Annotated in this window: 16 protein-coding genes and 1 pseudogene; 4 read left to right on the top strand and 13 right to left on the bottom strand. The window is 74.1% G+C overall.

What is annotated here, in order from left to right; translation table 11 throughout:
• Positions 1–44: 44 nt before the first annotated feature.
• The 10 genes and pseudogenes from I4Q55_RS47835 to I4Q55_RS47880 all read right to left on the bottom strand — a co-directional run bounded on the left by I4Q55_RS47835 (position 45) and on the right by I4Q55_RS47880 (position 27561).
• A complete protein-coding gene (locus I4Q55_RS47835; RefSeq protein ID WP_206797629.1) occupies positions 45–872 on the bottom strand; it encodes an ABC transporter permease in 828 nt (275 codons plus the stop codon).
• Positions 869–1801 (bottom strand): ATP-binding cassette domain-containing protein, encoded by a 933-nt coding sequence (locus tag I4Q55_RS47840; protein WP_206797630.1) that lies wholly within the window; start codon positions 1799–1801, stop codon positions 869–871. Before I4Q55_RS47840 ends, I4Q55_RS47835 begins: the two co-directional genes overlap by 4 nt.
• 209 nt (positions 1802–2010) lie before the next feature.
• Positions 2011–12351 carry a type I polyketide synthase gene (locus tag I4Q55_RS47845; protein WP_206797631.1) on the bottom strand — a complete coding sequence of 3447 codons (10341 nt, stop codon included), beginning with the start codon at positions 12349–12351 and terminating at the stop codon, positions 2011–2013.
• A 13-nt stretch (positions 12352–12364) separates the two neighbouring features.
• Entirely contained in the window at positions 12365–17101 is a 4737-nt protein-coding gene (locus tag I4Q55_RS47850) for a type I polyketide synthase (protein WP_374194553.1), read from the bottom strand.
• Positions 17098–22350 (bottom strand): annotated as a pseudogene (locus tag I4Q55_RS47855) (type I polyketide synthase); the annotation flags it as partial. The pseudogene I4Q55_RS47855 and the gene I4Q55_RS47850, both read right to left, overlap by 4 nt.
• Before the next feature lie 155 nt (positions 22351–22505).
• Positions 22506–23417, bottom strand: a complete 912-nt coding sequence (locus I4Q55_RS47860) for a nucleotide disphospho-sugar-binding domain-containing protein (protein WP_206797632.1) — start codon at positions 23415–23417, stop codon at positions 22506–22508.
• Between the two features lie 93 nt (positions 23418–23510).
• Positions 23511–26075, bottom strand: coding sequence for an FtsX-like permease family protein (locus tag I4Q55_RS47865; protein ID WP_307793502.1), 2565 nt, complete (start codon positions 26073–26075; stop codon positions 23511–23513).
• Positions 26072–26827, bottom strand: coding sequence for an ABC transporter ATP-binding protein (locus I4Q55_RS47870; RefSeq protein WP_206797649.1), 756 nt, complete (start codon positions 26825–26827; stop codon positions 26072–26074). Before I4Q55_RS47870 ends, I4Q55_RS47865 begins: the two co-directional genes overlap by 4 nt.
• A gap of 14 nt (positions 26828–26841) precedes the next feature.
• On the bottom strand, positions 26842–27075 hold the full coding sequence (locus I4Q55_RS47875) for a hypothetical protein (RefSeq protein WP_206797633.1): 234 nt from the start codon (positions 27073–27075) through the stop codon (positions 26842–26844).
• Between the two features lie 87 nt (positions 27076–27162).
• On the bottom strand, positions 27163–27561 hold the full coding sequence (locus I4Q55_RS47880) for a hypothetical protein (RefSeq protein WP_206797634.1): 399 nt from the start codon (positions 27559–27561) through the stop codon (positions 27163–27165).
• 118 nt (positions 27562–27679) lie between these two features.
• Between I4Q55_RS47880 and I4Q55_RS47885 the strand changes: the two genes are divergently transcribed.
• The 4 genes from I4Q55_RS47885 to I4Q55_RS47900 all read left to right on the top strand — a co-directional run bounded on the left by I4Q55_RS47885 (position 27680) and on the right by I4Q55_RS47900 (position 31696).
• Complete coding sequence (locus I4Q55_RS47885; RefSeq protein WP_206797636.1) at positions 27680–28426, top strand: TetR/AcrR family transcriptional regulator; 747 nt, start codon at positions 27680–27682, stop codon at positions 28424–28426.
• Positions 28427–28687: 261 nt separating this feature from the next.
• Positions 28688–29371, top strand: a complete 684-nt coding sequence (locus I4Q55_RS47890; RefSeq protein ID WP_206797638.1) for a PIG-L deacetylase family protein — start codon at positions 28688–28690, stop codon at positions 29369–29371.
• Positions 29372–29418: 47 nt separating this feature from the next.
• Entirely contained in the window at positions 29419–30711 is a 1293-nt protein-coding gene (locus I4Q55_RS47895; protein ID WP_206797640.1) for a nucleotide sugar dehydrogenase, read from the top strand.
• Between the two features lie 13 nt (positions 30712–30724).
• Positions 30725–31696: an NAD-dependent epimerase/dehydratase family protein gene (locus I4Q55_RS47900; protein WP_206797642.1), complete on the top strand. Its 972-nt coding sequence runs from the start codon at positions 30725–30727 to the stop codon at positions 31694–31696.
• 144 nt (positions 31697–31840) lie between these two features.
• Here the strand turns inward: I4Q55_RS47900 and I4Q55_RS47905 are convergent, their stop codons facing one another.
• The 3 genes from I4Q55_RS47905 to I4Q55_RS47915 all read right to left on the bottom strand — a co-directional run bounded on the left by I4Q55_RS47905 (position 31841) and on the right by I4Q55_RS47915 (position 43376).
• On the bottom strand, positions 31841–40222 hold the full coding sequence (locus I4Q55_RS47905) for a type I polyketide synthase (RefSeq protein ID WP_206797644.1): 8382 nt from the start codon (positions 40220–40222) through the stop codon (positions 31841–31843).
• A 104-nt stretch (positions 40223–40326) separates the two neighbouring features.
• The gene (locus I4Q55_RS47910; RefSeq protein ID WP_206797645.1) at positions 40327–42954 is read right to left on the bottom strand and encodes a LuxR family transcriptional regulator; all 2628 of its coding nucleotides are present in this window, start codon (positions 42952–42954) and stop codon (positions 40327–40329) included.
• A 260-nt stretch (positions 42955–43214) separates the two neighbouring features.
• Positions 43215–43376 carry a transposase family protein gene (locus I4Q55_RS47915; protein ID WP_374194461.1) on the bottom strand — a complete coding sequence of 54 codons (162 nt, stop codon included), beginning with the start codon at positions 43374–43376 and terminating at the stop codon, positions 43215–43217.
• Positions 43377–43431 lie beyond the last annotated feature (55 nt).

The following is a 43431-nucleotide window of genomic DNA, read 5'->3' on the forward strand; positions in this document are numbered from 1 at the left end:
GGCGGCCCGCGCGGAAACGCGGGCCGCCTTCGGTCCGGACGTGCTCAGCGCTGGGCGCGCCGGTGGAACTTCCGGATCGCGAAGTAGGCGGCCGGCACGGTGATCCCGGTCCACCAGGCGAGTGCGAGCCAGCCGCTCGAGCCCGCGGCCGTGCCGGTCAGCAACGCGCGGACCGCGTCGATGAGCACGGTCACCGGCTGGTTCTCGACGACCGCCCGCAGCACCGGCGGCATCGACGCCGTGGGCACCAGCGCGCTGGTGGCGTAGGGCACGAAGACGAAGACCATGCCGAGGCCGCCCGCACCCTCGACGGTCTTGGCGGTCGCCCCCAGGAGCGTGGCGAGCCAGAACACGCCGGTCGCGAAGAGGGTCAGCAGGCCGATCGCCCCGAGCCAGCCGAGCACCCCGCCCGCCGGGCGGAAGCCGAGGGCCAGGCCGATCCCGACCATCACCACCAGCGAGAGCAGGCTGCGCAGCACCCCGGCGACGACGTGGCCCACGAGCACGGCCGAGCCCAGCATGGGCATCGAGCGGAACCGCTCCACCAGGCCCTGGGTGAGGTCCGCGGCCACCCCGACCACGGTGGTCGTGCAGTTGAAGCCCACGCTCACGGCGACCAGCCCGGGCACCAGGTAGTCGATGTAGGCCATCCCGGGAACGGTGATCGCGCCGCCGAACATGAAGCGGAACAGCAGCAGGAGCACGATCGGCAGCGAGACCGCCTGGATCAGCATCTCCGGGTTGCGGACGATGTGCTTGACGTTGCGCGCGACCAGCACCCGGCAGTCGGACAGCGCCAGCGCGAACGGCGAACGGCTCGGAGCGGCGGGGGTCTGCGTCCCCTCAAGCTCCCTGGACAGGGTCTGGGTCATCGCTTCGCTCCCGCGGTTCCGGTTCCGGTGAGACTGTGGAAAACGTCGTCCAGGGTCGGTTCGGACAGCTCGAGACCGGTGGTCTCGAGGCCCGCGTCGGCGACCTGGTTGAGCACCTGCCGCACCTGGCCGGGCCGGTCGATGGCGACGCTGACCGTGTGGTCGATCAGCACACCGCCGGCCACGCCGTGGGCGCGCTCCGCTTCGGCGGCGGTGGCGAAGGTGAGCTTCATCCGCTCGGTCCCCACCTTCCGCTTCAGCTCGGCCGCCGTGCCTTCGGCCACGACGCGGCCCTTGTCGATCACCGCGATCCGGTCGGCCAGCTGGTCGGCCTCCTCGAGGTACTGGGTGGTGAGCAGGATCGTGGTGCCGCCGTCGAGCAGCTCGCGGATCGCGTCCCACATCGCCGAGCGGCTGCGCGGGTCGAGACCGGTGGTGGGCTCGTCGAGGAACAGCACCGGCGGCGAGGTGATCAGGCTGATCGCCAGGTCGAGCCGGCGGCGCATGCCGCCGGAGTAGGTCTTGACCTGGCGGCCGGCGGCGTCGACGAGGTCGAACTGCGCGAGCAGCTCGGCGGCGCGGGTTTTCGCCTCGGCCACGCCCAGGTGGAACAGCCGGGCCATCATCTCCAGGTTCTCGCGGCCGGTGAGCAGCTCGTCGACCGCGGTGTCCTGCCCGGTCAGGCCGATCTGCTCGCGCACCTTCCGCTTGGGGCCGGCGAGGTCGTGGCCGTTGATCGTGACGGTGCCGCCGTCGGCCTCCAGGAGGGTGCTCAGGATCCGCACCGTCGTGGTCTTCCCGGCGCCGTTGGGGCCGAGCAGCGCGAACATCGTGCCGCGCCGCACCGTCAGGTCGACGCCTTCCAGGATGTCCACGTCGCCATAGGACTTGCGCAGCCCCCGTGCTTCGATTGCGTAGCCGGTGACCATCGGTTATCTCTCCTCGTTCGGGTGAAGATCCTGAGGACCTTTCGGTTCCAGTGGGCCACGGCCGGTTCGGCGGCGGCAACAAGGGCCGGGTCGGGCGGGGTTAGGGGTTCCCGCCGCTTGCGCCCCAAGGTGGCCTTCGGTGCGCTCAACGCACCCAATGTGGCCTTCGGTGCGCTCAACGCACCGAAGGCCACATTGGGGCGCGGGGGTCAGTCGTCGCCACCGCCGATCGCCATGCTGATCAGGGCGTCGGCGTCGAGGTCGTCGATCGTCGCCGCCCCCACTGCTTCGGGTTCGGCGGCGGCTTCGGCTTCCGGCAGGCGCACGCCCGCCAGCTCCAGCAACCCGTCCAGGAGCCCGGCGGAGCGCAGCTTCTCCAGCGGGATGTCCGCCAGCGCCGCCCGGAACCCTGCCTCGGTGCCGGTTTCCCCGCCGACGGCGACGTCGTCGGCGCCGTCGGCGGGTGCCAGCTCGCCGGCCAGGTGCTCGGCGAGGATCCGCGGGGTCGGGTAGTCGAAGATCAGGCTCACCGGCAGCTTCGTGCCGGTGACGAGGCTGAGCTTGTTGCGGAACCCGGTGGCGGACAACGAGTCGAAGCCGACCTCGTTGAACGAGCGGTCGGGCTCCACCGCCTCCGTCCCGGCGTGGCCGAGCAACGCGGCCGCGTGCGTGCGCACCAGGGTGAGCACGAAGGGGACGCGCTTGTTCACCGGCAGGCCCGCCAGCTTCGCCGCCAGCGACTCGGTTTCCTCGGCCACGTCCTGCGCCGCGCGGCGGCCGGGTGTCCCCGCCAGGCCGCGCAGCACGGCCGGGAGGTCGTCGCCGCCGGCCGCCAGCACGCGGGTGTCCAGCGCGATCGGCACCAGCAGCGCCTCCGCAGCGCCCACCGTCGCGTCCAGCAGCCGCAGGCCGTCCTCTGTGGACAGTGCGGTGATGCCGGTCTCGCCGATCCGGTGCGTGTCCGCGTCCTCCAGTGCCGCACCCATGCCGCCGGCCCACAGGCCCCACGCCAGCGAGGTGCCGGCCAGGCCCTCGGCGCGCCGCCGGGCCGCCAGCGCGTCCAGGAACGCGTTGGCCGCGGCGTAGCTGCCCTGCCCCGGCGCGCCGAGCACGCCGGCGGCCGAGGAGAACAGCACGAACGCGGCGAGGCCGGCATCCCGCGTCAGTTCGTCGAGCACCGAAGCCGCGTCGGCCTTCGGCCGCAGCACGGTGTCGAGCCGGTCCGGCGTCAGCGACGTCAGGACGCCGTCGTCGAGGACACCGGCCGCGTGCACGACGGCCCGCAGCGGCGCCTCCGCCGGGATGCCGGCCAGCAGCGCGGCCACGGCGTCGCGGTCGGCCACGTCGCACGCGGCCAGGGTGACGTCGGCGTCGAGCGCGCCCAGTTCGGCCCGCAGTTCGGCCGCGCCGGGAGCGTCGGCGCCCCGGCGGCTGACCAGCAGCAGGTTCCGCACGCCGTGCTCGGTGACCAGGTGCCGCGCCACGGCCGAGCCGAGCGCGCCGGTCGCGCCGGTGACGAGGACCGTGCCGCCCGCGTCCCACACCGGGGCCGCGACCGCGTCGGCCGCCTTGGCCAGCCGCGGGACCAGCACCGCGCCGGCCCGCAGTGCCACCTGCGGCTCGTCGGAGGCCGCGACCGCGGCGAGCGTCCGGCCCGCCGGGGTGCCCGCGCCGAGGTCGACGAGGGTGATCCGGCCCGGGTGCTCGGCCTGCGCCGAGCGGACCAGGCCCGCCACCGCGGCGCCGACCGGGTCGGGGTTCTCCCCCGGTTCGGTGGCCACCGCACCGCGGGTCACGACGATCAGCGACTCGCCCGGGCCGGCCAGCCAGGTCTGCAGCTCGCCGAGCACGCGGTGCAGTTCGGCGTGCAGGTCGCCGCCACCGGCGGGGAGCACGGCGAGACCGGTCGCCTCCGCGGCCGCCTTCGCGCCCAGGGCTTCGGTGAGGCCGAAGGCGTCCGGGCCCAGCACGGTCCAGTCGGTGACCTCGGCGACGGCGTCGAGGTCGGCGGGTTCCCAGGCGACGCGGAAGAGCGCGTCGCCGCCGCCGGCCGGCACCGGCTGCGGCACCGCGGACATCGGGCGCAGCAGCAGGGATTCCACCGACGCGACCGGAGCACCGGCGCCGTCGGCGACGTCGAGGGAGACCGCGCCGGAGCCGGCCGGGCGGACGTGGACCCGCAGGGTCGTCGCCCCGACGGCGTGCAGCCGGACGCCCTCCCAGGCGAACGGCAGCGCCGGTTCGGCCCCGGCCGCCCCCGAGACGCCGATCGTGTGCAGCGCGGCGTCGAGCACGGCGGGGTGCACGCCGTACCGGTCCACATCGGACACCGACGCCGGGAGCCGGATCTCGGCGAACGCTTCGCCGTCGCGCTGCCAGGCCGCGACGAGCCCGCGGAACGCGGGACCGTAGACCAGCCCGTCGGCGGCCAGTTCCTCGTAGGTGCCCTCCAGCCGGACCTGCTCGGCGCCGGCGGGCGGCCACTCGGTGAGCTCGAACTTCCCGGCCTTGCCCGCCTTGGCGAGCTTGCCGGTCGCGTGCCGCGTCCAGGCGGCGCCGTCGCCTTCCGCCCGGGAGTGCACGCTGAACGTCCGGGTGCCGCCGCCGTCGGGCGCGTCGAGGGCGAACTGCACGCGGACACCGGCCCGGTCGGGGACGACCAGCGGGTACTCCAGGGTCAGCTCCTCCAGGCGCGGGCAGCCGGCCTCGTCGCCGGCCCGGATCGCCATCTCGACGAACCCGGTGCCGGGGAACAGGATCGAGCCGCCGACGACGTGGTCGGCCAGCCACGGGTGGGTGCCGACCGAAAGCCGGCCGCTGAACAGCAGCCCGTCGCGGCCGGCCAGTTCCAGGGCCGCCCCGAGCAGCGGGTGGTCCTCCTGGCTCGCGGCGCCGGTGGTGCTCTCCAGCCAGAAGCGCTGCCGCTGGAACGGGTAGGTCGGCAGCGGCACCGGCCGGGCGCCCGTCGGCTCGTAGATCGCCGCCCAGTCGACGTCGACGCCGCTGACGTGCAGCCGCGCGATGCCGGTCAGCGCGGCCACCGCCTCGTCGTCCTCCTTGTGCAGCAGCGAAGCCAGCGCCTCGGGCTGCTCGTCGAGGCAGCCCGCGGTCATCGCGGCGAGCGTGGTGTCCGGACCCAGCTCCAGGAACCGGGTGACGCCGTCGGCGGCGGCGCGAGTGACCGCGTCGAGGAACCGGACGCCTTCGCGGACCTGCTGGACCCAGTACTCCGGCGACGTCAGGTCCGCGGCCTCGCCGACCGTCGAAACGACCGGGATCCGCGGCGGCGCGTAGGTCAGCGCCGCGGCGACCGCGCGGAACTCGTCGAGCATCGGGTCCATCAGGCGGGAGTGGAACGCGTGCGACACCTTCAGCCGCTTGGTGCGCTCGAACTTCGCGGCGACCTCGGCGACGGCGCCGGCCGCGCCCGAGACGACGACGGCGTTCGGGCCGTTGACCGCGGCGATGTCGACGGTGTCCCCGGCGGCTTCGCGCACCTGCTCGGGGGTCGCCTCGATCGCCACCATCGCGCCACCGCTCGGCAGCGCCTGCATCAGCGCGCCGCGGGCGACGACCAGCTTCGCCGCGTCGGCGAGGGAAAGCACGCCGGCGCAGTGGGCCGCGGCGATCTCGCCGATGGAGTGGCCGAGCAGGACGTCCGGCTTGACGCCCCACGCCCGCACCAGGCGGAACAGCGCGACTTCCAGCGCGAACAGCGCGGGCTGGGTGTAGCGGGTCTCGTCCAGCTCCTCGCCGACCGAGCGGATCGGGCGGTCGAGGTGGCGGTCCAGTTCCGCGCAGACCTCGTCGTACGCGGCGGCGAACGCCGGGAACTGCCCGGCCAGCCGCGCCCCCATGCCGGCGCGCTGGGAACCCTGGCCGGCGAACAGGAACGCCGTGCGCCCGCCCGCGGTCGCGATGCCGCTGACGACCCCTCGTGCCTCCTCTTCGTCGACCAGTGCGGCCAGACCGCGGACGAACTGCGGTGACCGGCGGCCGATCAGCACCGCGCGGCGGTCGAACGCCCCGCGTGTGGTGGCGAGCGAGAAGCCGATGTCGGCGAGGCTTCCTTCGGGCTCTTCGTCCACATAGGACATCAGGCGCTCGGCCTGCGCCCGCAGGGCCGCGGCACCGCGGCCGGACACCGGCCACGCGACGGGACCGTCGTGGTCGGGCCCGCCGCCGGTCACCTCACGGCGGTCGCCCTCCTCCAGGATCACGTGGGCGTTGGTGCCGCTGACACCGAACGACGAGACGCCGGCCCGGCGGGTGTGCCCGTTGGGCAGCCACTTCACCGGTTCGACCAGCGCGCGGACCGCGCCGGACGACCAGTCGATCTCGGTGGACGGGCGGCCGACGTGCAGCGTCGCGGGCAGTTCGCCCTGGCGCATGGCCATCACCATCTTGATCACCCCGGCCGCGCCGGCCGCGGCCTGAGTGTGGCCGATGTTCGACTTGACCGAGCCGATCCACAGCGGCCGCTCGGCCGAGGTCGCCTTGCCGTAGGTGGCGAGCAGCGCCTGGACCTCGATCGGGTCGCCCAGCTTCGTGCCGGTGCCGTGCGCCTCGACGGCGTCGACGTCGGCCGCGGTGACGCCGGCGTCGGCGAGCGCCGCGCGGATCACCCGCTGCTGGGCGGGGCCGTTGGGCGCGGTCAGCCCGTTGGACGTGCCGTCCTGGTTGACCGCGCTGCCCTTGAGCACCGCGAGCACCGGGTGGCCGAGGCGGCGGGCCTCGGACAGCCGCTCCAGGACCAGCACGCCGACGCCCTCGGACCAGGTCGTGCCGTCGGCGTCGTCGGAGAACACCTTGCAGCGGCCGTCGGCGGCCAGCCCCCGCTGGCGGCTGAACTCGACGAACGTCTCCGGGGTCGCCATCACGGTCACGCCGCCGGCCAGGGCCAGGGTGCAGTCGCCGCCGCGCAGTGCCTGGGCGGCCATGTGCATCGCGACCAGCGAGGACGAGCACGCCGTGTCGACGCTGACCGCCGGGCCCTCGAGCCCGAGGGTGTAGGACACCCGGCCGGTGACGATGGAGCCGGCGCTGTTCGCGCCCGCGTAGTCGTGGTACTGGACGCCCGCGTAGACGCCGGTGGGGCTGCCCTTGAGCGAGGACGGGTCGATGCCCGCGCGTTCGAGGGCCTCCCAGCAGGCCTCCAGCAGCAGCCGCTGCTGCGGGTCGATGACCGGTGCCTCCTTGGGCGAGACCCCGAAGAACCCGGGGTCGAAGTCCCCGGCGTCGTAGAGGAATCCGCCGCGGGCCACGTACGTGGTGCCGGCCCGGCGGCCGGTCGGGTCGAGCAGGCCGTCGACGTCCCAGCCGCGGTCGGCGGGGAAGTCGCCGATGGCGTCGCCGCCGCCGGCGACCAGTTCCCACAGCTGCTCCGGCGAGGTGACCCCGCCGGGCAGGCGGCAGGCCATGCCGACGATCGCGATGGGCTCGTCGGACGCCGCCGAAGCCGCCGTGACGACCTCGTCCGTGGCCCCGGCCAGCTCGGCCAGCAGGTGCCCGGCCAGCGCCGCCGACGTCGGGTGGTCGAAGATCAGGGTCGCGGGCAGCCGGTGCCCGGTCGCCGCGGTCAGGCCGTTGCGCAGCTCGATCGCGGTGAGCGAGTCGAAGCCGAGCGCCTGGAACTGGGCCGACGGCTCGATCTCGTGCGCGCCGCCGTAGCCGAGCACGGTGGCGGCGTGCCCGCGGACCAGCTCGAGCACGGCGTCGGCCCGGTCCGCCTCGGGCAGGGCCAGCAGGCGGCCGGCGAAGGAGTCCTCCGCGGCCGCCGCCGCGCTCGCCGCGGCGCGCCGGGCCGGCCGTCCGGTGAGCTCCTCCAGCACCTTCGGGATCCGGTCCAGCCGGCGCAACGCCGGCAGGTCCAGCTTCACCGGGACGACCGTCGCCTGGCGGACCACGAGGGCCCGGTCGAACAGCGCCAGCGCGTCCGCAGTGGACAGCGGCACGATGCCGCTCGCCGCCAGCCGGGTGACCTCCTCCGCCGAGAGCGTGCCGCCCATGCCGCCGGCCTCGCCCCACAGGCCCCAGCCGACCGACACACCGGGCAGGCCGTGGGACAGGCGGTGCGACGCGAGCGCGTCGAGGAACGCGTTCGCCGCGGCGTAGCTGCCCTGGCCGGGCGCGCCGAGCACGCCGGAGACCGAGGAGAACAGCACGAACGCCGACAGCGCGATGTCGCGGGTGAGCTCGTGCAGGTTCAGCGCGCCGTCGACCTTCGGCCGCAGCACGGTGTCGATCCGCTCGGGGGTGAGTGCGGTGAGCACGCCGTCGTCGAGGACGCCGGCGGCGTGCACCACGGAGGTGAGCGGGTGCTCGGCGGGAATCGCGGCGAGCACTTCCGCGAGCGCGGCGCGGTCGGCGACGTCGCAGAGCGCGATGTCGACGTGCACGCCCAGCTCGGTGGCCAGGCTCCGCATTTCGGGCGTTTCGCGGCGGCTGACCAGCAGCAGCCGGCGGACGCCGTGTTCGCCGACGAGGTGCCGGGCGAGCGTGGCGCCGAGCGCACCGGACGCGCCGGTGATCAGCACGGTGCCGTTCGGGTGGAAGTACGCCGGTTCGGGGTCGGCCGCGGTGCGCACGAGCCGCGGCACGAGCACCGTGCCGAAGCGGACCGCGGCCTGCGCTTCCCCGGTGGCGAGGACCTGCGGCAGGACCTCGTCGAGCTCGGCCTCGGCGTCCAGGTCCAGCAGCACGAACGTGTCCGGGTTCTCCTCCTGCGCCGAGCGGACGAGGCCCCAGGCGGCGGAGGCGGCAAGATCGGTGACACCGCCGCCGGCCGCGACGGCTCCGCGGGTGACCACGACCAGGCGCGCGTCGTCCGGGTGCTCCTCGGCGAGCCAGACCTGCAGGGCGCCCAGGACGCCGTGGGTCAGGACGTGGGTCTCCTCCGCGGTGCCCGATTTACCGGCGCAGTGGAAGACTTCGGCCGCGGAGACGTCCACTGTGGCCTCGGTGGGGATCCGCTGCCATTCGATCCGGTAGAGCGGCGATTCCGCCGCGACCGGCGTGGTGAACGCACGGAACACGGTCTCGGCCACGGTGGCGACGGGCGCCCCGGTGGCGTCGGCGAGCGCGACCGCGAAGCCGTCCTCGCCGGTCGGGGTGAACCGCACCCGCAGCGCCGAGGCACCGGCGGCGTGCAGCTCGACACCGGTCCAGCAGAACGGGACCCGGCCGACCCCGCCGTCGCCACCACCCGCGACGCGCAGGGCGTGGGTGCAGGCGTCGAGGGCCGCCGGGTGCAGGCCGAAGCGCCCGGCATCGCTGTCCTCGGGCAGGGCGACCTCGGCGAACACCTCGCGCCCGCGGCGCCAGACCGCGCGCAGCGAACGGAACAGCGGGCCGTAGGCGAGGCCGGTGTCGGCGAAGTCGTCGTACACGCCCTCGATCCCGACCGGCTCGGCACCGGCGGGCGGCCATTCGGCCAGCGCCACTCCGCCGCGACGCGACGGGGGCGCGACCGTGCCGCTCGCGTGCGGCGTCCACGGTTCGCCGTCGGCGCCTTCCGCTCGCGAGTGGACCGTCACGGCGCGGGCACCGTGCTCGCCCGCCGCCCCCACGGTCACCTGGACCTGCACGCCACCCCGCTCCGGCACCACCAGCGGGCTGCTGAGCGTGAGCTCTTCGATCCGGCCGCTGCCGACCTGGTCGCCGGCGCGGACCACCAGCTCCAGGAACGCCGTGCCGGGCACGGTGACGACGTCGCCGAGCCGGTGCTCGGCCAGCCAGGCGTGCGTCTCCACCGAAAGCCGGCCGGTGAGGACCACGCCGTCGGTGTCGGCGAGGGCGACCGCGGCGCCGAGCAGCGGGTGCCCGGCCGAGGTGAGCCCGGCCGCGGTCACCTCGTCGCGGTTGGCGCGGGCGTCGAGCCAGTAGCGCCTGCGCTGGAACTCGTACGTCGGCAGGTCGACGCGCCGCGCACCGCGGCCGGCGAAGACCGCGGCCCAGTCCGGGACGAGGCCGCTGACGAACAGCTCGGCGAGCGCCGTGAGCGCGGTGGTGGGCTCGGGCCGGTCCTTGCGCAGGACCGGCACGACCACGGCGTCGAGGTTCTGCCCTTCGAAGGCGCGCCGGGCGAGGGCGGACAGGACGCCGTCCGGCCCGACCTCGACGAACCGCGAGACGCCCTGGGCGCCCAGCGCGGTGAGGCCGTCGTGGAACCGGACGGCCGCGCGGACGTGCGAGACCCAGTACTCCGGCGTGGCGATCTCGTCCCCGGCGAGCGCGCCGGAGACGTTGGAGACGAGCGGGATCGCGGGCTGGTGGTAGGTGAGCGTGCGGGCGACGGCGGCGAACTCCGCCAGCATCGGCTCCATCAGCGGCGAGTGGAAGGCGTGCGACACCTTCAGCTTCGAGGACTTGCGGTCCTCGAACCGGGCGGCCACCGCGGCGGTCGCCTCCTCGGTGCCGGACAGCACCACGGAGTCCGGGCCGTTGATCGCGGCGATGCTCACACCGTCGGTCAGGTGCGGCGTGACCTCGTCTTCGGTGGCCTGCAGGGCGACCATGGCGCCACCGGTGGGCAGCGCCTGCATCAGCTTCGCCCGGGCCGCCACGAGGGTGCAGGCGTCGGCCAGCGACAGCACACCGGCGACGTGCGCGGCGGCCAGCTCGCCGACCGAGTGGCCGAGCAGGAAGTCGGGCTTGACGCCCCACGAGGACAGCAGCCGGAACAGCGCCACCTCGATGGCGAACAGCGCGGGCTGGGTGTAGCCGGTCTGGTTGATCAGGCGCGGCTTCTCGAACACGACCGTCTTCAGTGGACGGTCGAGGTGCGGGTCCAGCTCGGCGCAGACCTCGTCCAGTGCCTGGGCGAACACCGGGAACGCGGCGGCCAGCCCGGCCCCCATACCCGCGCGCTGCGCGCCCTGGCCGGAGAAGAGGAACGCGGTGAGTCCCTCGACCGCGGTGCCGGTGACCAGCTCGCCGGCCGCCAGGGCCGTCAGCCCCGCCTTGCCGTCGAGCACCACCGCGCGGTGGCTCAGCGGCGAGCGGGACGTCGCCAGCGAGAACCCGAGGTCGAGCGGCGAGACGCCGTCCACGACGGACAGCAGCTTCGCGGCCTGCGCCTGGAGCGCGGTGGCGCCGTGCCCGGACAGCGGCCACGGGACCGGGACCTCCGCGGGCCAGCTCGGCGTGGTTTCCCCGGCCTCGACGGCGGGGGCTTCCTCGACGATCACGTGCGCGTTGGTCCCGCTGACGCCGAACGACGAGACACCGGCGCGGCGTGGCTTCTCCCCCGCCGGCCACGGCCGCTCCTCCGTCAGCAGCGAGACGTTCCCGGCGGTCCAGTCGACCTCGGTGCTCGGCTCGGTGACGTGCAGGGTCTTCGGCAGCACGCCGTTGCGCAGCGCCTGCACCATCTTGATGACGCCGCCGACGCCGGCCGCGCCCTGGGCGTGGCCGATGTTCGACTTGATGGAGCCGAGCCACAGGGGCCGGTCGCGGTCCTGGCCGTAGGTGGCGAGCAGGGCCTGCGCCTCGATCGGGTCGCCGAGCGTGGTGCCGGTGCCGTGCCCTTCGACGGCGTCCACATCGGACGCCGAGAGCCGCGCGTTGGCCAGCGCCTGGCGGATGACGCGCTGCTGGGACGGGCCGTTGGGCGCGGTGAGGCCGTTGGACGCGCCGTCGGAGTTGACCGCGGTGCCGCGCACGACGGCGAGGACCTGGTGGCCGTTGCGGCGCGCGTCGGACAGCCGCTCCAGCAGGAGCGTGCCCGCGCCCTCGGCCCAGCCGGTGCCGTCGGCGCTGTCGGAGAACGGCTTGCAGCGGCCGTCGGCGGCGAGGCCGCGCTGGCGGCTGAACGCGACGAACGGGCCGGGCCGCGACATCACCATCACCCCGCCGGCCAGCGCGAGCGCGCAGTCGCGCTGCCGCAGCGCCTGCACGGCCAGGTGCAGGGCGACCAGCGACGACGAGCAGGCCGTGTCGACGGTGATGGCCGGGCCTTCCAGGCCGAGGGCGTAGGCGATCCGGCCGGAGATGACCGAGCCGGCGTTGCCGGTGCTCAGGTAGTCCTGCACTTCACCGGCGAGCACCGCCGGCGGCAGCTCGTCGTAGTAGTCCTGGTCGCCGCTGCCGATGAAGACGCCGACCTGCTGCTTGGCCAGTGCGTGGGGCGCGATGCCGGCGCGTTCGAAGGTCTCCCACGCCAGCTCCAGCGTGAGGCGCTGCTGCGGGTCCATGGCGAGCGCCTCGCGCGGCGAGACGCCGAAGAACGGCGCGTCGAACTGGGCGACGTCGTGGATGAAGCCGCCCTCGCTCACGTAGCTCGTGCCCGGGCTGTCGGGGTCGGCGTCGAACATCGTGTCCAGGTTCCAGCCGCGGTCGGCCGGGAACGGCCCGATCGCGTCGCGGCCCTGCGCCACCAGTTCCCAGAGGTCCTCCGGGGAGCGGACGTCGCCCGGGTACCGGCAGCCCATCGCGACGATGGCGATCGGCTCGGCTTCGGCGGCCTCGACCTCGCGCAGCCGCTCCCGCGTCTCCTGCAGGTTGGCGGTCACCCGCTTCAGGTAGTCGACCAGCTTGCTTTCGTCAGACATCGTGGGATACCTCTCAGGCGCCGAGCTCGTTGTCGATGAGGGCGAACAGCTCATCCGTGGTCGCGGTCTCCAGCACTTCGGTGGTCTTCGTGCCGGACAGGGTCTTGTGCAGCGTGGTGACCATCGCCTGCAGGCGGGCGACGATCCGGGACCGGTCGATCTCGGCGGCGTCCAAAGTGGACGCGATGCCGTCCAGCCGGTCGAGTTCGGCTTCCAGCGAGACCGCCGCTTCGCCGCCGCCCAGCTGCGTCCACAGGTGCTCGGCGAGCGCCTGCGGGTTGACGTGGTCGAAGGCGACGGTGGCCGGGAGCTTGAGCCCGGTGGCGGCGCCGAGCCGGTTGCGCAGGTCGACCGCGGTGACCGAGTCGAACCCCAGCTCCTTGAACGCGCGGGCCGGTTCGACCGCCGAGCCGTTGTCGTAGCCGGCGACCACGGCGACCTGGCCGCGGACCAGCTCCAGCAGCGTCCGCTGCTGTTCGGCGGGCGTCAGCGCGGCCAGCTGTCCCTTCAGGTCGCCGGTCTCCTCGACCGGGCCGGGCTCGTCCCGGCCGACCTCGGGCAGCGCGCGCAGCAGCGGCCGCGGCCGGGCGAGCTGGTACACCGGGGCGAAGACGGCCCAGTCGATGTCGGCCACGACCAGGTGGGTCTCGTCGCGGTCCAGGGCCTGGCCCAGTGCCTCGACCGCGAGCTCCGGGGCCATCTCGGCCAGGCCGATGCGCCGCAGCAGGTCGCTCGCCTCGGCGTCGACCATGCCCCCGCCGCCCCAGGAACCCCAGGCGATCGCGGTGGCGGTGCGGCCCGCGGCGCGGCGACGGCGGGCGAGCGCGTCGAGGTAGGCGTTGCCCGCGGCGTAGGCGGGCTGGCCGGAGGTACCCCACACGGCGGCGCCGGAGGACATCAGCACGAACGCGTCCAGCTCGGTGTCGCCCAGCAGCTCGTCGAGCAGGGCCGCGCCGGTGATCTTGGCGCGGGTGGCGGCGGCGAACTCCGCGGGCGTGACGTCGGCCAGGGCCGGCTCGGCGGTCAGCACCCCGGCGGCGTGCACCACGGCGGTCGGCGGGTGCTCGGCCAGCAGGGCCGCCAGCTGCGCCCGGTCGGAGACGTCGCAGGCCACGACCGTGGCACCGAGTTCTTCGGCCAGGTCCCGCGCGCCTTCGGCGTCGATCCCGCGGCGGCTGGTGAGCACGATCTTTCCGGCGCCGCGGCCGGCCAGCCAGCGGGCGACGTGCGCGCCGACCGCGCCGGTGCCGCCGGTGACCAGGACCGTCCCGCGCGGCGACCACTCTTCGGCGGTGCCGGTCGACGGGGCGTGGACCATGCGCCGGGCGAACACCCCGGACGACCGGATCGCGACCTGGTCTTCACCGTCCACACCGGACACGATCGCGGCCAGGCGAACGGCGTCGGCGGGGCCGTCGACGTCGACCAGGCCACCCCAGGTGGCGGGCTGGTCGAGCGCGGCGACCGTGCCGAGGCCCCAGACTGCCGCGGCGGCCGGGTCGGCGCCGGAGAAGGCGTCAACGGCGACCGCGCCGCGGGTGACGACCCACACCGGAGTGTTGATGTCGCGCAGGGCCTGCAGCAGGGCGATGGTGGCGGCGACCGCGGTGCTGAGCGCGGGGTGCTCCGGGTGTTCGCGGGTGTCGAGGGCCAGCAGCGAGAGGACGCCGTCGAACGGCCGCAACGCCGTCGCTTCGGTGAGCACCTCGGCCAGTTCCCCGTGCTCGGCGATCACCCGGACGACATCACCCTGCTCGGCGAGTGCGTCGGCCAGCTCGGCCGCCTCGGGGACGCCGGCCGGGACGACGACCAGCCAGGTGCCGGTCAAGCTGCCGGTGACGCTCACCGGTGCCCAGTTCACGCGGTAGCGCCAGGACTCCACTGTGGACAGCTCGGTGCGGCGGCCGTGCCAGGCGGCCAGTGCCGGGACGATTTCACCCAGGGGGGCGGCTTCGACGCCGAGCCGGGCGGAGAGGGCGGCGACGTCGCCGGTGGTGACCTCCTGCCAGAAGTCCTGATCGGTCTGGAGGACGGGTGCCGGGGTGGCTTCCTCTTCGTGCCAGAAGCGCTTGTGCTGGAACGGGTAGGTCGGCAGGTCGGCGATCCGGCCGCCGGGAACCAGCGAAGCCCAGTCCGCCGCGCCGCCGCGGACCGCGTGCTCGGCCAGCGACGTCGCGAACCGGGTCATGCCGCCTTCGTCGCGGCGCAGGGTGCCGGTGACGGAACCGCTGTGGCCGCCTTCGTCGAGGGTCTCCTGGATGCTCATGGCCAGCACCGGGTGTGGGCTGATCTCGACGAACCGGGTGTAGCCCGCCTCGGCGAGCTTCGCGACCACCGGCGCGAACCGGACGGTCGTGCGCAGGTTGGTGAACCAGTACCGGGCGTCCATGGTCGCCCCGGGTTCCTCGGTGACCGTGGACGTCATCGCGACGCTGCCGGCGCCGGGGGCGGTCGGGCCGAGGTCGGCCAGCAGGCGGTCGGCGAGGTGCTCCACGTGCGCGGAGTGCGACGCGTAGTCCACCGGCACGCGCTTGGCGCGGAAGCCTTCGGCGACGAGCTGGTCGCGCAGCTGGTCGAGGGCGTCGCCGTCGCCGGACAGCACCGCCGAGGTGGCGCCGTTGTCGGCCGCCAGGGAGATCCGGCCGTCCCACGCGCCGAGGCGGGCCGACAGCTCGGCGGCGGGCAGGCCGGCGGCGAGCATGCCACCGCCACGGCCGCCGAGGACGTCGCCGATCGCCTTGCTGCGCAACGCCACCACGCGGGCACCGTCCTGGAGCGACAGGGCGCCCGAGACGCTGGCCGCGGCGATCTCCCCCTGGGAGTGCCCGATGACCATGTCCGGCTCGACGCCGTGCGCGCGCCACAGCGCGGCCAGCGAGACCATCACCGCCCACAGCATCGGCTGGACGACGTCGACCCGGTCGGCGGGCGGCGTGCCGGGCTCGCCGTGGAGCACGGCGACGACCGACCAACCGGTGAACTCGGACAGCGCCGCGTCGCACTCGGCCATCCGGGCGGCGAACACGGGCGACTGGGTCAGCAGCTCGGTCGCCATGCCGGTCCACTGGGAGCCCTGGCCGGGGAAGACGAACACGGTCTTGCCACGGACGTCGGCGGTCCCGGTGACGACGTCGGGGCGGGACCCGCCCGCGGCCAGCGTCTCCAGAGCCTGCCGGGGGTCGGCCGAGAGCACCACCGCGCGGTGGTCGAACTGCGCGCGACCGGTGGCGAGGGTGTGGGCGACGTCGACGAGGTCTTCGTCCACATGGGACGCCAGGCGGCCGGCGGCCGCGGCCAGCGCGGCCGGGGTCTTCGCCGACAGCACCAGCGGGCAGACCACGGGCGCCGGCGGGGTTTCCCGCTCCTCGGGCGGCGCCTGTTCCAGGATCACGTGCGCGTTGGTGCCGCTGACCCCGAACGAGGACACGGCCGCGCGGCGCGGGCGGGTGACCTCGGGCCAGTCTCGCGGCTGGGTCAGCAGCTCGACCGCACCGGCCGTCCAGTCGACGTGCCGCGACGGGGTGCCGACGTGCAGCGTGCGCGGCAGCCTGCCGTGCCGCAGCGCCTGCACCATCTTGATCACCCCGGCGACCCCGGCGGCGGCCTGCGGGTGGCCCATGTTCGACTTGATCGAGCCGAGCTGCAGCGGCTCTCCCGTGGTGCGCTGCCCGTAGGTCTCCATCAGCGACTGCGCCTCGATCGGGTCGCCGAGCGCGGTGCCGGTGCCGTGCGCCTCGACGGCGTCCACATCGGACACCGAAAGCCCGGCGTCGGCCAGCGCCGCCTCGATCACCCGGACCTGCGAGGGGCCGTTCGGGGCGGAGAAGCCGTTGCTCGCGCCGTCCTGGTTGACCGCGGAACCGCGCAGCAGCGCGAGGATCCGGTGCCCGTTGCGGCGCGCGTCCGAGAGGCGCTCCAGCACGAGCACGCCGACGCCCTCGGCCCACGACGTGCCGTCGGCGTCGTCGGAGAACGACTTGCTCCGGCCGTCGGCGGCCAGGCCGCGGCGGCCGGAGAAGTCGACGAACATCTCGGGCGTGCCCATCACGGCGACACCGCCGACCAGCGCGAGCGTGCAGTCGCCGCGGCGCAGGCCCTGCGCCGCCAGGTGCAGGGCCACCAGCGACGACGAGCACGCGGTGTCCACCGAAACCGACGGTCCTTCGAGCCCGAGGGTGTAGGACACCTGCCCGGAGACCAGGCTGCCCTCGGGGCTGCCACCGCTGTAGTCGTGGTACATGACGCCGGCGAAGACGCCGGTGGGGCTGCCCTTCAGCGCGTGCGGATCGAGCCCGGCGCGCTCGATGGCCTCCCAGGAGGCTTCGAGCAGGATCCGCTGCTGGGGGTCGGCGCGGCGGGCGTCACGCGGGCTGATGCCGAAGAACTCCGCGTCGAAGTTCGCGGCGTCGTAGAGAAACCCGCCGTGGCGCGTGTAGGTCTTGCCGGGCCGCTCGGGCGTCGGGTCGTAGACGCCTTCGGTGTCCCAGCCGCGGTCGGCGGGGAACTCGCCGATCACGTCCCGGCCCGCGTCGACCACGTCCCAGAGGTCGTCCGGCGTGGCGACGCCCCCGGGGTAGCGGCAGCTCATGCCGATGATCGCGAGGGGCTCGGTGTCCCTGGTCTCCAGCTCGTGCAGCCGGTGCCTGGCCTGCTTGAGGTCCGCCGTCGCGCGCTTCAGGTAGTCGCGGAGCTTGTCCTCGTTCCCCATGGCTGTCCCCTTCATCGAAACTCCCTCGGTGCCGGAGGTCAGGAAATGCGCAGTTCGTCGTCCAGCACGGCGAAGAGCTCGTCGTCGGTGGCGGTGCCGAAATCGGCCGCCGGCGTGTCATGGCCGGTGTGCGCGCCGGTCCACTTGCGCAGCAAGGCGTCAAGCCGGGCCGTGATCTTCGCGGCCGAGCCGTCGAGCGAGCCGGCGGCGCCGAGCACGGCCTCGAGCCGGTCGATCTCGGCCAGCAGCAGCTCCGCGGCGCCGCGGCCCGGACCGAGCAGCTCGTGCAGCCGGCGGGCGAGCGCGGCCGGTGTCGGGTGGTCGAACACGATGGTCGCGGTCAGCTTGAGGCCGGTCAGCGCGCCGAGCTGGTTGCGCAGCTCCACCGACGTGAGCGAGTCGAAACCCAGCTCCTGGAAGGCGCGCCCGGGCTCGACCGACGCGGCCGAGGCGAACCCCAGGACGGCCGCGACCTGCTCGGACACCACACCCAGGAGGTAGGCCTCGCGCTCGGCCTCGGGCACCGTGCCCAGCCGGGCGGCGACCGCGCCGCCGGAGCGGGCGGCCGGGCGGCGGCCCGGCGCGGGCCGGACGAGCCCGCGCAGGACCGGCGGAAGCGCATCGGTCCGGGCACGCAGCGCCGCGACGTCGAGCCGCACCGGCGTGAGCACGGCGTCCTCGGCGGTGAGACACGCGTCGAGCAGGGCGAGGGCCTCGCCGGTGGCCATCGGCGGCGTGCCGAGGCGGCGCAGCCGGCGGAAGTCGGCCTCGTCGAGCTCGCCGGCCATGCCCCCGGCCTCGGCCCAGGCGCCCCAGTCCAGGGCGATCGCCGCGAGCCCCCGGGCCCGGCGGTGCTGGGCCAGCCCGTCGAGGTAGGCGTTCGCGGCGGCGTACCCGGCCTGGCCGGCCGCGAGCACGGTGCTCGCGGCCGAGGAGAACAGGACGAACGCGGCCAGGTCGCGGGTCAGCTCGTGCAGGTGCCACGCGCCGTCGACCTTGGGGGCGAAGACGCGGTCCAGCTCGTCGTCGGTGAGCGCCTCGACCCGGCCGCCGGCGGCGACGCCGGCGGCGTGCAGGACGGCGGTCAGCGGCGCTTCGGCCGGAACCGCGTCGAGCAGCGACCGCACGGACACCGCGTCGGTGACGTCGCAGCTCGCGATCGTCACCTCGGCGCCCAGCTGCCGGAGCTCTTCGCGCAGCTCGGCCGCGCCGGGGGCGTCGGCGCCCCGGCGGCTGGTGAGCAGCAGGCGGCGCACGCCGTGCCGCGTCACCAGGTGCTTCGCGACCACGGCGCCGAGCCCGCCCGTGCCCCCGGTGACGAGGACGGTCCCGCCGGGGTTCCAGGCCGGCTCCCCCGCCCGCGGCGGCGCGGGGGTCAGGCGCGGCACGAGGACCCGGCCGTCGCGGACGGCGGCCTCGGGCTCACCGGTGACCAGCGCGGCTTCGGCGGTGCCGTCCTCGTCGACGTCGACGAGGACGAACCGGCCCGGGTTCTCGGCCTCGGCCGCGCGCACCAGGCCCCACACCGGCGCGACGGCCGGGTCGACGTCCTCGCCGCCGACCGACACCGCGCCGCGCGTGACCACGGCCAAGCGGGTCTCGCCCTCCTCGGCGAGCAGTTCCCGGACCGCGGCGAGCACCTGCCGCGTGACCGCGCGCGCCGCCACGGGCACCGGACCGTCCGGAGTGGACACTTCCAGTACCTTCGCGGCGCCGGCAGTCCCGGCGGGGGCGGTGGGGGCGGCGGGCTCCCAGGACACCCGGAACAGCGAGTCCCGGCCCGGGGCCAGCTTGTCCAGCGAGACCGGCCGCGCGGCCAGTGCCTCGACCGACAGCACGGGCCCGCCGGTGTCGTCGGCGATCCGCAGCGTGATGGTGTCGGCGCTGCTCGGCGACACGTGCACCCGCAGCGCCGCGGCGCCCGCCCGGTGCAGGGTGGTACCGGTGAAGGCGAACGGCAACATCGGCTTCGCTTCGCCCTCACCGGTCTCGGGGCCGAGCAGCTGGGCGTGCATCGCGGCGTCGAGCAGCGCCGGGTGCAGGCCGTAGCCGGCCGCGTCGGCGCCGTCGGGCAGGGCGACCTCGGCGTACACGTCGTCGCCGCGCCGCCACATCGCCCGCAGGCCCTGGAAGGCCGGGCCGTAGTCGTAGCCCAGCTCCGCGAGCCGCGCGTACGGGTCGGCCAGATCGGCCTCGACGGCGCCCGCGGGCGGCCACTCGGCCAGGTCGAACGGCGGCGCGTCCGCCTCGGCGCTCACGAACCCCTCGGCGTGCCGGACCCAGGCGTCCTCGCCGTCGAGCCGCGAGTGGACGGTGAGCCGGCGGCGGCCGTTCTCTTCGGCGGCCACCGACACCTGGACCGCCGCGCCCGCGCCGTCGGCCAGCGTCAGCGGGGCCTGCAGCGTCAGCTCCTCGATCCGGGGGCAGCCGGCCTCGTCGGCGGCGCGGTGCGCCAGTTCGAGGAAAGCCGTGCCGGGCAGCAGGATCGTGCCGAGGACGACGTGGTCGGCCAGCCACGGCGTGGTGTCCGCGGCCAGCCGTCCGGTGAGCACCAGCGAGCCGGACTCCGGATCCCGCACGACGGCGCTGAGCACGGGGTGCCCGGCGGGCTGCTGGCCGTGGTCCCCGGCGTCACCGGCGACCGTGGTGGCGGGCACCCAGTAGCGGGTGCGGCGGAAGGCGTAGGTGGGCAGCCCGACCCGGCGGGCACCGGCGTTGAACGCCGCCCAGTCCACGGGCACGCCCCGGGCGTGCAGGGTCGCGAGCGCGGTGACGACGGTGTGCGCCTCGGCGCGGTCCTTACGCTGCGCCGGGACGAACGTGAGCGCGCTGTCGTCCAGCGCGGTCCGCGCGGCCGCGGTGAGCACCGCACCGGGCCCGACCTCGACGAACGTCCGGACACCCGCGTCGGCCAGCGTGCGCACGCCGTCGTGGAACCGGACGGCCGCCCGGACCTGGTGCACCCAGTACTCCGGCGTCGCCGGGTCGGCGTCGGCGGAGACCGTCGAGACGAGGGGGATCGCGGGCTTGGCGTAGGTGAGCTTCTTCGCGACGGCGGCGAACCCGGCGAGCATCGGCTCCATCAGCGGCGAGTGGAAGGCGTGCGAGACACGCAGCTTCGTGGTCTTGCGGTCAGGGAACCGGGCGGCGACGGCGGCCGTGTCCGCCTCGGCGCCCGAGATCACCACTGCGTCCGGGCCGTTGACCGCGGCGATGCTCACCGCGGCCGTGAGCAGCGGCGTCACCTCGGCCTCGGTGGCCTGGAGTGCGATCATCGCGCCCCCGGCCGGGAGGGCCTGCATGAGCTTCGCCCGCGCGGCGACCAGCGTGCACGCGTCTTCGAGGGACAGGATCCCGGCGACGTGCGCCGCGGCCAGCTCGCCGATCGAGTGACCCAGGAGGAAGTCGGGCCGCGCGCCCCACGTCTCCAGCAGCCGGTACAGCGCGACCTCGACGGCGAACAGCGCGGGCTGGGCGAACCCGGTCTGCGCCAAGGCGTCTTCGTCGGCCAGAACCGTCCGTAGTGGACGGTCCAGGTGCTGCTCCAGTTCGGCGGCCACGGCGTCGAGCGCCGCGGCGAAGGCCGGGTACTGCCCGGCGAGCGCCAGCCCCATCCCGGGGCGCTGGGCGCCCTGGCCGGTGAACAGGAACGCCGTCCGGCCGCTGCCCCGGCGGTCGCGCACCACGCCGGGCGCGCCGGCCCCGGTGGCGAGCGCGGTCAGCCCGGCGAGCAGCTCCGCGCGGTCGGCGCCGACGACGACGGCCCGGTGGTCCAGCGCCGAACGGGTCGTGGCGAGCGAGAAACCGATGTCCGCCGGCGAAGCGGCGGTGTCGACGTGGTCCGCGAGCCGCTGGGCCTGTGCGGCCAGGGTGTCCGGCGAGTCGGCCGACACCGGCCACGCGAAGACGGGCAGCGCGGGCGGGGTCACCGGCTCGGCCGGCTCCGCCACCGCCTGCTCGATGATCACGTGGGCGTTCGTGCCGCTGATGCCGAACGACGACACCGCGCCGCGGCGTGGCCGGGACACCGCGGGCCACGCGCGGGACTCGGTGAGCAGCTCGACGCGGCCCGCCGACCAGTCGACGTGCGGTGACGGCGCGTCCACGTGCAGGGTCTTCGGCAGCACGCCGTGGCGGATGGCCTGCACGACCTTGATCACGCCCCCGACCCCGGCGGCGGACTGCGCGTGCCCGATGTTCGACTTGAGGGAGCCGAGCCACAGCGGCTCGGCCTCGTCACGGCGCCGGCCGTAGGTCGCCAGCAGTGCCTGCGCCTCGATCGGATCGCCCAGCTTCGTGCCCGTGCCGTGCCCTTCGACCAGATCGACGTCCGATGTGGACAGTCCGGCCGATTCGAGTGCCTGGAGGATGACCCGCTGCTGCGCCGGTCCGTTGGGGACGGTGAGCCCGCTGGAGGCACCGTCGGAGTTCACCGCGCTGCCCCGCACGACGGCGAGCACGTCGTGGCCGAGCCGGCGGGCGTCGGACAGCCGCTCGACCACGAGCACGCCGACGCCCTCACCCCAGCCCGTGCCGTCGGCGCCCGCGGCGAACGCCTTGCAGCGTCCGTCGTCCGACAGGCCGCGCTGCTCGGCGAAGTCCACGAACGTCCCGGGCGTGGCCATCACCGTGACGCCGCCGGCGAGGGCCAGCGCGCACTCGCCGCGGCGCAGCGCCTGGATGGCCCAGTGCAGGGCGACCAGCGAGGACGAGCACGCGGTGTCGACCGTCACCGCCGGGCCTTCCAGCCCGAGCGCGTACGCGACCCGGCCGGAGACGACGCTGCCGGCGGCCGCGTGGCCGAGGTAGTCGTGGTACATCACGCCGGCGAACACGCCGGTGTCGCTGCCGCGCAGCGTCTCGGGCACGATGCCGGCCCGCTCCAGCGCGGTCCACGACGTCTGCAGCAGCAGCCGCTGCTGGGCGTCCATCGCGCGCGCCTCGCGCGGCGAGATGCCGAAGAACTCCGGGTCGAACTCGGCGGCGTCGTGGAGGAAGCCCGCCTCGCGGGTGTTCGTGGTGCCGGGCCGCTCGCCCGCCGGGTCGTAGAGCGCCGCCAGCGGCCAGCCGCGGTCGGCCGGGAACGGGCCGACCGCGTCGGTCCCGGACGCCACCAGCTCCCAGAGGTCCTCCGGCGAGCCGACCCCACCGGGGTAGCGGCAGTCCATGCCGACGATCGCGATCGGCTCGGCTTCGGCCTCCCGGACCTCCCGCAGGGCGCGCTTCGCCTCGCGCAGCTCGGTGGTCGCACGCTTGAGGTAACCGAGGAGCTTGCCCTCGTTTTCCGTGCTCACGTCATTACCCCCGTTCCGGCACCAGCGGAGCAGAAAATGGCACTCACGTAATCGACCGCCTCAGGAAGTTGCCGCGATGGTGATTCCGCGAAAAACGCTACCCAGTTGTTTTCCCCGGCCCTACCCCTAACCGGGCCGGGCCGCCCCCGCAATCAGCGGATCAGTTCGGCCACGACGGCGCGCGGGGCGGGCAGCGCGGCGATTTCCTCCCGCAACGCGCGCGCGGCACGGGAAAGCTCCGCGTCGGCCGTCAGCGTGCGGATTCCTTCGCCGGCACCGGTCTTCCCGGCGCCGGCCGCCGCGATCCGCGGCGCGATCGCCGACTCGGTCAGGGAGATCTGGGGCAGCCCGTGCGCCGCCGCCGCGAGCGCGAGTGCCGCGTCGCCGTCGTGGATGACCGCGGCGCACGTCGGCAGCAGCGCGGCCGGTGGCGCGGAGTCGACCAGCCGGACGTTGGCCGGCATCGCGAGCCCGGCCGGGATGCGGGCCGGCTCGGCCGCGCACACCAGCTCGAAGTCCGCTTCCGCGACCGCGTCGAACACCGCGCCGAACATCGTTTCGCCGGTGAGCGACAGCAGCGCGCGGCTGCGCCTCGCCTTGCGGCGCAACCAGTTCGGCACCACGACGGGACCGAAGTAGGGCACGTGCCGCACCGCGCGGGCGGAACCGCTCCCGGCGCGCAACGAAGGCGGCACGGTGTCCAGCGTGATGTCCGCGCACCCCGCGGTTGCCGGGTCCGCCTCGTCCAGCGCGCCGAGCACCCGGACGGCCAGGGCCCCGACCGCCCGCGCGGCGGCCGTGCCCGCCGGCGCCCGCGCGTCGGAGACCACGACCTGGGGCCGCCACAGCTCGGCGAACTCGACCAGGGCCGCGGATTCGGCGAGCGAGGCTTCGTCCCCGCCTTCCAGCTCGACCGCGACACAACTGGTGCGGAGGATCTCTTCGACGAAAGACGGGCGTCCGGCGATTTTCACGTCGTGGCCCGCCATTCGCAACGCCCAGGCGAGCGGGGCGAGATTGTGCAGCCGGGCGGGCGATGACGGGGCGGCCATGAGCACACGCATGGAATCCACTCCAGAAAGGAAACCGGGGCACCCCCGGCGCGGTTGGTTGATTCGAGACTAACCACGCCGGAGATGCCCCAGTACCCCTATTGCTCACTGCCCGGGCAGGGTCACCGCCTCGATCGGGCTGCGGCGCATGGCGAGCCGCGCGGCCAGCGCGGTGACCGGCCAGACGATGAGGAACACCGCGGCCACCACCGCGAGGAACACCCAGATCGGCCCGGACGGGACGATCTGACCGGTCGTGATCGCCATCGGCAGCACGGTGCACAGCGCGATGACGATGCCGAGCACCAGCCCGATCACCGCGACGATGCCACCCTCGACGAACAGCATCCGCCGGACCTGGCGGCGATCGGCGCCGGCGAGCCGCTGCACCCCGAACTCCCGGCGGCGGCCGAGCACGGCCACCGCGAGCGTGTTCACCGCCGCGATCGCCGCGTAGGCGATCGCGAGCACGGCCAGCAGGTAGTTGATCAGCGCCTCGACGTCCGCGCCCGCCTGGAAGTTCCGCACCAGTGCCCCGTCGTCGCCGACGGTGGTGCCCGGGAAGGCCCGCAGCCGCTCGGTGAGCGCGGCCACCAGCGCGTCCGCGTCCTGCCCGGCCGCGGCCTTCACGAGCACCTGGGCCGGCCGGCCGGCGGTGGTGTGCGCCGCGAGGAGGTCGGCGGGCAGCACCATGCTCGGATAGCTCGACGGGCTGTCGAGCAGCGCGACCACGTTCACCGCCACCTCGGCGCCGTCGCCGAGCCGCATGGTGATCCGGTCGCCTAGCTTGATCTCCAGGTCCCCGGCGACGCTCTCGGGCAGGGCGACCGCCTCCCCGCTGAGGTTCTTGAGCGACCCCTGCGTGACCTCGGTGGCGAGCACCGAGCCGCCCTGGTCCTCGGCGGCGATGCCGAGCAGGCGCAGCGGGTCGCTGCCGTTGCCGTCGTAGGGCCGCTCGATCCAGCCGGAGCTGGTGACGAGCGGGGACGCGGTGCCGACGCCCGCCGTGCCCCGGATCCGCGTCAGCTCGTCCGGGGAAATGCCGCCGGTGTCCGTGCCGACCACCGCGTCGGCGACCAGCTGACCGGCGTAGGCCGACACCTGGGCCCGCTGCGCCGTGGTCTGCGAGTACACGTTGCCGAGCGCGACCGCGGTGGCGAGCGTGATCGGGGTGAGCGCCGCGGCGAACGCCACCGCGCGCGTCCGGGAGTTGATCACGGCCAGCGCGGCGTCCCGGCCCGCGACCCGCCGGATGACCGGGCCGAAGCGGTCGGCGACGTAGGCCATGATCTCCGGGCCGACCAGCGCCACCGCGACGGCGCCGGTGAGCAGCGCCGGGCCACCGATCGCCGCGGCCGTGTCGGCGGGCATGAACATCGTGGTGGCGGCCAGCAGCACGGTCGCGGCGGCGAACACCAGCGCCCCCATCCGGCGCAGCGGGTTCACCTTCGCGCTCGGGATCGCGGCCTCGGCCAGTGCCTGGATCGGCCGGGCCCGCGACGCGGCCAGCGCGGCGAACCACGCGGCGGCGAACGTGATCGCGAGCGTCGCGACCACGCCCGCGCCCAACGCGATGAAGTCCTGGGCGAACACCAGTTCCGGCGGCACGATGCCGAGCGACACGCTGGTGGCGAAGATCCGGTCGCCGAGCAGGCTGCCGAGGAACGCGCCGCACACCGCGGCGATCACCCCGACGGCCATGGTCTCGGCGACGACCATCCGGTGCACCTGCTTCGGTGTCGCGCCGGTGGCCCGCAGCAGCGCGATCTCCTGCTGCCGTTGCCGCACGGTCAGGCCGATCGTCGCGGAGACGACCAGCGCCATCACCACCAGCACCATCGACCCGAACACCGCCGCCAGCAGGATGAGCGGCAGCCGGCTGGCGGTCACGCCGAGGAACTCGGCCGAACCGCGGTCGTCGCCGGTCAGCACGCTGACCCCGCCGACGTTTCCGGCGATGCGCGCGGCCAGCTCGCCCGCGTCCACGCCGTCCGCGGGGAACACGCCGACGGCGCCGACGCGCCCCGGGTGGGTGGCGAACCGCTGCGTGTCGGCGGCCGAGAAGAAGAACGCGGGCGCTCGCACGGCCTGGCCCGGCTCGGCGATCCCGGCGACGGTGAAGGACTGCGGCCTGCCGTCCACCACCAGCTCCACCGTCGCCCCGGTCGCGGCCCCGGCCGCGCTCGCCGTGGCCGGGTCGAGCACGACCTGACCCGGCGCCGTGGGCGCGGCACCCTCGCGCACGGTGTAGCCGCCGAGCGCGGCGGAGTCCCAGCCGTGGCCCGCGAGCACCGGCGCCGCCGCGAGCTGCGGCGAGCCGTCACGCAGGAGCACGGCGGGGAAGGACACGTCCCGCACCGCGCGACCCACGCCCGGCACCGCGGCGATCCGGGCGACCTGTTCCTCGGACAGCCCGGCACGCTCGGCGTACGGGACCACCTCCGACTCTTCGTCGGGCAGCTTGAACCCGGGCGACCCGCCGACCACGACCGGCACCGCCGCGAGCCGCTGCGGCTTCGCCTGCAGCACGATGGCCGTCTCGAACAGCCCGGCGCACGCGATCAGCAAGCCGCAGCCGATCAGGATCGCGACGAAGGACGCGAGCGAGGCCGCCACGCGGAACCGCAGGCTGGCCAGCGCCAGGTTGAGCACCACTCGCCGCGAGCTCACCGCTGCCTCCGTGCCTTGGCCTGCGCGCCCAGCTGCGCCAGCATCGAGGCGACGGCCTCCACGCCCGGCGACGCGAGCTGGGTGACGATCCGGCCGTCCACCAGGAACAGCACGTTGTCCGCGAAGGACGCCGCCACCGGGTCGTGCGTGACCATCACGATGGTCTGCCCGGCCTGCACCAGTTCGCGCATCAGGTTCAGGACCTCGAGCGCGGTGTTCGTGTCGAGCGCGCCGGTCGGTTCGTCGGCGAACACCACCGCGGGCCGGCCCGCGAGCGCGCGGGCGATCGCGACGCGCTGCTGCTGGCCGCCGGAGAGCTCACCGGGACGGTGCTTCACGCGCTGGGCCAGCCCGACCCGCGCGATCACCTGGTCCACCCACGCCCGGTCCGGTTCGCCGCCGGCCAGCAGCGTCGGCAGGGCGACGTTCTGCTCGACGGTGAGCGCGGGCATCAGGTTGAACGACTGGAAGACGAACGCGACGTGCTCACGGCGCAGCACCGTCAGCTGGGTCTCGCTCTTGTCCTTCAGGTCGGTGCCGGCCAGCCGGACGCTGCCGGCGGTCGGCTTGTCCAGACCCGCCGCGCAGTGCAGCAACGTGCTCTTGCCGGACCCCGACGGGCCCATCACCGCGGTGAAACTGCCGGCGGGGAAGCTGACGGAGACCCCGGCGAGCGCCTCCACCGTGCTGTCACCGGAGCCGTAGGTCTTGCGCACCGAGTCCAGCTGGACCGGGGACTCGAGGGAGGTCATGGCAGGCACGTCGCTCACACCGATCCTTCCCGGGTCCGCCGCGCCGGGTCGGCGTACCACCAGACCAGCAGCACGGCTCCGCCGACGACGACCGTCCACAGCCAGAACGGCGCCTTGAAGCTCATGCTGATCAGGCACATGAGCAGCCAGATCACGAACTGGGCGCCGCCGACGACCGCCCACACGATCGTGACGATCGAGCGGGCGAGGCCGCTCTTGGACCGGGCTTGGTCGATACTTTCCGGCATGAGGTCCCCCATATCGGGTTGGCAGGATAACTGTGTAAACCTTGCACAGTTTAACGGCCGCCCGTGGCCTTGGCCACCCCGGCCCCGTCAGCCCGCCCGCGCCACCGAGCGCAGGCGGCGGTCCCACTCGCGAGCTGCCCACACGCCGGCCACCAGCACGCCGCCGCCGAACAGCACCCAAAGCGGCCACGGGTCCCAGTCGCCGCCGGTCACGCCGGTCACCAGCCAGATGACGACATGGACGGCGCTGACGAGCAGCCACAGCGCGGTCGCGATCCGCGGCGCCGCCTCGAGCGCCGGCGGGATCGCGTCGCCGGCCCGGCCGTCGACCGCGACCCGCAGCGCGGCGTGCGTGGTCGCGGTCTGGACCAGGGCGAGTCGCCGGGCCGCCTCGGCGACGTCGCACTCGCCCGTCGAGCGGATGTGCTCGATCTCGGTGGCCGCCAGCTTCCGGTCCAGCTCGGTGACCCGGCCGGCCGCGCTCATGCGCCCTCACCTCGCGCCCGCAGCGCCACAACCATTTTCCCGGCCCTCCAGCCTTAGCCCTCCGGCTTGATTAGTGTATGCCTTGCACAGTTTACTTGAGGACACCGCGGAGCGAAAGATGACGACCGAGCCCGATGCCACCGGCCAGCCGGAGCTGCCTCCCGGGCTGGCGCCTGCCTGGGGCACCCCACCGCGGCCCCGCCGGGGTCCCAAGCCGTCGCACAGCGTGGCGCAGATCGTCGCCGCCGCCGTCGAACTCGCCGACGCCGACGGGCTGGCGGCCGCGTCGCTGCCCAACATCGCCGCCTCGCTCGGGCTGACCACCAACGCGCTGTACCGCTACGTCGGCTCGAAGGACGAACTGCTGGTCCTCCTGGCGGACGCCGGGTTCGGGCCGCCCCCGGAACCGCTGGGCGGCCCGGGGTGGCGGGCCACCGCACGGGCCTGGACCGAGGCCGCGCTGGACCGCTACCGCGCCCGGCCCTGGCTGCTGGACGTCCCGGTCCGCGGCGATGCCGTCACCCCGCACCTGCTGCGCTGGACGGAAGTCCTGCTGGCGGCGCTGTCCGCCGCCGGTCTGTCCGATGTGGACGCGCTCGGCTGCGCGAGGCTGGTGGCGGACTTCACCCGCGGCACGGCCGAACGCCTGCGTGCCCGCGTCGACCCGGACTCCGCGAGTTTCCCCGCGCACGCCGACGGCGTCCGCGCGTTCCTCCGGCCCCTGCTCGCCGACCGCGGCTATCCCCACGTGGCCGCCCTCGCGACCCGGCGGGAGTACCCGACGGCCACGGACGTCGAATTCGGCCTGGACCGCGTCCTCGACGGCATCGCCGCCCTCCTCGAAGCTTCTCGAACCGGGGATTGACCGCCTTTCGGCGACACCGGCCCCCGGAAACGAGAATACGAGCGCGTACCGGGCACTTTCCACCCCTAACGGCCCCGGAACCGCGCCGGGAACCGGCGCCCCTACCCCACGCGCCGCGCGGGCCAAGGTCCGCTTTAGACCGTCTTTAGGGGTTGTCGGTCGTCGCCCGCGGATGACAGATTTCCGTCACGTCCGGAAATACATTCACCTCCGTTATGCCGTGCTCGCCACGGTGTTCGGCGCCTAGGGCTGGGGATCGGTATGCACAGGAAAATACGCAAGCTCCTGGTCGTGGGAGCGCACGGCGACGACGAGACACTCGGCGCGGGCGGCACCATCGCCCGGCTCGCCGACGAGGGCGTGACGGTGGCGCTCTGCATCCTGACCAACGACGACGGCTCGCGGTCGCCGACCGGCACCGGCGTCGTCAACCGCACCGCCGCGATCGAGCTGGCCGCGAAGACGCTGGGCATCGAACGCGTGCGCATCAACGAGTTCGGCGACAACCGCCTCGACACGGTCAGCCACCTCGAGCTCAACCGGGTCGTCGAAAACGAGGTCCGCGACTTCGAGCCCGACACCATCCTCACCACGAGCATGTGCGACCTGAGCACCGACCACGCGCTGGTCAGCCGCGCCGCGCGGGTGGCGGGCCGGCCGGGCAAGGGCAGCGTGCAGGAGGTGCGGACGTTCGAGATCCGCTCGGCCACCGACGTCGGCGAAGCCTCCGGGCTGCCGGTCACCTTTCGCCCCAACTGCTGGCAGCGCCTCGAGGAAACGCACGTCGACCGCAAGATCGAAGCGCTTCGCGCGTACGGCAAGGAACTCGAAGAGTGGCCCCACCCGCGGAGCGAACGAGGCGTCCGCGCCCTCGCCGAATACCGCGGTTCGCAGATCTCCTCCGGTCTCGCCGAAGCGTTCGAGATCGTCCGGATCGTGCACTGAATTCGCCTCAGACCACTTCGAACCGCGCAAGAGACGGGTGAACCGGAATGACCAGTACTGTCGCTGAATACGAAACCCTGGCCGACCTGAACAAGCTGACCTCGGTCGCGGTGATCGGGATGGGCTACGTCGGCCTCCCGACCGCGCTCGGCCTGCACGAGAACGGCGTCGAGGTGATCGGCATCGACCTCTCGCAGAACCGCCTCGACGCGATCCGCGCCGGCGAGGTCGACCTGATCGACGCCGACCACCGCCGGCTGGAGAAGGCCGTGCACCAGGAGGACTTCCAGCTCACCACCGACTCGGCGCGGATGGCCGGCGCCGACGCGGTGCTGGTGTGCGTGCCGACCGGGCTCGACGAGTACCTGATGCCCGACCTCGGCCCGCTGGAGAGCGCCTGCGCGGCGCTGATCGCGCACGCGCGGACCGGCCAGACCCTGATCCTCACCTCCACCAGCTACGTCGGCACCGCCGGGCGGCTGCTGGTCAAGCCGCTGATCGCCAAGGGGTTCAAGGTCGGCCGCGACATCTTCGTCGCGTCCAGCCCCGAGCGCATCGACCCCGGCAACGTCACGCACACGCAGCAGGAAACCCCGCGCGTGCTGGGCGGGGTGACCCCGACCTGCACCGCGATGGCGCAGCGCGTGATCAACCTGCTGACCCCGCGGGTGCACTGCGTCAGCTCCGCCGAAGCGGCTGAGCTGACCAAGTTGTACGAGAACACGTTCCGCGCGGTGAACATCGCGCTGGCCAACGAGTTCGCGGAGATCAGCGACGGCTTCTCGATCGACCCCATCGAGGTGATCGACGCGGCGGCGAGCAAGCCCTACGGCTTCATGGCCTTCCACCCCGGCCCCGGCGTCGGCGGCCACTGCATCCCGTGCGACCCGCACTACCTGCTGTGGCAGCTGCGGGCGACGCAGAACAACGCGCCGCTGGTCACCCAGGCCATGCACGCCATCGCCGAGCGGCCGAAGCAGGTCGTCGAGCGGGTGGTGAACACGTTGTCCCGCAACGGGAAGGGCATGGCGGGCGCCCGGGTGCTGGTGGTCGGCGTGACGTACAAGCCCGGCGTCCAGGACGTCCGGTCCTCCTCCGCGCTGGACATCATCGACCTGCTGGCGGCGAAGGACGCGAAGGTCGGCTACTACGACCCGCTGGTGCCGAACATCCGCGTCACGGGCGGCGCGCTGGACAGCGTCACCGAGCCGGACGGCGGCGACTGGGACGTCGCCCTGATCCACACCATCCAGCCCGGCCACGGCTACGACTGGCTCGCGCGGTGCGAGGTCGTCATCGACGCCACCTATCGCTTCGATTCCGCGCTTTTTGCGAACTGAGAGGACTTCCGACGTGCGTTACCTCATCACCGGCGGTGCCGGCTTCATCGGCTCCCACCTGACCGAGCACCTCCTGCGGGGCGGCCACGAGGTCGTCGCGCTCGACAACCTCAGCACCGGCACGCTCGACAACCTCGCCGCCCACCGGGACGACCCCGCGTTCCGGTTCGTGCGCGGCTCGGTGACCGACCCGGCGGCGGTCGAGGGGTGCATGCCCGGCGTCGACGCGATCTTCCACCTCGCGGCCGCGGTCGGCGTCTTCACCATCCTCGACAAGACGATGGAGAGCCTCCGCACCAACCTGCACGGCACCGAAACGATGCTGGACGCCGCGCTGCAGCACGACGTGCCGATCCTGGTGGCGTCCACCAGCGAGATCTACGGCAAGAACACCGCCGACGGCCTCACCGAGGACGCCGACCGGATCATCGGCTCGCCGTTGAAGAACCGCTGGTCCTACGCCGAGGCCAAGGCACTGGACGAGACGTTCGCCCACCTGTACGCGGTCGAGCACGGCCTGCGCACGGTGATCGTCCGCCCGTTCAACACGGTCGGCCCCCGCCAGACGGGCCGCTACGGCATGGTCATCCCCCGGTTCGTGACGCAGGCACTGGCCGGCGAGCCGATCACGGTGTTCGGCGACGGCCAGCAGACGCGCTGCTTCTGCCACGTCCACGACGTCGTGCCCGCGCTGGTGGCCCTGCTGGCCGACGAAACGGCGTACGGCAAGGTGTTCAACCTCGGCAGCACCGAGCAGACGACGATCTCGCAGCTCGCCGAGCGCGTGATCGCCGCGACCGGGTCTTCGAGCACGATTTCGAAGGTGCCGTACGAGGAGGCCTACGGCGACGGCTACGAGGACATGCAGCGCCGCATCCCGGACTGCACGCGGGCGAACCGGCAGATCGGCTTCGCGCCGGCCCGCACCCTGGACGACATCATCGCCGCGGTCGTCGCCGACCGCCGTGGTGCCGGGAGCCGCTGACCGGGAAGGCACTTCGGGTTGCCGCCGACCGCAGCCGCGGTCGGCGGCACAGTGCTGTGTGCTGTCCCGCCACCCCGAACCCGACCACCAAAACCGCGAACCCCGCGCCGTAGCGCGGGGTTCGCGGTGTTCATTACGGAGAACTCACGAACCGAGCCACTCCTCGACCGCCTGTGCCGTCGTCGCCGCGTCGGCCTCGACCAGGCTGAAGTGGTCGCCCGGGACCACCACGTCCGTGCCGGCGAGGCTCCACGCCGTTCGCCAGGCCTCCGAGTCCGAAGGCTCGGCCTCGCCGACGCTGAACCGGTCCTCCGGCCGCACCAGCAGGCTCGGCGCCGCGATCTCGGGCAGGGCGATCTCGGGGAGGATGTCCAGGTACCGGGCGAGCGCGGTGAGCTTGGTCCGGTCGTACGGCCCGTACCGCTCCTCGTTGTCCAGCAGCCCCGAGACCAGGCCGAGGGTGGCCTTGTCCCGCTCCTCCTGGTCGCTGCGCCGCACGTCCTCGCCACTGGCGGCGTAGGTGTCCAGCAGGACGACCGCGGCCGGGCCGGTGCCCGACTCCTCCAGCCGGCCCGCGACGGCGTGCGCGAGGATCCCCGCCGACGAATAACCGAGCAACGCGAACGGCTCGTCGCCGATCGCCTTGTGGATGCTCTCGGTCAGCACGTCCACGATGGCCTCGGCCGACTCGGGCAGCCGCTCGCCCGCCAGGAAGCCCGGCATCGGCACCGCCGACAGCGTGCGCACGCCACGGAAGTGCGTGGCCAGCCGCGCGTACTGGTACGCGCCGCCCATCGCCGCCGGGGTGGCCAGGCAGAACAGCTGCGTCCGCCGTGTTCCCTCGGTCAGCCGGACCGGTGCCGGCAGCTGGTCGATGTCCGCCGCCGACCGGAACGCCGGGCGCAACCGGGCCGCCGCGCTCAGCAGGCCGAGCCCTTCCTCCGTCTGCCCCGCGCGGACGGCCTCGGTGAACAGCTGCTTCAGCCCGTCGGACGCCGGATCCGCGGCGCCGGGGACGGCGTCGAGTTCGGCCAGCAGGTGCGCGGTCAGCGCCACCGGGGTCTGGTGGTCGAAGACGACCGTCTGGGCCACGTCCAGCCCGGTGGCCTCGTTGAGGCTGTTGCGCAGGCCCACCGCGGTGACCGAGTCGAAGCCCGATTCGAGGAAGTGCCGGTTCGGGTCGACCGCGTCGGGGTCCGCGTAGCCGAGCACGGCCGCGGTGTGCTCGAGCACGATCCGCAGGAGGAGCTTCTCCCGCTGGGCCGGGCCGTGCCCGGCCAGCCGCTTGCGCAGCGCCGCCGGGTCGGCCGCGACGGCCGGGCTCGCCGCGCGCCGTGCCGGCGCCGGTCCCCGTCGTCCGGTCCTGGTGGTCTCCGCGGGCGCGCCTGCGGTTTCCCGCACCTCGGCGACGGGGCGGACCGTCACGGCCTCGATCGAGGCCACCGGCTTGCCCGCCTGATCGGCCAGCGTCACCGCGACCGCGTCCGCACCGAGCGGGGTCAGCCGCACCCGCAGCTTCGACGCCGCGGTGGCGTGCAGCTCGACCCCCGTCCAGGCCACCGGGAGCCCCGGCTGCCCGCCCGGGCGCAGGCCGAACGCCTGCACCGCGGCGTCCAGCGCGGCCGGGTGCAGGCCGAACCGGTCGGCCTGCAGGCTCGCCTCCTGACCGAGGCTCACCTCGGCGAACACCTCGGCACCCCGGCGCCAGCCCGCGCGCAGGCCCTGGAACGCGGGGCCGTAGCCGAGCCCCGCGGCGGCCAGCGCCGCGTCCCGGCCGGTCACCGGCACCGGTTCGGCCCCGGCGGGCGGCCACTCCGCCAGTCCCGCCGGCTTGACCGTTCCGCCGCCGGCCAGCTGCCCGGTCGCGTGCCGGGTCCACGTGGCGATCGGGTCGTCGGCGCGCGAATACACCGTCAGCGTCCGGGCCCCGGCCTCGTCGCGCGCGCCGACCACGGCCTGGACCTGCACCTTTCCGCGCTCCGGCAGCACGAGCGGCGTGTGCACGGTCAGCTCCTCGACCCGGCCGCAGCCCGCTTCGTCGCCGGCGCGGACGGCGATCTCGACGAACGCCGCCCCCGGCACCAGGATCTCGCCGCCGACGGTGTGCTCGGCCAGCCACGGGTGGGTGGCGAGCGAGAGCCTGCCGCTGAGCACGAGGCCGTCCGAGTCCGCCGGCCACATCGCCGCGCCGACGAGCGGGTGCCCGGTCGACTCGAGCCCGGTGGTGGCCAGGTCGCCGCTCGCCCTGATCGCCTCCATGTCCAGGTCCGGCCAGAACCGCTTGCGGTGGAACGCATACGGCGGCACCGGCACCCGCCGCACCTCCTGCCCGGCGAACAGCCGGGTGCCGTCGAGGCCGAGGCCGTCCACGTGCAGCTGCCCGGCCGCCCGCAGCACCGCGGTGGTCTCGGCGTGGTCGCCGGCCAGCACGGTCAGGGCGGTGACGTCCTCGCCCGGCCCGGTCAGGCCGGACCGCACGTGCGCCACCAGCCCCCCGCCGGGGCCGAGGTCCACGAACCGGTTCACGCCCGCCGCCTCCAGACTGCGGACCGCGTCGAGGAAGCGGACCGGCTGCCGCAGGGTGGCCACCCAGTGCGCGGGCTCGGCCAGCTCGGCCCCGGCCGGGGCACCGGTGACCGTCGAGACCACCGGAATGCGCGCGGCACCGTACGCCGGCTCCGCGGCGATCTCGGCCAGCTCGTCCAGCACCTCGTCCACCAGCGGCGAATGCGCGGCCTGCCGCACGGACAGCCGCCGGGTCTCCCGGCCCCGTTCCGCCCAGTGGGCGGCGATCTCGAGCACCGCTTCCTCGTCGCCGGACAGGACGACGGAATCCGGCCCGTTGACCTCGGCGAGTGCCACCTTCGCGCTCAGCAGCGGGCGGACCTCGTCCTCGCTCGCCGCGACCGCGACCATCGCGCCGCCCGGCAGCTCTTCCAGCAGCTGCGCGCGACTCGCGACGAGCTTGACCGCGTCCGGCAGCGACAGCACGCCCGCCACGTGCGCGGCCGCGACCTCGCCGCCGGAGTGGCCGAGCACGAAGTCCGGTCGCTGCCCCCAGAACTCGAGCAGCCGGAACAGGGCGACCTGCACGGTGAACAACGCCGCGTGCGCGAACGTCGCCCGGTCGAGCAGCTGCGCACCGGCCGAGTGCTCCTCGGCGAACAGCGCGTCCGTCAGCGGCCGGTCCAGGTATGCCCGGAACCTCTCGCTCACCTCGGTGAACTCCCTGGCGAACGCGGGGAAGGCCGCGCAGAGGTCCGCGCCGGTGCCGGGCCGGACGACGCCGTGGCCGGAGAACAGGAACGCCGTCTTCGCGCCCGCGCGGACGCTGCCGCGCAGCACTGTCGCGACGGGCTCGTCCTTCGCCAGCGCGGCGAGCCCGTCGAGCAGCTGCTGCCGGTCCTCGCCGATCACGGCCGCGCGGTGCGAAGCCGCGGTCCGGAAGGTGGCCAGCGAGTACGCGAGGTCGTGCGGGTCGGGTGCGTCACCGGCGGTCAGCCGGGACAGCAACCGCTGTGCCTGCAGCGGCACGGCTTCCCGGCTGCGCGCCGACAGCAGCAGCGGCGGCAGCGGCCCGTCCCGCTCGGGCGTGGCGGGTTCTTCCCGCTTCTCCGGCGCGGGCGCCTGCTCGATGATCACGTGCGCGTTGGTCCCGCTGTACCCGAAGGAGGAGACACCGGCGCGCCGCGGACGTCCGTGGCCGGGCCACGGGATGGTCTCCGCCAGCAGCCTGACCTGCCCCGCCGACCAGTCGACCTGTTCGGTCGGGTTGCCGGCGTACCGGGTCATCGGCAGCTGCCCGTGCCGCAGCGCCATCACCATCTTGATGACGCCGGCGACCCCGGAGGCGGCCTGGCTGTGCCCGATGTTCGACTTGACCGAGCCCAGCCACAGCGGCCGGTCCGCCGGCCGGTCCTGCCCGTAGACCGACAGCAGGGCGCGCGCCTCGATCGGATCGCCCAGGGTCGAGCCGGTCGCGGACGCCTCCACCACGTCCACATCGGACGGTCGCAGCCCGGCGACGGCGAGAGCCCGGCGGATCACGCGTTCCTGCGAGGGACCGCTCGGCGCGGTCAGCCCGTTGGACGCGCCGTCCTGGCCCACCGCGCTCGACCGGATCACCGCGAGGACCTCGCGGCCGTCGCGCAGGGCGTCCGAAAGCCGGGCGACCACGAGGACACCGACACCTTCGGACCAGCCGATGCCGTCCGCGTCGGCGGAGAAGGACTTGGACCGGCCGTCGGCGGCGGTGCCGCCGGAATCGAAGTGGGCGAACGGGCTCGGCGAGGTGAGCGCCGAAACGCCCCCGATCAGCGCGAGCGAGCAGTCGCCCTGGTTCAGCGCGTGGCTCGCCGTGTGCAGCGCCACCAGGGACGACGAGCAGGCGGTGTCGATCGAGACCGACGGCCCCTCCAGGCCGAGCGCGTAGGACACCCGGCCGGACACCACGCTGCCGAGCACGCCGGTGCTGCGGAACAGGCCGTTGGTCGCCATGTCGCCGGCCGGCCCGGGGTCGAAGTCCGACTTCATCACCCCGGCGAACACCCCGGTGTCGCTGCCCTTGAGCGAAACCGGGTCGATCCCGGCCCGCTCCAGCGCCTCCCAGCTGGCCTCCATCAGCATCCGCTGCTGCGGTTCGATCATCGCCGCTTCGTGCGGGCTGATCCCGAAGAAGGCCGCGTCGAAGCCGGTGATGCCGGGCACGAACCCGCCCTGCGGCTGCCGCCCGCTCGCCTCGACGAGGCCGAGCCAGTAGTCCATGTCCCAGGACCGGTCCGTGGGGAACGGCGAGACCCCGTCACCGCCGGTGGCCGCGAGCTGCCACAGCTCTTCCGGGCTGCCGACCTCTCCCGGGTACCGGCACGCCATCCCGATGATCGCGATCGGCTCGTCACCGGCGACGGTCGTCGGCGCGACCGGCTCCTGCCTGGCGCCCAGCTCGCCGAGCAGTGCCTGGTACAGGTGCTCGGCCAGGTCCGCCGCGGTCGGGAAGTCGAACACCAGGGTGGGCGGCAGGGACAGCCCGGTGGCCGCGCCGAGCTGGTTGCGCAGCTCGACGGCGAGCAGGGAGGTGAAGCCGAGGTCGTTGAACACGCGGTCGGCGTCGATGAGGTCCGCCGAGTCCTGGTCGAGCACCGCGGCGACGTTGGCGAGGACGAACCCCCGCACGGCCTTGAGCCGTTCGGTGGCCGGAAGCGCGAGCAGCTTGCCCCGCAAGGAGTCCGGGTCGGCCTCGGGGGCGGCCGGCGCGGGTGCCCGGGCGGGTGCCCGGCGCACCGCCGCGGCACCGCGGGCGGCGGCCAGCTGCTCCTCGGAGAGCTGCCGCAGTTTCAGCGAGGCGACCGCGGCGACCGGGTTTCCGGCCACGTCGGCGAGGTCCAGCGAGACGACGTCGGTGTCCGTGCGCCGCAACCGCACCCGCGCCGCCGCGGCACCCGAGGCGAACAGCTCCACCCCGGACCAGGCGTACGGGACCGACACGCCCTCCGCGTCACCCGCGAAACCGAGCGCGTGCAGCGCCGCGTCGAGCACCGCGGGGTGCAGCCCGAAGCCCGCCGCGTCCCGCCGGGCCCGTTCGGGCAGGCTCACTTCGGCGAAGACCTCGTCCGCACCGCGCCACGCGGCTCGCAGGCCACGGAACACCGGCCCGTAGTCCAGGCCGCGCTCCACCATCTCCTCGTACATTCCCGTGAGGTCCAGCGGCTCGGCCCCGGCGGGTGGCCAGGAGGCCGGCGCGAACGACGTCGTGCCGGTCGCGGCGACCAGCACGCCGGCGGCGTGCCGCGTCCACGTCCCGTCACCGGTGAGGTCGTCGGTGCGCGAGCTGATCGCGAACGCGCGTGCCCCGGATCCGTCCGGGGCGTCGACGCTCACCTGGATCCGGACGCCACCGCCGTCGGGCAACGCCAGCGGCGCGTGCAGCGTCAGTTCCCGCAGCCGGGAGCAGTCCACCCGGTCCCCCGCCCGGATCGCCAGTTCCACGAAAGCCGTGCCGGGGAAGAGGATCGAGCCGCCCACCGCGTGGTCGGTCAGCCAGGGATGGGTGCCGGCGGAGACGCGCCCGGACAGCACGACGCCCTCGGAGTCCGCGAGCACGGTGGCCGCACCCAGCAGCGGGTGATCCACCGGTTCGAGGCCGAGGGCGACCGGGTCGCCGTAGATCGGGGCCGACTGCAGCCAGTACCACTTCCGCTGGAAGGCGTACGTGGGCAGGTCGGCCGGACGCGCGCCACGGCCGGCGAAGCACGCCCGCCAGTCCGGCGAGACCCCGTGCGCGTGCAGCGTTCCGGCCAGGGTGGTCACGGTTTCCGCGGACCGGTCCCCGCTCGTCGCGGACACCACGAGGGCGTTGCCCGTCAGGCTTTCCCGCGCACCCGCCGGGCCGAACTCGACGAACCGGTTCACGCCCTGGGCTTCGAGGTACCGGACCCCGTCCGCGAAGCGTGCCTTCGCGGCGAGCCGCCGGACCCAGTAGGCCGGCGTGCACAACTCCTCGTCGGTGGCCGGCTGGGCGCCGCCGCCCGGCAGCACCGGGATGTGCGGCGCCGTGTAGGTCAGCCCTTCGGCGATCTTGTTTACGTCGGTGCCGGTCCCCGCCACCAGCGCGGCCGCGTCCGACAGCGACAGCACCCCGGAAACGTGGGCGGCGCTCAGCTCGCCCACCCCGTGCCCGGTGACGAAGTCCGGGGTGATCCCCCAGGATTCCAGCAGCCGGAACAACGCCACCTCGACGGCGAACGCGGTGCCGTTCCCCCCGTCGCCGTGCTCGGCGAGCTTCGCGAGGGCTTCTTCGTGGGCCGCGGCGAACGCCGGGAACGTGGCGGCCAGCTCTCCGCTGCCCGGAACCGCGTTGCCGGAGAACAGGAAGGCCGTCGACATCTCCCCGCGGGCCACCCCGTGCACGACCGCGGCCGAGGACTCGCCCACGGCCACGTCGGCCAGGCCGCTCAGCAGGTCTTCGCGGCCGGTCCCGGTGACCACGGCCCGGTACGGGAACGCCGACCGGCCGGTGGCCAGCGCGTAGCCGACGTCGAGCGGGTCGAGCTCGGGGTTGCCGCGGACGTGCTCCAGCAGCCGCGCCGCCTGCGCGCGCAGCGACTCGGGGTTCCGGCCGGACAGCACCCACGGGATCGGCGTGCTCGCCGGGATTTCCCGCTCCGCGGAGACTTCCTCGGGCTCGGGTGCCTCCTCCAGGATCACGTGCGCGTTGGTGCCGCTCATGCCGAACCCCGACACCGCGGCCCGGCGTGGCCGTTCGCCGCGCGGCCAGGCCACGGGTTCGGTGAGCAGCGCGACGCCGCCGGAGGCCCAGTCCACCCGGTGGCTCGGCTCGTCCACGTGCAGTGTCTGCGGCAGGAGCTCGTTCCGGAGCGCGAGCACGACCTTGAGCAGCGACGCCACCCCCGCGGCGGCCTGGGTGTGCCCGAGGTTCGACTTGACCGAGCCCAGCCACAGCGGCCGTCCTTCCGGCCGGTCCTGCCCGTAGGTGGCCAGCAGCGCCTGCGCCTCGACCGAGTCGCCGAGCGGGGTCGCCGTGCCGTGCGCTTCCACGAGGTCGACCTGGTCGCCCGGCACCTGGGCGTTGGCCAGCGCCTGGCGGATCACCCGCTGCTGGGCCGGGCCCCGCGGCGACATCATCCCGTTCGAGGCGCCGTTCTGGTTGACCGCGCTGCCGCGGACGACCGCGAACACCGGGTGGCCGTGGCGGCGCGCGTCGGAAAGCCGTTCCAGCAACAGCATCCCGGCGCCTTCGGACCAGCCGATGCCGTCCGCGGACTCGGCGAACGACCGGCACCGGCCGTCGACGGACAGCGTGTCGTCGACGCTGAATTCGGCGAAGGTCTGCGGGGAGGCCATCACCGACACGCCGCCGGAGAGCGCGAGCGAGCACTCGCCCTGGCGCAGGGCCTGCACGGCCATGTGCAGGGTCACCAGCGAGGACGAGCACGCGGTGTCCACGGTGACCGTGGGCCCTTCGAGGCCGAACGCGTAGGCGAGCCGGCCGGACACCACCGCGGAGGAACCGTAGTGGCCCGGGTAGTTGTGGTACATCACCCCGGTGAACACCCCGACCGGGCTGCCCTTCACCGAGGCGGGCGGGATGCCGGCCCGCTCGAACGACTCCCAGGTGGTCTCCAGCAGCAGGCGCTGCTGCGGGTCCATGGTGAGCGCCTCGCGCTCGCCGAACCCGAAGAACCCGGCGTCGAACTCGGGAGCGTCGTGCAGGAACCCGCCGTACCGGGTGCGGCTGGCGCCGGGCCGCTCGCCGGTCGGGTCGTAAAGCCGGTCGGTGTCCCAGCCGCGGTCGGTGGGGAACTCGCCGACGACGTCGGCGCCGTCGGCCAGCAGCCGCCACAGCTCCTCCGGCGTGCTCACGCCGCCGGGAAACCGGCAGGCCATGCCGACGATGGCGATCGGCTCGTGACCGGCCTCGCTGAGCTTCTTGTTCTGCGCGCGAAGACGCTCGGTTTCCTTCAGGGACACACGGAGGGCGTGAACCAGCTTGTCGTCGGACTTGTTCATGCAGACCTTCTCCTGAGTCACATGGTCGTCGGCGCGGTACGTTACGAGCGAGCGCGGGGCGCACCCCACCCCTAGCCGTGGGCGGGGCACCCCTGACAGAACCGCTAGAAATGGCTTCGGGGGTTTTCGACGGGGGTCAGTTCGGAGGCCAGCGAGGCGCGTCCGGCGACGCCGAGCTTGCGGTACACGCGGGTGAGGTGCTGTTCGACCGTGCTCACCGTGATGTACAGCGTCTGGGCGATCTGCCGGTTCGTGTGACCCTCCGCCGCGAGCTCGGCGACCCGCAGCTCGGCTTCGCTCAGCGCCGAAGACGCCGAAGCGGGTTCCGGGCGCGCGAGGGCGGGCCGGGCCGCGGCCGGCGGGCGGGCCAGCGGCGACCGGGCGGCCTGCCGCGGCACGTGAACCGGCTTCACCAGGCCCGTGGCGCGTTCCGCGCGCTGGCCGAGCTGGTTGAGCGTGCGCATGGTCTTCGCCAGCTCCAGCCGGTCGCCGGACCCTCTGAAGGCCTCGGCCGCCCGGCCGAGCAGCCCGGGACGCGCCGCGGCGTCGCCGGCCAGCGCCAGCACCCGCAGGGCGGCGCCCCGCGAGTAGGCGTCGGTCGGTGCGGCGCACGCGAGCTGCTGCCGGGCCAGCTCGACGGCCAGTGTCGGGTTGCCCAGCCGCAGGTTGCCCTCGGCGAGATCGGTGCGCCACGGCACGATCGTCGGCAGCTCGAGGTTCCACTCGCGCAGGATCCGCTGGCACTGCTGGAAATCGCTGACCGCGGCGAGTCCCCGGTTGGTCGCCAGGTGGAAGTGCCCCCGCGCCCGCAGGTACCGGACGCCGCCCAGCGTCGTCATCGCCGCGTCCGGCAACGGGTGCCGCAGTACCGCCGCCGCTTCCTTGAACGCCCCGGTCGCGGTGTGCGCGCTGAGCAGTGTCGCCAGCGGGTGGCAGATCGCGACGCCCCAGTTCGGCGCGTCCAGCAGGGCCAGCGCCGCCTTCGCCCGCTCCGCCGCGCCCGCGGCGTCGCCCCGGCGCAGCAGCAGGCTCGCCCCGACCGCGTCGAGCATCGCCTTCCACGTCACCGCGCCGCGGTACTCGGCCTCCTCGCTGAGCGAGGTCCACCAGCCTTCGGCGCGGTCGGCCTTGTTGTCGTGGGCCAGCGCGAGGATGGCGGTGGCGAGTGCCTCGAGCGAGGTGTCCGAGAGCCGGCAGTTCTGCAGGATCCGTTCCGCGCACGCCGAAGTCGCTTCGGTGCCGCCGGTGTGCCACACCGCGGCGAGCGCGTTGGCCGTGCGCAGCCACGGATCGTCCGGTTCGGCCGAAGCCGCCGAGACGCCGTAGTGCCAGTGCCCGGCCAGGCCGAACTCGGCGGCCGTGCGCGGGTCGAGCGGCTCGATGTCGTCGCGGAGCGCGCCGAACGCGCCCTCGAAAGTGTCGCGCTCGCCGAGCCACAGCGCCTGTCGTGCGAGCGCGATCCGGTCGGCCTGGTCCAGCGAGTCACCGGCGTCGCGCAGCGACTGCCGGTGCGGCGCGGCGGCGGCCGGGTTCACCCGCCAGGTGATCTTGGCCAGCAGCTGCGAGATCATCTGCTGCTCCCACCGCGCCGCCGCCACCGACGCGGCGAGCTTCAGGCAGCGGGTGGCGAAGTCGATGTCGTCCGCGAGCATCACCTCTTCGGCCGCGGCCACCAGCACCGGCAGTGCCCATTCGGCGTTCGCCTCACCCGCGGCCACGAGGTGCCGGGCGACATCGGCCGGGGGCAGCCCTCGCGCGTGCTTCACTTCGGCGGCTCGCGCGTGCAGCCGCACCTTCTCGGGCCCGCGCAGCCCACCCACCACGGCGGCCGCGGCCGGCGGCTGCCGGAACCGGACACCCGCGATCAGTCCGGTGTCGGCGAGCCGGCCGGCCGACGTCTCGGCGTCGAGCGGGTCCACACCGGCGACGAGGGCCACCGCGTCGGTGGTGACATCGGTGTCCAGCACCGCGATCGCCGTCGCCACCTCGCGCAGCGGCGAGTCGTAGTGGTGCAGAAGCCGTTGCACGGCCTCGGAGTACGCCGAGCCGGTGTCCGCGCTGCCGCGGTGGGCGTCGAGAAGAGCGTTGACCAGCAACGGGTTTCCACCACTGAGCTCGTGGATCTGCTCGGGTACTACGTCCTGGTCCTCCGCCGCCACCAGCTCCGCGATGGCCCGCACGGAAAGCGGCGTCAGCTGCACGTGCCGGTGCGGCTGCGCGGCGAACGGCTGCCCACCGCCCCCGTACCAGGAGTCGGCGTGGTTGAACACCAGCAGCAACCCGGCCGACCGCGTCCGGCGCTGCAGGCGCAGGAGCAGCCGCGCGGAGGTTTCGTCCACGTGGTGGAGGTCGTCGACGGCCACGAGCACCGCGCGCTCGCGGGCCAGCCGGTGCACCGCGCTGCACAGCCCGGCGATCCCGTCGTCGGTGCCGTCGCCGGGATAGCGTTCGGTCAGCACGCCCGGCAGCGCGGGGCTCGCCAGCAGCTGGTCGATCACCCCACCCGCCACGTCCTGCTCGTCGGCGGCCCCGGTCGCGGTGAGGGTGAGGATGCCCAGTTCCCGGGCACTCGCCACCACCTGGTTCTGCAGCTGGGTCTTGCCACTGGCCGGTCCACCACCGACCAGGACGGTTTCGCCCGCACCGGCCTCACAGCCGATCAGCAACGCCTCGAGGAATGCCAAGGCTTCCTGCGGGTCGTTTCGGCGGTTCTGCCCCCAGATCGCGCCCATACGCAAGCTCCTCGAAGAAGACGGTTCGCTTCTTGCCTTTTCGACGGTGGCAGGGGGTCCCTAAGTGCAGCCAACCTCGATCTAAAGTCACCCGAAGAGGTGACTTGACTACGCACGGTTCACGGCCGGGCTGATTGATCTTGGGCGGTGCGCCGGGCTGATCGCCTCGTGGCGCCGAAGACGCTCGCCGCGCGGGTGGTTCGGCGCCCCAATGTGGCCTTCGGTGCGTTCAACGCAACCAAGGCCACATTGAGGTTTTCTCAGTAGCGTCCGTGGTGTTCGTGGTGGGTGAGGACGAGGGCGGCTTGGACGATGTGGCCGATGCGGTGGGGGCAGAGGGTGATGCGGTGCAATGCCTGCCAGCGGGTTTTGAGGATGGCCATGGCGCGTTCACCCAGGGCCCGGGCTCGGGCGTGCAGCATGTTGTGGACCCGTTGCCGGGCGTTGAGGGGTGGTTGACCTGCGGTTTTCTTGAAC

This window comes from Amycolatopsis sp. MtRt-6 (genome assembly GCF_017308975.1).
Classification (GTDB): Bacteria; Actinomycetota; Actinomycetes; order Mycobacteriales; family Pseudonocardiaceae; genus Amycolatopsis.

Bases quoted from the DNA above. Each gene is read 5' to 3' on its own strand.
- I4Q55_RS47835 (WP_206797629.1), bottom strand. From the start codon at position 872: ATGACCCAGACCCTGTCCAGGGAGCTTGAGGGGACGCAGACCCCCGCC.
- I4Q55_RS47840 (WP_206797630.1), bottom strand. From the start codon at position 1,801: ATGGTCACCGGCTACGCAATCGAAGCACGGGGGCTGCGCAAGTCCTAT.
- I4Q55_RS47845 (WP_206797631.1), bottom strand. From the start codon at position 12,351: ATGTCTGACGAAAGCAAGCTGGTCGACTACCTGAAGCGGGTGACCGCC.
- I4Q55_RS47860 (WP_206797632.1), bottom strand. From the start codon at position 23,417: ATGCGTGTGCTCATGGCCGCCCCGTCATCGCCCGCCCGGCTGCACAAT.
- I4Q55_RS47870 (WP_206797649.1), bottom strand. From the start codon at position 26,827: ATGACCTCCCTCGAGTCCCCGGTCCAGCTGGACTCGGTGCGCAAGACC.
- I4Q55_RS47875 (WP_206797633.1), bottom strand. From the start codon at position 27,075: ATGCCGGAAAGTATCGACCAAGCCCGGTCCAAGAGCGGCCTCGCCCGC.
- I4Q55_RS47880 (WP_206797634.1), bottom strand. From the start codon at position 27,561: ATGAGCGCGGCCGGCCGGGTCACCGAGCTGGACCGGAAGCTGGCGGCC.
- I4Q55_RS47885 (WP_206797636.1), top strand. From the start codon at position 27,680: ATGACGACCGAGCCCGATGCCACCGGCCAGCCGGAGCTGCCTCCCGGG.
- I4Q55_RS47890 (WP_206797638.1), top strand. From the start codon at position 28,688: ATGCACAGGAAAATACGCAAGCTCCTGGTCGTGGGAGCGCACGGCGAC.
- I4Q55_RS47895 (WP_206797640.1), top strand. From the start codon at position 29,419: ATGACCAGTACTGTCGCTGAATACGAAACCCTGGCCGACCTGAACAAG.
- I4Q55_RS47905 (WP_206797644.1), bottom strand. From the start codon at position 40,222: ATGAACAAGTCCGACGACAAGCTGGTTCACGCCCTCCGTGTGTCCCTG.
- I4Q55_RS47910 (WP_206797645.1), bottom strand. From the start codon at position 42,954: ATGGGCGCGATCTGGGGGCAGAACCGCCGAAACGACCCGCAGGAAGCC.
- I4Q55_RS47915 (WP_374194461.1), bottom strand. From the start codon at position 43,376: ATGCTGCACGCCCGAGCCCGGGCCCTGGGTGAACGCGCCATGGCCATC.